The 53,166-nt window shown below is 67.5% G+C and carries 65 protein-coding genes (1 of these 65 only partly in view); 46 read left to right on the top strand and 19 right to left on the bottom strand.

What is annotated here, in order from left to right:
• The 30 genes from FBZ88_RS06815 to FBZ88_RS06960 form a co-directional block, all read left to right on the top strand.
• On the top strand, positions 1-204 hold a 204-nt coding region (locus FBZ88_RS06815), incomplete at its 5' end, for an EF-Tu C-terminal domain-related protein (RefSeq protein WP_484213844.1).
• Between the two features lie 76 nt (positions 205-280).
• Positions 281-589 (top strand): 30S ribosomal protein S10, encoded by a 309-nt coding sequence (rpsJ, locus tag FBZ88_RS06820; RefSeq protein WP_040848411.1) that lies wholly within the window; start codon positions 281-283, stop codon positions 587-589.
• A gap of 58 nt (positions 590-647) precedes the next feature.
• Positions 648-1,355, top strand: a complete 708-nt coding sequence (gene rplC, locus FBZ88_RS06825) for a 50S ribosomal protein L3 (protein ID WP_040848410.1) — start codon at positions 648-650, stop codon at positions 1,353-1,355.
• A 5-nt stretch (positions 1,356-1,360) separates the two neighbouring features.
• Entirely contained in the window at positions 1,361-1,981 is a 621-nt protein-coding gene (rplD, locus tag FBZ88_RS06830; RefSeq protein ID WP_145609111.1) for a 50S ribosomal protein L4, read from the top strand.
• Entirely contained in the window at positions 1,978-2,295 is a 318-nt protein-coding gene (locus tag FBZ88_RS06835) for a 50S ribosomal protein L23 (RefSeq protein WP_088871757.1), read from the top strand. The genes rplD and FBZ88_RS06835 overlap by 4 nt, the downstream gene beginning before the upstream one ends.
• 11 nt (positions 2,296-2,306) lie before the next feature.
• Positions 2,307-3,134 (top strand): 50S ribosomal protein L2, encoded by an 828-nt coding sequence (gene rplB, locus FBZ88_RS06840; RefSeq protein ID WP_040848407.1) that lies wholly within the window; start codon positions 2,307-2,309, stop codon positions 3,132-3,134.
• 12 nt (positions 3,135-3,146) lie between these two features.
• A complete protein-coding gene (gene rpsS, locus FBZ88_RS06845) occupies positions 3,147-3,425 on the top strand; it encodes a 30S ribosomal protein S19 (protein ID WP_004273665.1) in 279 nt (92 codons plus the stop codon).
• 1 nt (position 3,426) lies between these two features.
• A complete protein-coding gene (gene rplV, locus FBZ88_RS06850; protein ID WP_004273664.1) occupies positions 3,427-3,822 on the top strand; it encodes a 50S ribosomal protein L22 in 396 nt (131 codons plus the stop codon).
• 1 nt (position 3,823) lies between these two features.
• The gene (gene rpsC / locus FBZ88_RS06855; RefSeq protein ID WP_040848406.1) at positions 3,824-4,504 is read left to right on the top strand and encodes a 30S ribosomal protein S3; all 681 of its coding nucleotides are present in this window, start codon (positions 3,824-3,826) and stop codon (positions 4,502-4,504) included.
• A gap of 29 nt (positions 4,505-4,533) precedes the next feature.
• Positions 4,534-4,959 (top strand): 50S ribosomal protein L16, encoded by a 426-nt coding sequence (gene rplP, locus FBZ88_RS06860; RefSeq protein WP_040848405.1) that lies wholly within the window; start codon positions 4,534-4,536, stop codon positions 4,957-4,959.
• Positions 4,956-5,162, top strand: a complete 207-nt coding sequence (gene rpmC, locus FBZ88_RS06865) for a 50S ribosomal protein L29 (protein ID WP_040848404.1) — start codon at positions 4,956-4,958, stop codon at positions 5,160-5,162. The genes rplP and rpmC overlap by 4 nt, the downstream gene beginning before the upstream one ends.
• A 14-nt stretch (positions 5,163-5,176) precedes the next feature.
• Positions 5,177-5,434 carry a 30S ribosomal protein S17 gene (gene rpsQ / locus FBZ88_RS06870; RefSeq protein WP_004273663.1) on the top strand — a complete coding sequence of 86 codons (258 nt, stop codon included), beginning with the start codon at positions 5,177-5,179 and terminating at the stop codon, positions 5,432-5,434.
• Between the two features lie 25 nt (positions 5,435-5,459).
• Positions 5,460-5,828: a 50S ribosomal protein L14 gene (gene rplN, locus FBZ88_RS06875; protein ID WP_004273662.1), complete on the top strand. Its 369-nt coding sequence runs from the start codon at positions 5,460-5,462 to the stop codon at positions 5,826-5,828.
• Positions 5,829-6,143, top strand: coding sequence for a 50S ribosomal protein L24 (gene rplX / locus FBZ88_RS06880; protein ID WP_040848403.1), 315 nt, complete (start codon positions 5,829-5,831; stop codon positions 6,141-6,143).
• 8 nt (positions 6,144-6,151) lie between these two features.
• A complete protein-coding gene (rplE, locus tag FBZ88_RS06885; RefSeq protein ID WP_040848402.1) occupies positions 6,152-6,694 on the top strand; it encodes a 50S ribosomal protein L5 in 543 nt (180 codons plus the stop codon).
• A gap of 16 nt (positions 6,695-6,710) precedes the next feature.
• Entirely contained in the window at positions 6,711-7,016 is a 306-nt protein-coding gene (gene rpsN, locus FBZ88_RS06890; protein WP_004273661.1) for a 30S ribosomal protein S14, read from the top strand.
• A gap of 15 nt (positions 7,017-7,031) precedes the next feature.
• Positions 7,032-7,430: a 30S ribosomal protein S8 gene (gene rpsH / locus FBZ88_RS06895; RefSeq protein ID WP_004273660.1), complete on the top strand. Its 399-nt coding sequence runs from the start codon at positions 7,032-7,034 to the stop codon at positions 7,428-7,430.
• A 12-nt stretch (positions 7,431-7,442) separates the two neighbouring features.
• Positions 7,443-7,976 (top strand): 50S ribosomal protein L6, encoded by a 534-nt coding sequence (gene rplF, locus FBZ88_RS06900; protein WP_145616035.1) that lies wholly within the window; start codon positions 7,443-7,445, stop codon positions 7,974-7,976.
• 11 nt (positions 7,977-7,987) lie between these two features.
• On the top strand, positions 7,988-8,350 hold the full coding sequence (gene rplR, locus FBZ88_RS06905) for a 50S ribosomal protein L18 (protein WP_088871756.1): 363 nt from the start codon (positions 7,988-7,990) through the stop codon (positions 8,348-8,350).
• 12 nt (positions 8,351-8,362) lie between these two features.
• Positions 8,363-8,965, top strand: a complete 603-nt coding sequence (rpsE, locus tag FBZ88_RS06910) for a 30S ribosomal protein S5 (protein WP_040848400.1) — start codon at positions 8,363-8,365, stop codon at positions 8,963-8,965.
• A complete protein-coding gene (rpmD, locus tag FBZ88_RS06915; protein WP_040848399.1) occupies positions 8,965-9,156 on the top strand; it encodes a 50S ribosomal protein L30 in 192 nt (63 codons plus the stop codon). The genes rpsE and rpmD overlap by 1 nt, the downstream gene beginning before the upstream one ends.
• A 33-nt stretch (positions 9,157-9,189) precedes the next feature.
• Positions 9,190-9,666 (top strand): 50S ribosomal protein L15, encoded by a 477-nt coding sequence (gene rplO / locus FBZ88_RS06920; RefSeq protein ID WP_040848398.1) that lies wholly within the window; start codon positions 9,190-9,192, stop codon positions 9,664-9,666.
• Positions 9,667-9,846: 180 nt separating this feature from the next.
• Positions 9,847-11,181, top strand: a complete 1,335-nt coding sequence (gene secY, locus FBZ88_RS06925) for a preprotein translocase subunit SecY (protein WP_145616036.1) — start codon at positions 9,847-9,849, stop codon at positions 11,179-11,181.
• Positions 11,178-11,825 (top strand): adenylate kinase, encoded by a 648-nt coding sequence (locus FBZ88_RS06930; RefSeq protein WP_004273658.1) that lies wholly within the window; start codon positions 11,178-11,180, stop codon positions 11,823-11,825. The genes secY and FBZ88_RS06930 overlap by 4 nt, the downstream gene beginning before the upstream one ends.
• Before the next feature lie 418 nt (positions 11,826-12,243).
• Positions 12,244-12,612: a 30S ribosomal protein S13 gene (gene rpsM / locus FBZ88_RS06935; protein ID WP_004273657.1), complete on the top strand. Its 369-nt coding sequence runs from the start codon at positions 12,244-12,246 to the stop codon at positions 12,610-12,612.
• A 19-nt stretch (positions 12,613-12,631) separates the two neighbouring features.
• On the top strand, positions 12,632-13,030 hold the full coding sequence (gene rpsK, locus FBZ88_RS06940; RefSeq protein WP_004273656.1) for a 30S ribosomal protein S11: 399 nt from the start codon (positions 12,632-12,634) through the stop codon (positions 13,028-13,030).
• A 231-nt stretch (positions 13,031-13,261) separates the two neighbouring features.
• Positions 13,262-14,278: a DNA-directed RNA polymerase subunit alpha gene (locus FBZ88_RS06945; RefSeq protein WP_040848396.1), complete on the top strand. Its 1,017-nt coding sequence runs from the start codon at positions 13,262-13,264 to the stop codon at positions 14,276-14,278.
• Positions 14,279-14,443: 165 nt separating this feature from the next.
• Complete coding sequence (gene rplQ, locus FBZ88_RS06950) at positions 14,444-14,866, top strand: 50S ribosomal protein L17 (protein ID WP_145616037.1); 423 nt, start codon at positions 14,444-14,446, stop codon at positions 14,864-14,866.
• 232 nt (positions 14,867-15,098) lie between these two features.
• Positions 15,099-15,350, top strand: coding sequence for a hypothetical protein (locus FBZ88_RS06955; RefSeq protein WP_145616038.1), 252 nt, complete (start codon positions 15,099-15,101; stop codon positions 15,348-15,350).
• Between the two features lie 53 nt (positions 15,351-15,403).
• A complete protein-coding gene (locus FBZ88_RS06960; RefSeq protein WP_145616039.1) occupies positions 15,404-16,828 on the top strand; it encodes a DegQ family serine endoprotease in 1,425 nt (474 codons plus the stop codon).
• Positions 16,829-16,864: 36 nt separating this feature from the next.
• Here the strand turns inward: FBZ88_RS06960 and FBZ88_RS06965 are convergent, their stop codons facing one another.
• Positions 16,865-17,542, bottom strand: a complete 678-nt coding sequence (locus FBZ88_RS06965) for a TlpA family protein disulfide reductase (RefSeq protein ID WP_145616040.1) — start codon at positions 17,540-17,542, stop codon at positions 16,865-16,867.
• A gap of 164 nt (positions 17,543-17,706) precedes the next feature.
• On the opposite strand from FBZ88_RS06965, the gene FBZ88_RS06970 reads away from it, so the two are divergent.
• The gene (locus tag FBZ88_RS06970) at positions 17,707-19,032 is read left to right on the top strand and encodes a replication-associated recombination protein A (protein ID WP_040848392.1); all 1,326 of its coding nucleotides are present in this window, start codon (positions 17,707-17,709) and stop codon (positions 19,030-19,032) included.
• A gap of 115 nt (positions 19,033-19,147) precedes the next feature.
• Positions 19,148-20,137, top strand: a complete 990-nt coding sequence (locus FBZ88_RS06975) for a proline iminopeptidase-family hydrolase (protein WP_145616041.1) — start codon at positions 19,148-19,150, stop codon at positions 20,135-20,137.
• On the opposite strand, the gene FBZ88_RS06980 is transcribed toward FBZ88_RS06975, so the two are convergent.
• Positions 20,124-22,232, bottom strand: a complete 2,109-nt coding sequence (locus FBZ88_RS06980; protein WP_145616042.1) for an FUSC family protein — start codon at positions 22,230-22,232, stop codon at positions 20,124-20,126. The two genes, FBZ88_RS06975 and FBZ88_RS06980, sit on opposite strands and share 14 nt — an antisense overlap.
• Before the next feature lie 160 nt (positions 22,233-22,392).
• Between FBZ88_RS06980 and FBZ88_RS06985 the strand changes: the two genes are divergently transcribed.
• A complete protein-coding gene (locus tag FBZ88_RS06985) occupies positions 22,393-22,986 on the top strand; it encodes a hypothetical protein (RefSeq protein ID WP_145616043.1) in 594 nt (197 codons plus the stop codon).
• A 9-nt stretch (positions 22,987-22,995) separates the two neighbouring features.
• On the opposite strand, the gene FBZ88_RS06990 is transcribed toward FBZ88_RS06985, so the two are convergent.
• Positions 22,996-24,795, bottom strand: coding sequence for a tetratricopeptide repeat protein (locus FBZ88_RS06990; protein ID WP_186464253.1), 1,800 nt, complete (start codon positions 24,793-24,795; stop codon positions 22,996-22,998).
• A 75-nt stretch (positions 24,796-24,870) separates the two neighbouring features.
• Positions 24,871-25,977, bottom strand: a complete 1,107-nt coding sequence (locus FBZ88_RS06995; RefSeq protein ID WP_186464254.1) for a hypothetical protein — start codon at positions 25,975-25,977, stop codon at positions 24,871-24,873.
• Positions 25,978-26,537: 560 nt separating this feature from the next.
• Between FBZ88_RS06995 and FBZ88_RS07000 the strand changes: the two genes are divergently transcribed.
• Both FBZ88_RS07000 and FBZ88_RS07005 read left to right on the top strand, forming a co-directional pair.
• Entirely contained in the window at positions 26,538-27,269 is a 732-nt protein-coding gene (locus FBZ88_RS07000) for an OmpA/MotB family protein (RefSeq protein WP_186464255.1), read from the top strand.
• 72 nt (positions 27,270-27,341) lie between these two features.
• Positions 27,342-27,833 carry a heme-degrading domain-containing protein gene (locus tag FBZ88_RS07005; protein ID WP_145616047.1) on the top strand — a complete coding sequence of 164 codons (492 nt, stop codon included), beginning with the start codon at positions 27,342-27,344 and terminating at the stop codon, positions 27,831-27,833.
• Between the two features lie 141 nt (positions 27,834-27,974).
• Here the strand turns inward: FBZ88_RS07005 and FBZ88_RS07010 are convergent, their stop codons facing one another.
• Positions 27,975-28,454, bottom strand: coding sequence for a hypothetical protein (locus FBZ88_RS07010; protein ID WP_145616048.1), 480 nt, complete (start codon positions 28,452-28,454; stop codon positions 27,975-27,977).
• A gap of 179 nt (positions 28,455-28,633) precedes the next feature.
• On the opposite strand from FBZ88_RS07010, the gene FBZ88_RS07015 reads away from it, so the two are divergent.
• The 6 genes from FBZ88_RS07015 (at position 28,634) to FBZ88_RS07040 (ending at position 32,807) form a co-directional block, all read left to right on the top strand.
• On the top strand, positions 28,634-29,611 hold the full coding sequence (locus FBZ88_RS07015) for a hypothetical protein (RefSeq protein ID WP_145616049.1): 978 nt from the start codon (positions 28,634-28,636) through the stop codon (positions 29,609-29,611).
• Positions 29,608-29,988, top strand: a complete 381-nt coding sequence (gene crcB / locus FBZ88_RS07020; protein ID WP_145616050.1) for a fluoride efflux transporter CrcB — start codon at positions 29,608-29,610, stop codon at positions 29,986-29,988. The genes FBZ88_RS07015 and crcB overlap by 4 nt, the downstream gene beginning before the upstream one ends.
• A complete protein-coding gene (locus tag FBZ88_RS07025; RefSeq protein WP_145616051.1) occupies positions 29,985-30,998 on the top strand; it encodes an RluA family pseudouridine synthase in 1,014 nt (337 codons plus the stop codon). The genes crcB and FBZ88_RS07025 overlap by 4 nt, the downstream gene beginning before the upstream one ends.
• Positions 30,999-31,002: 4 nt before the next feature.
• A complete protein-coding gene (locus FBZ88_RS07030) occupies positions 31,003-31,680 on the top strand; it encodes an HAD-IA family hydrolase (RefSeq protein WP_145616052.1) in 678 nt (225 codons plus the stop codon).
• Between the two features lie 30 nt (positions 31,681-31,710).
• Positions 31,711-32,409 carry an ATP12 family chaperone protein gene (locus FBZ88_RS07035; protein ID WP_145616053.1) on the top strand — a complete coding sequence of 233 codons (699 nt, stop codon included), beginning with the start codon at positions 31,711-31,713 and terminating at the stop codon, positions 32,407-32,409.
• Positions 32,410-32,507: 98 nt separating this feature from the next.
• Complete coding sequence (locus FBZ88_RS07040; RefSeq protein ID WP_088871739.1) at positions 32,508-32,807, top strand: SCP2 sterol-binding domain-containing protein; 300 nt, start codon at positions 32,508-32,510, stop codon at positions 32,805-32,807.
• 52 nt (positions 32,808-32,859) lie between these two features.
• On the opposite strand, the gene FBZ88_RS07045 is transcribed toward FBZ88_RS07040, so the two are convergent.
• From FBZ88_RS07045 to lepB, 3 genes are all read right to left on the bottom strand, one after another.
• A complete protein-coding gene (locus tag FBZ88_RS07045) occupies positions 32,860-34,389 on the bottom strand; it encodes an FAD-binding oxidoreductase (protein WP_145616054.1) in 1,530 nt (509 codons plus the stop codon).
• 69 nt (positions 34,390-34,458) lie between these two features.
• Positions 34,459-35,817 (bottom strand): tetratricopeptide repeat protein, encoded by a 1,359-nt coding sequence (locus tag FBZ88_RS07050; protein WP_145616055.1) that lies wholly within the window; start codon positions 35,815-35,817, stop codon positions 34,459-34,461.
• 26 nt (positions 35,818-35,843) lie between these two features.
• Complete coding sequence (gene lepB, locus FBZ88_RS07055) at positions 35,844-36,599, bottom strand: signal peptidase I (protein ID WP_145616056.1); 756 nt, start codon at positions 36,597-36,599, stop codon at positions 35,844-35,846.
• 185 nt (positions 36,600-36,784) lie between these two features.
• Between lepB and FBZ88_RS07060 the strand changes: the two genes are divergently transcribed.
• Positions 36,785-37,078, top strand: a complete 294-nt coding sequence (locus FBZ88_RS07060; protein WP_145616057.1) for an acylphosphatase — start codon at positions 36,785-36,787, stop codon at positions 37,076-37,078.
• A gap of 200 nt (positions 37,079-37,278) precedes the next feature.
• Here FBZ88_RS07060 and ctrA read toward each other — a convergent pair whose 3' ends face one another.
• The gene (ctrA, locus tag FBZ88_RS07065; RefSeq protein WP_145616058.1) at positions 37,279-37,983 is read right to left on the bottom strand and encodes a response regulator transcription factor CtrA; all 705 of its coding nucleotides are present in this window, start codon (positions 37,981-37,983) and stop codon (positions 37,279-37,281) included.
• 215 nt (positions 37,984-38,198) lie between these two features.
• Between ctrA and fliI the strand changes: the two genes are divergently transcribed.
• From fliI to FBZ88_RS07085, 4 genes are all read left to right on the top strand, one after another.
• On the top strand, positions 38,199-39,536 hold the full coding sequence (fliI, locus tag FBZ88_RS07070; protein WP_145616059.1) for a flagellar protein export ATPase FliI: 1,338 nt from the start codon (positions 38,199-38,201) through the stop codon (positions 39,534-39,536).
• Positions 39,537-39,560: 24 nt separating this feature from the next.
• Entirely contained in the window at positions 39,561-39,998 is a 438-nt protein-coding gene (locus FBZ88_RS07075; protein ID WP_145616060.1) for a flagellar FliJ family protein, read from the top strand.
• A 138-nt stretch (positions 39,999-40,136) separates the two neighbouring features.
• Positions 40,137-40,727: a peptidoglycan recognition protein family protein gene (locus tag FBZ88_RS07080; RefSeq protein WP_246138546.1), complete on the top strand. Its 591-nt coding sequence runs from the start codon at positions 40,137-40,139 to the stop codon at positions 40,725-40,727.
• A complete protein-coding gene (locus tag FBZ88_RS07085) occupies positions 40,721-41,116 on the top strand; it encodes a hypothetical protein (protein WP_145616062.1) in 396 nt (131 codons plus the stop codon). Before FBZ88_RS07080 ends, FBZ88_RS07085 begins: the two co-directional genes overlap by 7 nt.
• 3 nt (positions 41,117-41,119) lie before the next feature.
• On the opposite strand, the gene FBZ88_RS07090 is transcribed toward FBZ88_RS07085, so the two are convergent.
• The 10 genes from FBZ88_RS07090 to fliF all read right to left on the bottom strand — a co-directional run.
• A complete protein-coding gene (locus FBZ88_RS07090; protein ID WP_145616063.1) occupies positions 41,120-41,947 on the bottom strand; it encodes an aldo/keto reductase in 828 nt (275 codons plus the stop codon).
• Between the two features lie 87 nt (positions 41,948-42,034).
• Positions 42,035-45,001, bottom strand: coding sequence for a hypothetical protein (locus tag FBZ88_RS07095; protein ID WP_145616064.1), 2,967 nt, complete (start codon positions 44,999-45,001; stop codon positions 42,035-42,037).
• A gap of 71 nt (positions 45,002-45,072) precedes the next feature.
• Positions 45,073-45,888, bottom strand: a complete 816-nt coding sequence (locus FBZ88_RS07100; protein WP_004274049.1) for a MinD/ParA family protein — start codon at positions 45,886-45,888, stop codon at positions 45,073-45,075.
• A complete protein-coding gene (locus tag FBZ88_RS07105) occupies positions 45,885-46,877 on the bottom strand; it encodes a flagellar biosynthesis protein FlhF (RefSeq protein ID WP_088871728.1) in 993 nt (330 codons plus the stop codon). The genes FBZ88_RS07100 and FBZ88_RS07105 overlap by 4 nt, the downstream gene beginning before the upstream one ends.
• 470 nt (positions 46,878-47,347) lie before the next feature.
• On the bottom strand, positions 47,348-49,498 hold the full coding sequence (gene flhA, locus FBZ88_RS07110) for a flagellar biosynthesis protein FlhA (protein WP_088871727.1): 2,151 nt from the start codon (positions 49,496-49,498) through the stop codon (positions 47,348-47,350).
• Positions 49,499-49,540: 42 nt separating this feature from the next.
• Complete coding sequence (flbD, locus tag FBZ88_RS07115) at positions 49,541-50,959, bottom strand: sigma-54-dependent transcriptional regulator FlbD (RefSeq protein ID WP_145616065.1); 1,419 nt, start codon at positions 50,957-50,959, stop codon at positions 49,541-49,543.
• 58 nt (positions 50,960-51,017) lie between these two features.
• Entirely contained in the window at positions 51,018-51,962 is a 945-nt protein-coding gene (locus FBZ88_RS07120; protein ID WP_246138547.1) for a motility protein A, read from the bottom strand.
• Positions 51,963-52,005: 43 nt separating this feature from the next.
• Positions 52,006-52,308, bottom strand: coding sequence for a flagellar motor switch protein FliN (gene fliN, locus FBZ88_RS07125; RefSeq protein ID WP_004273939.1), 303 nt, complete (start codon positions 52,306-52,308; stop codon positions 52,006-52,008).
• A 93-nt stretch (positions 52,309-52,401) separates the two neighbouring features.
• On the bottom strand, positions 52,402-53,112 hold the full coding sequence (locus tag FBZ88_RS07130) for a FliH/SctL family protein (protein ID WP_145616066.1): 711 nt from the start codon (positions 53,110-53,112) through the stop codon (positions 52,402-52,404).
• Positions 53,113-53,127: 15 nt separating this feature from the next.
• On the bottom strand, positions 53,128-53,166 hold the 3' portion of the coding sequence (gene fliF, locus FBZ88_RS07135; protein WP_145616067.1) for a flagellar basal-body MS-ring/collar protein FliF. Its footprint extends 1,623 nt past the window's final position; only the last 39 of its 1,662 coding nucleotides appear in the window; the start codon falls outside the window, past its right edge; the stop codon is at positions 53,128-53,130.

Below are 53,166 nucleotides of genomic sequence, written 5' to 3' on the forward strand. Positions count from 1 at the left end.
CGTCCCCAGTTCTACTTCCGCACCACGGACGTGACGGGCATGGTCTCGCTGCCGGAAGGCACCGAGATGGTGATGCCGGGCGACAACGTGCAGGTGACCGTGGAGCTGATCGCCCCGATCGCCATGGACGAAGGCCTGCGCTTCGCCATCCGCGAGGGCGGCCGCACCGTCGGCGCCGGCGTGGTCGCGAAGATCATCGCCTGATAAGTACCAACTGATTTGATTGACGGTGTGCGGTGCCGATGCTATTCGGCACCGCTTCCAACCAAGGTTTAGGACGATGGAAAGCCAGAATATCCGGATCCGCCTGAAGGCGTTCGATCATCGCGTGCTCGACCAGTCGACCAGCGAGATCGTGAATACGGCCAAGCGGACCGGTGCCCGGGTGCGCGGTCCGATCCCCCTTCCGACCCAGGTCGAGAAGTTCACGGTGAACCGCAGCCCGCACATCGACAAGAAGTCGCGTGAGCAGTTCGAGATCCGTACCCACAAGCGCCTGCTGGACATCGTCGATCCGACCCCGCAGACCGTGGACGCGCTGATGAAGCTCGACCTGGCCGCCGGCGTCGACGTCGAGATTAAGCTGTAAGTTTGAGTTGTGGGACCTCTCCCCCTGAGGATGTCCCCTGTTAGGAGAAGAGACTAAAATGCGATCCGGTTTGATCGCGCAGAAGCTCGGCATGACCCGCATCTTCACGGATGAGGGTGAGCACGTGCCGGTGACTGTGCTGAAAGTCGACAATTGCCAGGTCGTCTCCCACAAGACCGAAGACCGGGACGGGTACACCGCCCTGGAAATCGGCGTGGGCAAGGCCAAGGTGAAGAACGTCACGAAGGCTGAGCGCGGCCACTTCGCCAAGGCGAAGGTGGAGCCGAAGAAGAAGACCGTGGAGTTCCGGGTGACCCCGGACGCCCTGGTCGAGGTCGGTGCGGAGATCACCGTCGACCACTTCGTCGCTGGCCAGTTCGTGGACGTCACCGGGACGACCATCGGTAAGGGCTTCGCCGGTGGCATGAAGCGCTGGAACTTCGGCGGCCTTCGCGCCACGCACGGTGTGTCCGTGTCGCACCGTTCGCACGGTTCGACCGGTCAGCGCCAGGATCCCGGCCGCACCTTCAAGAACAAGAAGATGGCGGGTCACCTGGGCGTTGAGCAGGTCACCACCCAGAACCTGAAGGTCGTCTCGGTCGATGTCGAGCGCGGCCTGATCCTCGTCCGCGGCGCCGTCCCCGGCTCCGAAGGCGGTTACATCCTGGTCAAGGACGCCGTGAAGAAGAAGCTGCCGGAGGGCGTTCCCTTCCCGGCCGCCTTCCGTGCGCCGACGCAGGACGCTCCTGCCGCGCAGGAGGGCTGAGCATCATGAAGACGACCGTTAAGAACCTGAAGAACGAGCAAGTCGGCGAGATCGAGCTGGACGACGCCGTGTTCGGCCTGCCGGCCCGCGCCGATCTGCTGGCCCGCATGGTGAACTGGCAGCTGGCCAAGCGCCGTCAGGGCACGCACAAGACCAAGGGGATCTCCGAGATCTCCGGCACGACCAAGAAGCCGTGGAAGCAGAAGGGCACCGGCCGTGCCCGTCAGGGCTCCCTTCGCTCGCCGCAGTTCCGCGGCGGTGCGGTGATCTTCGGTCCGGTGGTGCGCAGCCATGAGCACGACCTGACGAAGAAGGTCCGCAAGCTGGCCCTGAAGACCGCCCTGTCGGTCAAGGCCGCCGAGGGCAAGCTGGTCATCCTGGACGACGCCCGCGCCGAGACCCACAAGACGAAGGCGCTGGTCGAGCAGTTCGGCGCCCTGGGCCTGAGCTCGGTTCTGATCATCGACGGCGCCAACCTGGATGAGAACTTCGTCCGGGCCGCTGGCAACATTCCCCACGTGGATGTGCTGCCGGAGCAGGGCGCCAACGTGTACGACATCCTGCGGCGCGACACCCTGGTGTTGACCCGCAACGCGGTCGAGCAGTTGGAGGCTCGCCTGAAATGAGCAAGAACGCGAAGCCGTTTGTGAGCGCCGAGCGCATGTACGACCTGATCGTCGCGCCCGTCATCACCGAAAAGTCCACCCTGGGCTCCGAGCATAACCAGGTCACCTTCCGGGTGCCCCTGGATGCCACGAAGCCCGAGATCAAGCAGGCCGTCGAAGGCCTGTTCAAGGTCAAGGTGACGGCCGTGAACACCATCGTCTCGAAGGGCAAGACCAAGCGCTTCCGGGGCATCGTGGCTCGCCGGTCCGACTTCAAGAAGGCCATCGTGACCCTCGCCGAAGGGCACACGATCGACGTCACCACCGGCGTGTGAGGGCATTAACGATGGCACTTAAGACTTACCGTCCCATTACCCCGAGCCTGCGTCAGCTGGTGCTGGTCGACCGCTCGGAGCTGTACAAGGGCAAGCCGGTTAAGCGTCTGACGGAGGGCCTGAGCGGCACCGGCGGTCGTAACAACACCGGTCGCATCACCGCGCGTCGCATGGGCGGCGGCCACAAGCGCCGTTACCGTCTGGTCGACTTCAAGCGCAACAAGTTCGACGTCCCCGCGACGGTCGAGCGTCTGGAGTACGATCCCAACCGGACGGCCTTCATCGCTCTGATCCGTTATCAGGACGGCGACCTGGCCTACATCCTGGCTCCGCAGCGCCTGAAGGCCGGCGACGTCGTCGTCGCCGGTGAGAAGGTCGACGTGAAGCCCGGCAACGCCATGCCGCTGAAGAACATCCCGGTCGGCACCATCGTCCACAATGTGGAGCTGCGTGCGGGCAAGGGCGGGCAGATCGCCCGTTCCGCCGGTACGTTCCTGCAGCTGGTGGGCCGCGACCAGGGTTACGCCCAGCTGAAGCTGCCCTCGGGCGAGCTGCGCATGGTCCGGGGCGAGTGCATGGCCACCATCGGTGCCGTGTCCAACCCCGACCAGTCCAACACCGTGATCGGCAAGGCCGGTCGCAACCGTTGGCTGGGCCGTCGTCCGTCCGTCCGTGGCGTCGCCATGAACCCGATCGACCACCCGCATGGTGGTGGTGAAGGCCGTACCTCCGGTGGCCGTCATCCGGTCACGCCGTGGGGCAAGCCGACCAAGGGCAAGAAGACGCGTAGCAACAAGAAGACGGACGGCCTGATTATCCGTCGTCGTCGCTCTAAGTAAGGAGTAGGACCCGTGACCCGTTCCGTCTGGAAGGGGCCGTTCATTGACGGCTACCTTTTGAAGAAGGCAGAGAAGGCGCGCGCGTCCGGCCGCAACGAGATCATCAAGATCTGGTCGCGCCGTTCCACGATCCTGCCCCAGTTCGTCGGTCTGACCTTTGGCGTTTACAACGGCCATAAGTTCCTGCCGGTGCTCGTGACCGAGAACATGATCGGACACAAGTTCGGTGAGTTCTCCCCGACGCGGACTTTCTACGGCCACGCGGCCGACAAGAAGGCGAAGAGGAAGTAAAATGAGCAAGCCTCAATCTGAACGGCCTTTCGCCGACAACGAGGCTGCGGCGCACGGCCGGATGATCAAGTCCAGTGCCCGCAAGCTGAACCTCGTCGCCCAGATGATCCGCGGCAAGGAAGCCGGCACCGCGCTGGCCATGCTGACCTTCTCCAAGCGCCGCATCGCCGGCGAAGTGAAGAAGGTTCTGCAGTCGGCCATCGCCAACGCCGAGAACAACCACCAGCTGGACGTTGACCGTCTGGTGGTCGCTTACGCCACCGTGGGCCGCGCCCTGGTGATGAAGCGCTTCCATGCCCGGGCCCGCGGTCGCGGCGCCCGTGTCGAGAAGTCTTACAGCAACTTGACCGTGGTGGTGCGCGAGCGCGCCGAGGAAGCCACGGGGGAGACCGCGTAACATGGGTCAGAAAGTCAACCCCATCGGGCTCCGCGTCGGTATCAACCGGACCTGGGACAGCCGCTGGTTCGCCAGCCGCGACTACGCCACGCTGCTGCACCAGGACCTGCGCCTGCGCAAGCACCTGCAGGGCAAGCTGGCTGCGGCCGGCGCCTCGCGCATCATCATCGAGCGGCCGGCCAAGAAGGCCCGCGTCACCATCCACACGGCCCGTCCGGGTGTGGTGATCGGCAAGAAGGGCGCCGACATCGAGAAGCTGCGCACCGATCTGGGCCGCATGACCGGCTCCGAGGTCAGCCTGAACATCGTCGAGATCCGGAAGCCGGAACTCGATGCCCGGCTGATCGCCGAGAACATCGCCAGCCAGCTGGAGCGTCGTGTCGCCTTCCGTCGCGCCATGAAGCGCGCCGTGCAGTCGGCCATGCGCCTCGGCGCCCAGGGCATCCGCATCAACTGCGGCGGCCGTCTGGGCGGTGCTGAGATCGCTCGTATGGAGTGGTACCGCGAAGGTCGCGTGCCGCTGCACACGCTGCGCGCCGAGATCGATTACGGCACGGCCACGGCTAAGACCACCTACGGCACCTGCGGTGTCAAGGTGTGGGTGTTTAAGGGCGAAATTCTGGCGCACGATCCGTTCGCCCAGGACAAGCGCGCCGATCAGCAGCCCGTCGCGGCGCGCTGAGGGTGAACGGATACTAGAGGGCAATTGCCATGCTGAGTCCGAAACGTACTAAGTACCGCAAGCAGCACAAGGGGCGCATCCACGGCGCCACCAAGGGCGGCAGCCAGCTGAACTTCGGCGCCTTTGGCCTGAAGGCGGTCGAACCGGCGCGCATCACCGCGCGCCAGATCGAGGCGGCCCGCCGCGCGATCACCCGTCACATGAAGCGTCAGGGCCGGGTCTGGATCCGGATTTTCCCGGACGTGCCGGTGTCGAGCAAGCCCGCCGAAGTCCGCATGGGCTCCGGTAAGGGTTCGCCCGAGTTCTGGGCGGCCCGCGTGGCCCCCGGCCGCATCATGTTCGAGCTGGATGGTGTGCCGGCGGACCTCGCCAAGCGCGCCTTCGAGCTGGCCGCTGCCAAGCTGCCGATTAAGACCCGATTCATCACCCGCCTGGGTGAGGGAGCTGAGGCATGACCAAAGCCGTCGACCTGCGCACGAAAAGCGTGGATGAGTTGCAGGACCAGCTCTTGCAGCTGAAGAAAGAGCAGTTCAATTTGCGCTTCCAGCGCGCCTCCGGGCAGCTGGAGAATACCGCGCGTGTCGGCCAGGTTCGGCGCGACATCGCTCGGATCAAGACCATCCTGGGCCAGCGGGAAACCGCTGCGCCCGTGTCCTGACAGGGGGAAGCGTTATGCCCCGGCGTGTTTTGCAGGGCACGGTTGTGAGCGACAAGGGCGACAAGACCGTCATCGTGCTGGTCGAGCGTCGTGTTATGCACCCCGTGTACAAGAAGTTTATTAAGCAGTCGAAGAAGTATGCTGCTCATGACGAGCAGAATGCTTATAAGGCTGGCGACACGGTGACGATCGAAGAGTGCCGTCCGATTTCCAAGCGGAAGCGGTGGGCCGTCGTCGTGGAAAGCGCCGCCCCGTCGGGCGCCGCCGTCTAACTGTTTTGCTTAAGGAAGCCAAACCATGATCCAGATGCAAACCAACCTGGAGGTCGCTGACAACAGCGGCGCGCGCCGGGTGCAGTGCATCAAGGTGCTGGGCGGCTCCATGCGGAAGGTCGCGGCCGTTGGCGACGTCATCGTCGTCTCGGTCAAGGAGGCCATTCCGCGGGGCCGCGTGAAGAAGGGTGACGTGCACCGCGCCGTCATCGTTCGCACCGCCAAGGAAATCCGTCGCACCGACGGTTCCGCCATCCGCTTCGACCGCAACGCGGCCGTGCTCATCAACAAGCAGGGTGAGCCGATCGGGACCCGTATCTTCGGGCCGGTCACGCGTGAGCTGCGCGCCAAGAAGTTCATGAAGATCATCTCCCTGGCGCCGGAGGTCCTGTAAATGTCGAAGATTAAGAAGGCCGACAAGGTCGTCATCATCGCCGGCAAGGACAAGGGCAAGCAGGGCGAGGTGATCGCCGTTCTGCCGAAGGAGAACCGCGTCAAGGTGCGCGGCGTGAACCTGGTCAAGAAGCACCAGCGTCCGACTCCGACCCAGCAGGGTGGCATCGTTGAGCTCGAGGCGTTCATCGACGTCTCCAACGTCGCCCATGTCGACCCCAAGACCAACAAGCCGACCCGCGTCGGCTACCGGATCCTGGAAGACGGCCGCAAGGTCCGTTTTGCCAAGGTTTCCGGTGAAGTCATCGACCTGTGAGGCGCGTTATGGCTGCCAGGCTTAAAGAACATTACGATTCCGTCGTTCGCGCCTCGCTGAAGAGCGAGTTCAACTACGCCAACGACCTGGAAGTGCCGCGGATCGAGAAGATCATCATTAACATGGGCGTCGGCGAAGCCACGTCCGATGGTAAGAAGATCAACGCCGCCGTCACCGATCTGACCGCCCTGTCCGGTCAGAAGCCGGTGGTGACCCGCGCCCGCAAGTCCATCGCGCAGTTCAAGCTGCGCGAGGGCATGGCCATTGGTTGCAAGGTGACCCTGCGCCGTGACCGCATGTACGAGTTCCTGGACCGTCTGATCACGATCGCCCTGCCGCGCGTCCGCGACTTCCGCGGCGTGTCGGGCACGAGCTTCGACGGTCGTGGCAACTACGCCATGGGTCTCAAGGAGCAGATCATTTTCCCGGAAATCGACTACGACCGCGTGGACGAGATCCGGGGGATGGACATCATCATCGTCACCACGGCGAAGACCGACAAGGAGGCCAAGGCCCTCCTGAAGGGCTTCCAGATGCCGTTCGCGAACTGAGCGGCAGGAGCTTCCCATGGCCAAGACCAGTTCTGTTCAGAAGAACAAGCGCCGCGAGCGCCTCGCGAAGCAGTACGCCGGCAAGCGTAATGCTCTGAAGGCCATCGCGTCCGATCGTACCCTGCCGCCCGAGGAGCGGTTCGCCGCTCGCCTCAAGCTCGCCGAGCTGCCGCGCAACTCCAGCCCGACCCGTATTCGGAATCGCTGCGAGCTGAGCGGTCGTCCGCGTGCTTTTTACCGCAAGTTTAAGCTGTCTCGTATTGCCCTGCGCGACCTGGCCTCGACCGGCCAGATCCCGGGCATGACGAAGTCCAGCTGGTAATCGGAGGTTCGGGAAATGGCGTTGAGCGATCCCTTGGGCGATATGCTGACCCGCATCCGTAATGGACAGCGGGCCCGCATGCAGTCTGTCACCAGCCCGGCCTCGAAGCTGCGCACCAACGTTCTGGAGGTGCTGAAGCGCGAGGGTTACATCCGTGGCTACTCCCTGGACACGGTTCGTCCGGGCGTCCATAGCGTGCGTATCGAGCTGAAGTATCACGAAGGCGAGCCTGTCATTAAGCAGGTGCAGCGCGTGTCGAAGCCCGGCCGCCGCATTTACTCCAAGATCGCCGATCTGCCGCGGGTCTTTAATGGCCTCGGCATCTCGATCCTGTCGACGCCCCGTGGCGTCATGTCGGACAGCGAGGCCCGTGCCGCCAATGTTGGCGGCGAGGTCCTCTGCAAAGTGTTCTAAGGAGCTGGCCACATGTCTCGTATCGGCAAGCATCCGGTGCCCGTTCCGGCCGGCGTGACCGTTCAGGTCACCGGCCAGGACGTCACCGTGAAAGGCAAGCTGGGCCAGCTCAGTCTGACCCTGGTTGACGACATCTCCGCCACGCTGGAAAACGGCTCTGTGGTGGTGAAGCCCGCGAACGACAGCCGCAAGGCTCGCGTGAACTGGGCCACCTCTCGCACGCTGTTGGCCAACATGGTCAAGGGTGTCGACACCGGCTTCACCAAGAACCTCGAGATCACCGGCGTGGGTTACAAGGCCGCCGTCCAGGGTCAGGAACTGCTCCTGAACCTGGGCTTCAGCCATGACGTGCGCTTCCCGATCCCGGCCGGCATCACGATGAAGTGCGACAAGCCCACTTCCATCTCGATCACCGGTTTCGACAAGCAGAAGATTGGCCAGGTTGCGGCTGAGATCCGCGCGTACCGTCCGCCCGAGCCCTACAAGGGCAAGGGCATCCGGTACGCGGATGAGGTGATCATCCGCAAAGAAGGCAAGAAGAAGTAAGGCGCACGATCATGAGCAATGCAAAAGTTCTGAGCGCGCGCCGCAAGCAGCGGGTGCGCACGCGGGTCCGGAAGCTGGGGCAGGGGCGTCCGCGCCTGTCCGTGTTCCGGTCCAGCCAGCACATCTACGCCCAGGTCATCGACGACGTGGCGGGCCAGACCAAGGCCGCGGCCTCGTCCATCGACAAGACCCTGCGTGCGGAGCTGAAGACTGGCGCCGACATCGAAGCGGCCAAGGCCGTCGGCAAGCTGATCGCCGAGCGGGCCAAGGAAGCCGGCATCACGGAAGTGGTGTTCGATCGCGGTTCGTACCTGTTCCATGGCCGGGTCAAGGCCCTGGCCGACGCCGCGCGCGAAGCCGGCCTGCAGTTCTAAGGGGTAGCGATTATGGCACGTAACGAGAGGGACGGCGGCAACAGCGGCGGTCGCGAGCGTGGCGGGGACCGGGATCGTACGCCCCGGGACCGTGAGGAAAGCGAGCTGGTAGAAAAGCTCGTTGGTATTAACCGCGTCGCCAAGGTGGTGAAGGGTGGCCGTCGCTTCGGCTTCGCTGCCCTGGTCGTGGTGGGTGACGCCAAGGGTCGCGTCGGCGTTGGTTCGGGCAAGGCCCGCGAAGTGCCGGAAGCCATCCGCAAGGCCACCGATCAGGCCAAGCGCTCCATGATCCGCGTGCCGCTCCGCGAGGGCCGGACGCTGCATCATGACGTGCACGGCCACTTCGGCGCCGGCAAGGTGGTGCTGCGCACCGCCGACGCCGGTACCGGCATCATCGCCGGTGGTCCGATGCGCGCGATCTTCGAGGCTCTCGGCGTCCAGGACGTCGTGACCAAGTCGGTCGGCACGTCGAACCCGCACAACATGATCAAGGCGACCTTCGACGCCCTGTCCCAGTGCGTCAGCCCCCGCGCCGTCGCCGCCCGCCGTGGCCGTCGCGTCAGCGATATCCTGGGCCGCCGCGAGGCTGGTGCCGAGGCGAAGGAGAGCGCGTGATGAGCGAGAAGAACACCGTCATCGTGACCCAGATCGGCAGCCCGATCGGCCGCCAGAAGGACCAGCGGGCGACGCTGGTGGGTCTTGGTCTCAACAAGCTGCACCGTACCAGCGAACTGGAGGATACCCCTTCTGTCCGCGGTATGATCGCCAAGGTGCAGCACCTCGTGCGCGTCGAGAAGGCCTCCTGAGGCCTTCCCGATACGGCTTGAAGGGATAAAGTCATGAAGCTTACGGATATTCGCGACAACCCGGGCGCCCGCAAGGCGCCCACTCGGGTTGGGCGGGGCATCGGCTCCGGCAAGGGCAAGACCGGCGGCCGTGGCGTGAAGGGTCAGACCTCGCGTTCCGGCGTGTCGATCAACGGCTTCGAAGGCGGTCAGATGCCCCTGCATCGCCGCCTGCCGAAGCGCGGTTTCAACAACCTGTTCGGCACCGACTATTCGGTGGTGAACGTCGGCACCGTCCAGAAGGCCATCGATGAAGGCCGCCTGAATGCCGCCGACGTGATCACCGCCGAGGTGCTGGTCGCCGCCGGTCTGGTGCGCCCGTCCCGTGACGGCGTGCGCCTGCTGGCCAAGGGCAGCATCACCGCCAAGGTGGCGTTCGATGTCGCCGGCGCCTCCGCCGCGGCCGTGGCCGCCGTGGAAGCCGCTGGCGGCTCGGTCAAGGTGCCCGCGGTCGAAGCGGCTGCCGAGTAATTAAGGAAGTGCGGCCGGCGTTCGTGTTAAAAGCGAGCGCCGGCCGTCTTTCTTTCTGCCGCAGGTCTCCCCATCTGGGGTGGGACCCGTTAGGGGGACCGGCGACGGTCCCTTTTCTTTTGTCTTTTTGATACCGTCTGTGCCGCGCCCCTGAGAGGCGCCTCGATAGGAACGGATTCCATGGCTTCAGCCGCCGAGCAGCTCGCCGCCAATCTTAATTTCGGCTCCTTCGCCAAGGCCACGGAACTGAAGAAGCGGCTCTGGTTCACCCTGGGAGCGCTCATCGTTTTCCGCCTGGGCACCTACATTCCCCTGCCGGGCATCAACGTTCAGGCCTTCGCCGACGTTTTCAACCAGGCCAAGGGCGGCATCCTGGGCATGTTCAACATGTTCGCGGGTGGCGCCATCGAGCGCATGAGCATCTTCGCGCTCAACATCATGCCCTACATCTCCGCCAGCATCATCGTGCAGCTGCTGACGGCGGTGGTCCCCAGCCTCGAGACCATGAAGAAGGAAGGCGAGGCGGGCCGCAAGAAGATCAACCAGTACACCCGCTACGGCACGGTGATCCTGGCGATCTTCCAGTCCTACGGTCTGGCCGTGGCGCTGCAGGGCGCCAAGGGCGGCACCGTGATCGACCCCGGTCCCTTCTTCATCATCAGCACCGTGGTCACCATGGTGGGCGGCACCATGTTCCTGATGTGGCTGGGTGAGCAGATCACCGCCCGGGGCGTGGGCAACGGCACCTCGCTGATCATCTTCACCGGCATCGTGGCCGCCCTGCCCAAGGCGCTGATGCAGCTGCTGGAACTGGGCCGCACCGGGGCCATCGGCTTCGGCATCCTGGCGCTGCTGCTGGCCATCGCCGTGGGCGTGATCTTCTTCATCGTCTTCATGGAACGCGCCCAGCGCCGGCTGATCGTGCAGTACCCGAAGCGCCAGGTGGGCAATAAGGTTTACGGTGGCGAAGCCTCGCACCTGCCCTTGAAGCTGAACACCTCGGGCGTCATCCCGCCGATCTTCGCCAGCTCGCTTCTGCTGCTGCCGGCCACCGTCACCGGTTTCTCCGGCGGCACCGGTCCGGAGATCCTGCAGACCATCGCCCGCTATGTCACCCATGGCCAGCCGCTTTACATCGTGCTGTACATGGCGCTGATCGTGTTCTTCAGCTTTTTCTATACCGCGGTCGTGTTCAACCCGACCGAGACGGCGGAGAATCTGAAGAAGTATGGCGGTTTCATCCCCGGTATCCGTCCGGGTAAGAACACCGCTGACTATCTGGACTTTGTTCTCACCCGTTTGACGGTGTTGGGCGCCGGCTACCTGGTGGTGGTTTGTCTATTGCCCGAACTGTTGATGGCCAAGAACGCTATTCCTTTTTATTTTGGCGGCACCAGCCTGCTAATTGTGGTAACGGTGACTATGGACACGGTCGCCCAGATCCATTCGCATCTGCTGGCGCATCAATATGAAGGCCTCATCAAGAAGGCAAAGCTGAGGGGGAGGCGTGGATGAACCTGATTCTTCTGGGGCCGCCGGGCGCCGGCAAGGGAACGCAGGCGCAGCGGCTTGAACGGAAGTTCGGGTTGGTGCAGTTGTCGACGGGCGACATGTTGCGGGCGCTGAAGGACAGCGGCAGCCCGCTGGGTCAGCAGGCCAAGGAGATCATGGCCGCCGGCAAGCTGATGCCGGACGCGATCATGGTCGAAATGATCGCCGACCGCATCACCCAGCCGGATTGCGCCAAGGGCTTCATCCTCGACGGTTTCCCCCGCACGGTTCCGCAGGCCGAGGCCCTGGACCGCATGCTGGCGGACAAGCACCTCAAGCTGGACCACATCATCGAGATGGTGGTGGACGACGCGGCCCTGGTGGAGCGTGTGACCGGCCGGTATACCTGCGCCAAATGCGGCGCCGGCTATCACGACAAGTTCCACCAGCCCAAGGTGGCGGGCGTCTGCGACATCTGCGGCTCGACCGAGTTCAAGCGCCGGGCCGACGACAATGCCGAGACCTTCACCAAGCGTCTGGCTGAATACCACGCGCTGACGGCGCCCATCCTGCCCTACTACCAGGGCAAGGGCGTGCTGAAGCAGGTGGACGGCATGGCGGAGATCGATGAGGTCACCCGTCAGTTGGAAGCCATCATCGCCGCCTGAGCCTCGGGCGTCGCGTTTATCCGAATAGGGAAGGGCCGTTTCTCCGGTGGGGGAGGCGGCCTTTTCCCTTTGGTGGCCCATCACCTGGCTGCATGCCCGGTGTGGGCGCCGCCCGCGTGGGCGCGGTTGACATCCGGTCGCGCCTGCGTATACTCCCGCATCCGATCCGCTCCGGGCCTTGGCCCTGCGGGTCCGGATGAAACCGGCTCTCGGCCCTGGTGCCCCTTTGGGGTGGCGGGACTGAGCTGGTTCGTATGTGCATTTGGAGATCCTGGAGTTTCCAGGTTTTCTTCGGATGAGATGCCCCGAAGGTCATTGGATGTCCCCGCCACGGGAGCCGATGATCAGGCGGGGTGTGGACGAAGATCGCATCGCCCGGGCGTGACGCCGGGGCGGGCATGAACGATGGAGAAAGCGCGTGGCGCGTATCGCTGGCGTTAATATTCCCACCGCGAAGCGGGTGGAAATCGCCCTTCAGTACATTCACGGCATCGGTCCCTTCATGGCGAAGGAGATCTGCGGCAAGGTCGGCATTCCGCTGGAGCGCCGTGTGCATCAGCTGACCGACGACGAAGTCCTGCGTATCCGCGAAGTCATCGACAGCGACTACTCGGTCGAGGGCGACCTGCGTCGCTCTGTCGCCATGAACATCAAGCGGCTCATGGACATGGCCTGCTACCGCGGCCTGCGTCACCGTAAGGGCCTGCCGGTCCGCGGTCAGCGCACGCACACCAACGCGCGCACCCGCAAGGGCCCGGCCAAGCCGATCGCCGGTAAGAAGAAGTAAGCTGAAGGACTGATAAGAAATGGCAAAGCCCAACGCTTCTGCCGCCCGGCTTCGTCGCCGCGAGCGCAAGAACATCACCTCGGGCGTGGCGCACGTGAACGCCTCGTTCAACAACACCATGATCACCATCACCGACGCCCAGGGCAACACCATTGCCTGGTCTTCGTCGGGCATGATGGGCTTCAAGGGTTCGCGCAAGTCCACCCCCTACGCCGCCCAGATGGCCGCCGAGGACGCGGGCCGCAAGGCCCAGGAACACGGCATGCGCACCCTGGAAGTGGAAGTGAAGGGTCCGGGTTCGGGCCGTGAGTCCGCCCTGCGCGCGCTGCAGTCGGTCGGCTTCCAGATCACGTCTATCCGCGACGTGACGCCGATTCCGCACAACGGCGTTCGTCCGCCGAAGAAGCGCCGCGTCTGATCGTTCTACCGATTACGGAGGCGGCCCCTGCGGCCGCTTCCGGTCCAAACGCTTCCGCGTTTCCCCGCCGCCCCGGGACCGGCTTTCGCATGCCATCGCGATCGCCCATGCATGGGGGAGGTGGTCAGGTTCAGGGCAGGGCGCCGGTCGCAGGACCGGCGCCCTGATCCGCACCCGACAGCGGTGAAACCGGGTGTCGTGTCCTCCTGATGGCATTAGAGGCAACTACCCGTGATTCAGAAGAACTGGCAGACCCTGGAAAAGCCCAGCAAGCTCGACGTGAACGTCGGTGCCGATCCGCGCCGTGAGGCCACGATCGTTGCCGGCCCGCTGGAGCGTGGCTTTGGCCTGACCCTGGGCAACGCCCTGCGCCGCGTCCTGCTGTCGTCCCTTCAGGGGGCGGCGGTCACCGCCATTCACATCGATGGCGTCCTGCACGAATTCTCCTCCATCCCCGGCGTCCGTGAGGACGTGACCGACATCGTTCTGAACATCAAGAACATGGGTCTGAAGATGGAGGGCGAGGGCCCGAAGCGGCTGCGCCTGCGCGCCGAAGGCCCCAAGGAAGTCACCGCCGGCATGATCGAGGTGACGGGCGACATCGAGGTGATGGACCCCGACCTGGTGATCTGCACCCTGGACGCCGGCGCCCGCCTGAACATGGAACTGACGGTCGAGAAGGGCAAGGGCTACGTCCCCGCCAGCCAGAACCGTCCGGAAGACGCCCCCATCGGCCTGATCCCGATCGATGCCCTGTACAGCCCCATCCGCAAGGTGGCGTACAAGGTGGAGAATACCCGCCTGGGCCAGCGCACCGACTATGACAAGCTGTCGCTGTCGATCGAGACCAACGGCGCCGTGACGCCCGAGGATGCCGTGGCCATCGCTGCCCGCATCCTGCAGGACCAGCTGCAGCTGTTCATCAACTTCGAGGAGCCGCAGGCCGTCACCGCGTCGGAGAAGTCCGACGAGGTGCCGTTCAACAAGAACCTGCTGCGCAAGGTGGACGAGCTGGAACTGTCGGTCCGTTCGGCCAACTGCCTGAAGAACGACAACATCGTCTACATCGGCGACCTGGTGCAGAAGACGGAGGCGGAAATGCTCCGCACCCCGAACTTCGGCCGCAAGTCGCTGAACGAGATCAAGGAAGTGCTGTCCCAGATGGGCCTGCACCTCGGCATGGAAATCCCGAACTGGCCCCCCGAGAACATCGAGGACCTGGCCAAGCGTCTGGAAGAGCCGTACTGAGCTTGATGTGAGGTTCTCCGCATCCGGTTACGGCCGGATGCGGAGTACAGGGCATAGGGCCCGCCCCCGCCGTACCGGCCGTCGCCCCTTACGGGCGCAGTCGGGCGTTCCGGGGATCGTCATAGGTGTCGGCATCCGACACCCGGACATGAAAGGAGAAGCACCATGCGTCACGGCGTTTCCGGGCGTAAGTTCAGCAAGACCTCTACCCACCGTCTGGCCATGTTCTCCAACATGGCCAATGCCCTGATTAAGCACGAGCAGATCAAGACGACCCTGCCGAAGGCCAAGGACCTGCGGCCGATCGTCGAGAAGCTGATCACGCTGGGCAAGAAGGGCGGTCTTGCCAACCGTCGCCTGGCGTTCGCGGAGCTGCGCGACAACGTCATGGTCGACAAGCTGTTCACCACGATCGCCGAGCGCTACAAGGACCGTCAGGGTGGCTACACCCGCGTCCTGAAGGCTGGCTTCCGCTACGGCGACATGGCCGCCATGGCCGTCATCGAGCTGGTGGATCGCGACGTCTCCGCCAAGGGCCAGGACAGCGGTCCGCTCCAGGTGACGGAGACCGAGGAAGAAGCGGCCTGAGTCTAGGCTGTTCCACTTCCGGAATGGTAAGGGAAGGGGCGGATCCGCAAGGGTCCGCCCTTTTTCATTAACCCACCGGCGGGCTGGTTGGGGGCCTGTCGTGTAAGGTAGGGCTGGGCGGGGATGATGGTGTTTTCCACTCTCGACGGGCGGGCAGCAAATCGCGCATCCTGCGGCCCGTCCATCGCCGGCGCGACAGGCGCGCCACCCGCGCGGACAGGAGGATGAATCGGTGCGTATTTTGGGGATCAAGGCGGCTGTGGCCGGCCTGCTGTTGGCGGGGCTGACCGGCTGCATGTCGCTGCCGTCGCAGCGCGAGGGCAAGCTGGACACCCACGCGGCCTGCGTGGCGCGCTGCAACCGCGACAGCCAGGTGTGCGGCGACACCAAGGCCGGACAGAGCGACCATACGCCCGAATTGAACAACGGCATGTGCCAGCGCGACCTGAAATCCTGCCTGAACCGTTGCGGCGACCCGGGCTGAACCCTATCTCACCCCCGTCCCCTCGTTTCGATCAGACCTGAGAGTTCTTCCCCGTGACGCTTGAAACGCCGTTTCGCCGCATGGTCTCCCGTTGCGCCCTGGTGGCTGTCGCCGCCGGCCTGGCCTTGACGCCGCCGGCCCTGGCCCAGCAGGTACCGCAGAGCCGGGAGCAGATCACGCTTAGCTACGCTCCGCTGGTGAAGCGGGCGGCGCCGGCCGTGGTCAACATCTACAGCCGCCGGGTCATCAAGCAGCGCGTGTCCCCCTTCATGGAGGATCCGTTCTTCCGCCAATTCTTCGGCGACGCCTTCCGCGGCGTCCCGCGCGAGCGGGTGGAATCCTCGCTGGGCTCCGGCGTCATCATCCGGCCCGACGGCCTGATCGTCACCAACGACCATGTCATCAAGGACGCCGACCAGATCACCGTGGTGCTGGCGGACCGGCGGGAGTTTCCCGCCAAGGTCATGAGCGCGGACGAAAAGGTGGATTTGGCCGTCCTGCGCATCGACACCAAGGGCGAGAAGCTGCCAACCCTGGAGCTGGGCGACAGCGACAGCATCCAGGTGGGTGACCTGGTGCTGGCCATCGGCAACCCCTTCGGCGTGGGCCAGACGGTCACCAGCGGCATCGTCTCGGCGCTGGCCCGTACCGGCGTGGGCGTGTCGGACTTCAACTTCTTCATCCAGACGGATGCCGCCATCAACCCGGGCAATTCCGGCGGCGCGCTGATCACCATGGACGGCAAGCTGGCCGGTATCAATTCCGCCATCTACTCGCGCAGTGGCGGCTCGGTTGGCATCGGCTTCGCCATCCCGGCCGACATGGTGCGCTCCGTCGTCACTGCGGTGGAGGGTGGGGGCAAGCTGGTGCGGCCGTGGATGGGCGCCAGCGGCCAGCCGGTGACGCAGGAGTTGGCCACCAACCTGGGCCTGCCCCGGCCCCAGGGCGTGCTGATCAACCAGTTGAACCCCAAAGGCCCGCTCGAGCAGGCGGGCGTGAAGGTGGGGGATGTGGTGACGGCGGTGAACGGCCACCTGGTCGATGATCCGGAAAGCCTGCGCTACCGCATCGCGCTGCTGCCCGTGGGTGGGAACGCGACCCTGACCGTGATCCGCAAGGGCGCGGAAACCAAGCTGCCGGTGAAGCTGATCGGCCCGCCGGAGGACCCGCCGCGGGATGAGACGACGCTGGACGGCCGCCAGCCCTTCGCCGGCACCACCGTGGCCAACATCAACCCGGCGCTCGCGGAGGAGGTCGGCTATGCCGGCAATTCCGACGGCGTCATCGTGCTGAAGGTGCAGCCCGGCACCACCGCCCAGGCCCTGGGCTTCCAGCCTGGCGACGTGGTGGTGAAGGTGAACGGCCAGCCCATCGGCCGCGTGGCCGACTTGAAACGCCTGGTGGCTCAGCCCCAGCGCCGCTGGGACTTGGCTGTCCGCCGGGGTGATCAGGTGCTGACGCTGAGCGTCGGTGGCTAAGGGCTTCGTCGCTGGCTGACGCGGTTTGCCGCCGCGTCAGCCCCGCGCCCGGACCGCCCACTCGGTCAAGGTCCGGACCAATATGTCCACGTCATGGGGATTTTGCGGATCGCCCCCTTGCGTCACCGGAACGGGGTGGCGATCGAAGCGCAAGCCTTCGCCATCCCTCCCCAGGAAGGTACTCATGGGGAAGGCGGTGCCGATGGCCGTCTGTTCCGGCGGATTCATCGAGACGTCGGCATATAGGTCCCGTGACGTGCCGGGGGGCAGGTCCAGCACCACCTGCCGCCAGGGCAAGTCATGCTCTTTCACATAGGCCTGGTCCTTTTCCCAGTCGCGCGGCCGGGAGACCAGGACGATTTCCAGCTTGTCCGCGCCCACCTGCTTCTGCACCTGGCGCATCACGCGAAATTCCGCGACGCAGGGGGCGCACCAGTGGGCCCACTGGTTCACCCACACGATCTTGCCCTTCAGGCTGTCGAAGCGGAACGGCTGCCCGGCCGTGTCCTTGAACGGTGCGGTGTGCAGGGCCGTGATGTGGCGGGCCAATTCCGCCGGGCTGTCGGTGCGCGTGACCCGTTGAACCGGCGGCGGTGTGGGCGACGGGACGCCGGCGTCCAACGGAGCGGCGATCGCGCCGTGGCAGATGAATGCCAGGCCTGCGGAGAGGATAAAGCGCATCGCCAGCGCGTGGGTCCCGTTATGGCGCGTCAATTCCCCCTCCGCTATGCAGTATCCGCACTTATTTTGTTTGATGGTTTTGAGTTTTGCAACTCAATGGCGACGTCATGTCGCCACCCCGGTCAAAAGGACGATGCCAAGCCGCCTCCCGCTCTGGCATGGTGTTCCGGGTTTGTATCCGGGGTGTATGGAACGTCATGGTGAAGAGCGGATCGGGTTCCCTGTTCGAGGCGGAGGCGCCGCGCCCGCTGGCCGATCGGCTGCGGCCGACCGCGCTGGACCAGGTGGTGGGGCAGGAGCATCTGTTGGGACCCAAGGGGCCCATCGGCCGCATGGTGGCGGCCCACCGCCTCAGTTCCATGGTGCTGTGGGGGCCGCCGGGCTGCGGCAAGACCACCATCGCCCGCCTGCTGGCGCAGGCCACCACTCTGGCGTTCGAGCCCCTGTCCGCCGTCTTCTCCGGCGTGGCCGACTTGCGCAAGGTGTTCGAGGCGGCCAAGCAGCGCCGTCAAGCGGGCCAGGGCACCCTGCTCTTCATTGATGAGATCCACCGCTTCAACCGCTCCCAGCAGGACGGCTTCCTGCCCTATGTTGAGGACGGCACCGTCACGCTGGTGGGCGCCACGACGGAGAACCCGTCGTTTGAGCTGAACGCCGCCTTGCTGTCCCGCGCGCAAGTCTTCGTCCTGAACCGCTTGGGAGAGGAGGCGCTGGAGAAGCTGATCGGCCGGGCGGAGGCCGAGGAGGGCCGCGCCTTACCCTTGACCGAGGATGCGCGCGCCGCCCTGAAGGCCATGGCCGATGGCGACGGCCGCTATTTCCTGAATTTGGTGGAGGAGATCTACGCCGTGGTGCGGCCGGGCGAGGATCCGCTCGACACCAACGCCCTGACCGTGGCGGTGCAGCGGCGCATGCCCCTCTACGACAAGGCGCAGGAGGGGCACTACAACCTCATCAGCGCCCTGCATAAATCGTTGCGCGGCTCGGATACCGACGCCGCCCTCTACTGGTATTCCCGCATGCTGGCGGGGGGCGAGGATCCGCGCTACATCGCCCGCCGCCTGGTGCGCTTCGCCAGCGAGGATATCGGCATGGCCGATCCCCAGGCCCTGACCATCGCCCTTGCCGCCTGGGACGCCTATGAGCGCCTGGGCAGCCCGGAGGGGGAACTGGCCATCGCCCAATGCGTCATCTACCTGGGCACGGCGCCCAAATCCAATGCCGCCTACATGGCCATCAAGCAGGCGCAGCGCGCCGCCAAGGAAACGGGCAGCCTGATGCCGCCCATGCACATCCTGAACGCGCCTACCCGCCTGATGAAGGATTTGGGCTACGGCAAGGGCTACAACTACGACCACGACACGGCCGACGGCTTTTCCGGCCAGAACTATTTCCCCGACGGCATGGCGCGGCGGGAGTTCTACCAGCCGGTGGAGCGCGGCTTCGAACGCGAGATCAAGAAGCGCCAGGACTATTGGGCCAAGCTGCGCCAGCGGGCGGCCGAGGGCGGCGGGGAGGGCTGAGGCCTGCCCTGATGGGCTATGCCCTTGAAATCATTTGCGGGGACAGGTGCCCTTCGGGCACCTCTATCGCGGAACGCGCGCCGGCATTCCGCGCGCCCTTCCTATTGAGGATTTCATGGACCGCAGACAGTTCCTGTCGGCCGCCGCCGTTCTGGCCGCCGCGACCACCCAGGTGACGCCCGCCCTGGCCGAGGCCGCCCCCGCCGCTCCCCTGAACCTGCCCGGCATCCGTGTGGCCGGCATCCGCATGATCCCGGTGGCGGGGGGCAAGTACAAGGTCTGGACCAAGAAGATCGGCAGCGGCGCCGTGAAGGTGCTGCTGCTGCACGGCGGCCCCGGCTTCAGCCATGAATATCTTGAGGCCATGGAGTCCTTCCTGCCCGAGGCCGGGATCGAGATGTACTATTACGACCAGCTGGGCTCGAACAATTCCGACCAGCCGGACGACACCAACCTGTGGACCCTGCCGCGCTTTGTTGAGGAGGTGGAGGAGGTGCGCCAGGGGCTGGGCCTGGATCAGTTCGTGCTCTATGGCCATTCCTGGGGCGGCATCCTGGCCATCGATTATGCGCTGAAATACCAGAAGCACCTGAAGGGCCTGGTCATTTCCAACATGGCGGCCGGCATCCAGGCCTATCTGAAGCGCGTCAACGCCCTGCGCGGCCTGATGAAGCCCGAGTCCCAGAAGCTGATCCGGGAGCTGGAGGCGAAGCAGGCTTATGACGACCCGGCGTACGAGAAGATCATGATGGAGGAGATGTATCCCCAGATGATCTGCCGTCTCGACCCCTGGCCGGAGCCTGTCACCCGCGCCTTTCGCCACGCCAATCTCACCATCTACAACCAGATGCAGGGGAAGAGTGAGCTGGAGGTGACGGGCAACCTGAAGGATTGGGAGCGTTGGGACGCGCTGTCCCAAATCAAGGTGAAGACCCTGACCATCGGCGCCAAGCATGACGAGATGGATCCGGAGGACATGAAGCGCATGGCGGCGCTGATGCCCAACGCCCGGTCCGTGATCTGCCCGCAGGGCAGTCACCTGTGCATGTGGGACGACCAGGACTTCTACTTCAAGAACCTGATCCCGTTCCTCAAGAGCGTGTGACCTCTACGGCGCGGGCGTAGTCCTTGGCCGCCTGCACCACGTGGGTGACGGCGCGGGCGATGTCGTCCGGCGGCTCGCCCTCGCGGTCCAGGGCGCTGTCATCCGTCGGCACGCCGCGCACCAGGGCGCCCAGCCGCATCGTGGCGGCCTCGCAATAGCCGATGCGCCGGGTGTCGGGCGGGCCGGGGATGGTGCGCTCGTCCAGCCAGGCGACGGTGGCGGCCCCCGCCAGGCGGCGCAGCGTTTCCAGCACGGCGCCAGCCTCGTCCAGGTGCGCCTTGCGTCGGCGGCCCTCCAGCACCATGCGCTGGCGCGTCACCTCGGCCGCCGTGCTGGCCAGGCCGGCGGCCCGGCGGGCGGCGTCGATCTCGGCATAGGGCGTCTGGCCCGCCCGCACCACCAGGGTGGCGTAGCGCATGTTGGCCTCCACCGCCGCCGCCAGCTTGTGGGGGAAGCCCTTGGGCTCCCGCTCCGGCCACAGGACCAGGCAGCCGGCCAGGCCTATGACGCTGCCCAGTGTGTTGTTGAAGGCGCGGGCCAGGGCGATGCCTTCGCCATGGGCGTTCAGGCCGGGGTGCAGCAGGTCGGCCACCAGCACGAACAGCGGCGTCAGGAAGGTGACGAACAGGCTGTAGCTGACGGAGCGCAGCGCGATGGTGGCGGCTGCCAGGGGGAAGATGGCCGCCAGCAGCGCGAGGGGCGTGGGTAGGGCCACGGCCAGGAAGGCGGCCGCGGCGCCGCCGATGACGCTGCCCACCACGCGTTCCAGGGTGCGGGGCCAGGTGGTGGCGGCCTGCGGCTGCATCACCACCACCGCCGCCATGGTGGCCCAGTAGGCATAGGCGACGTCGAGATAGGCGGTGACGGCGTAGGTGGCGGTCACCACCAGGGCCACGCGCAGGGCATGGCGCGCGATGGGGGAGGAGGGGACCAGGGCCAGGCGCAGGGCCCGGGCGGGCGTCAGGCGGCGGCGCGGCGTTTCGTCCTGTTCGGGCACGGTGGCCAGTGCGCCGTCATCCACCGGCGGCGCCCAGGCGCGGGTCAGGTCGGCCAGGGCCTGGGCGCAGACCTGGGCCACGCGGCCCACCAAGTCGTGCGCCGGCCGGGCGACGCGGTCCAGCACCTCCGCCTCATAGGCCACCAGGGCGCGGTCGGGCTCCGACCGCATCACCTGGCGGCTGGTGCGGGTTAGGGCGGCGCGCAGCTGGCGCAGCGGCAGGGTGTCGGCGTCGGTGGGTGTGCCGGTGGCGTGAGGCTCAAGGTCATAGCCCAGCGCGATCAGGCCGGCGAAGATGCGTTCGCCCGCCTCGATGGCGGCCAGCAGGGCGCGGCGGATGTCGCGCCCGTTGCCGCGCCCGGCGGAGAAGCGGCCCACGGCGGCGCGCGCCCGCTCGATGGTGTCGCGCACGGCGCGGCGATGCTCGGCGGCATGCGCCTTCCAGCGTGCGTCCTGGGTGGCGCCACTGGCGTGCAGGGCCAGCAGTTCGGCCGTCATGTCGCCCAGTTCGGAATAGATGGCGGCGACGGCGCGGCGCGCGGGGGCATAGGGATGGATGCGCCACAGCACCAGGCACAGAGTTACAGCCCAACCGCTGCCCAGCAGGAAGACGCCGGACAGGCGCAGGGCGTCCAGCGGCGCCATGGGATAGCCCACCGCCACCACGGCGACGCAGCAGGCCAGCACGCCCACCTGGGTGGCGGCCGGGCCGTAGACGCGGCTGAGGCAGCAGATGAACAGGGCGACGAACAGGGCCGCCGCCGCCCAGCCGTGCCCCAGCGCTGCCACCGCGCTGACGGCCCCCGCCATGGCTGTGCCGATCAGGGCGAATCCGCCCATGGCCCTGAGCCGCACGCCGAAAGGCCCGCCGGGGTCGGCCAGGCAGGCCCAGAAGGCGGCGAAGGCGGCCCACGACAGGACGGGCTGGTCGAGATACAGCGCCAGCGTGACCATCAGCGCCACCGCCGTGGCGGCGCGCAGACCCTCGGTGATGCCGATCTGCTCCGGTGTCAGCGCGAACGACCGCGCCTGCAGCCAGCGCGCGAGCCGGCCCAGCGGGGAGGAGCGGTCGGTGGGCACCGTGTGGGCGTGGGACATGGAAACTCAAGTAGGCGAACGGGTGGCCAGGGCAACGGTAACCAAGATCGTTCGCAGATGCAGCATTGGCGTGTGCATTGCGGCATTGCTGGTGTGATGGTTGGTTCTTTCCGGCGTGTGCTTCCTGTGTGACGATCTCTCCAGGGTTGTGGGGATAGACATGCTGCGCTTGCTGTTGCGGATCGCTTTGTGGCTGTGCCTGTCGGTGGCAACAGCTGTCGTCTTGCTGGTGCTGCTGTGGAAGGCGGCGGACTTCGACTATTATCAAGAAGCGAACGGGGATATGCCGGAGACTGTGGCGCTTGAGGAAGCGATGGTCGATTCTCTGGCGCAGGAAAGTGGCGACGACCCCGTTTACCTTTCCCTGTTTGGGCGCATTTTTCCGAATGATATGTTGGGTGTGATCCACGCCCGACGGCCAGAAGTAAACCTGCTGTCTTGCCCCCCGACATCGAAGTGGGACCGAACGTGTGCCGTGGGATATCGGAATGCTTCGGACGACGGTGGAGGCCACCTGGCCCTCATCGACGTGACGCGGGTGGAGATACCTCTCTGGCACCTCGCGCAGATTCGCTATTCCTTCTATAACGGCGGAGGCGAACGGATCCTGATCAAGGTTTTCGGCAAATGGCGGATCATCGACCGCTGGGATGTCCACGTGCTGGTGACCAAGATCCTGGATGAAGACGATGACGAGTCTCCCGCTGAGGATGAGGCGCCGAAGCAGCTTAAGGTGCCACGGGGTGGCCCCTGAGCCGGCACGTCAGCGCCCGGCTACCCTTTCCTCCAGCGCCGCCTTCACCGCCGCCACCGGCGCCGTCCAATCGCCCAGGCGCGTCTGCCGGAACAGGCGCAGGGACGGGTACCAGGGGCTGGTGTCGCCCCTGTCGTGCCAGCGCCAGTCGGTGGTGGGGGACAGCAGCAGGAAAGCGGGCACATCCAGCGCGCCGGCCAGGTGGATGCAGGCGCTGTCGGAGCCGATGACCAGGTCCAGCCCGGCCACCAGGGCGGCGGTGTCGGCCCAGTCGCGGATGGAGGCGGCGGCGTCGCGGATGCGGCCAGGGGGGATGGCCGGATCGGTCAGGGCGGCCTTGGCCGGGCCCATCTGCAGGCTGACGAACTCCACACCCGGCACGTCCAGCAGCGGCAGCAAGGGGGCGAGGCCGGGCGAGCGCCAGTGGTCGTCGGGGAAGTCTGGATTGCCCTGCCAGAACAGGCCGACGCGCAGGCCCCGCTTGGGGCCCAGCATCTGCGCCCAGCGCAGCTTGCGGCCGGGGTCGGCTTTAAGGTAGGGGCCGGTCCAGGGCACGGCGGCAGGGTCGGGGCAGAAGCGGCCGGGCAGGTCCATCATGGGCACCTGTGCATCCCAGGGCAGGGGGGTGGTGGAGGCCGCACCCGGCGCCGGTGTCTGCGCGTCCACCACCACGGCGCCATAGCCCTGGGCCGCCACCAGCGGGGCCAGGCCGGCCGGCACCTCGATGGTCAGGCGGGCGCCGGCGGCGGTCAATTGGGTCAGGAAGCGCAGGCACATCAGGGTGTCGCCCACCCCCTGCTCATGCCACACCAGCAGGCGCAGGCCGGCCGGGCTGCCCATGGATGCGCTGGTTGACCAGGCCGGCAGGCCCTGGTGCCGGGGCGGCTTGGCGGCGGAGGGCCAGCGCCAGCGATAGTGCGCGAAGCCTTCTCGGTAGCGGCCCAGGCGCAACAGGCATAGGGCCACGCCGAAATTGGCCACCGGATCCTGCGGCGCCAGGGTGGCGGCCACCTGGAAGGCGGCCAGCGCCTCCTCCGACCGGCCCAGCAGGCGCAGCAGAACGCCCAGGTCGCGGTGGGGCAGCAGGGCGTCCGGTCGGCGGCGCGCCGCCTCCGACAGATGGGCCTCCGCCTCCTCAAAGCGGAACAGGCTGGTCAGGGTGTTGGCCAGGGCGCAGCGGGGCAGGGGGGCGTCGGGGGCGGCGCTGACGGCGCGGGACAGCAGGCTGACGGCCTCCGCCGCGTCGCCGGCCCGGCGTTTCAGTTCCCCCAGATTGTTCAGGGCCAAGGTGTTGAAGGGATCGCGCGCCAGGACGTGGCGGTACCAGGTCTCCGCCTCGCCTCCTCGGCCCAGCCGTTCGCACAGGCGCGCCAGCTCCGTCACCGTGGGCAGGTCGTCGGGTGTCCGTTCCACGCAGGCGCGCAGGGCGTCGGCGGCGGCCGACAGCCGCTCCAGCCGGGCCAGCAGGCGGGCCATGTTGCGCAGGGCGTCGGCATGGCCGGGGTTCAGGCGCAGGGCCTGGGTGTAGGCGGTCAGCGCCTCATCCGTGCGGCCCAGCGTGTCCAGCACTTGGGCGTGGTTGGCATGGAAGTCCGCCACGCCGGGGCGCGACGCGATGGCCCGGACGATCAGGGGCTCCGCCTCCGCCGCCCGTCCCGCCTGGGCGGTGGCGACCCCCAGCAGGTGCAGGGCGTCCGGCTGCTCCGGCTCCTGCGCCAGCAGCGAGGAATAGAGCGCGCCGGCATCCGCCAGGCGGCCCGCCCGGTGATGCTCCAGCGCCACCGCCAGGACCTCCCCGACGGTGCGCATACTCCGGGTCCTGGGTGCCTCGGGTGCCATACCCTAGTGATATCTCCTAGGGCGCGGGCACGCTAGCGGCGGAGGTCACATCCCTTTGGTTACATTCGGTCCGGTCTGGGCTTCTGCGGGCGTGTCCTCGGCCGTCGCCCGGTGGCGCGGGCGGAACCAGCGCATAAGGCGGGGCCATAGACCCTCTGGCGGGCCGGTTTCTTCCTGAGGGGCTTCCGCCTCCGGTCCGTCTTCCACCGCCTCCTGGCCGACCGTCGTCTCCGCCGGTGGGACCACCTGCTGTCGCATCTCCGCGAAGTCGGCGACCGCCTGGCCCTGCAGCATGCGGATGCCCGCGTCCAGGGCGTGATGGACCAGAGCCAGGCTGTCGCAATGGGTCAGGATGCAGCGGTCGGCGCCCAAGGTGCGGACCAGCTGGCGCAAGGTGGCGCCGCTCGGCACCGTGTGCGGCCGCAAGGCGGCCGGCGCCTCTCCACTTGTGGCGGAAACTGCCGGCATCAGCCGCAACAGCACATCCTTGGGCAACGTGGCCTCGGCCGCCCGGTCCACCGGGACGTGATCCAACACCATCAGGCATTGACGGCGCCGGCCAACGGCCAAGGCCTCTTCCACCGCGTCGGGGGCCACCAGCCACTCGGTGTACGGAAGCTCGATCGCCAGGCGGGCATGCCAATGGGCCGGCAGTTCGTCCAGCAGGGCCGCGAAGCTCCCCTGACGCACGCTGCCGGCGTGAAGCTTGATGGCGATGGGCAAGCGCGGCGATGTGTCGTCATGCAGCAGATGGTGCAGCATGCGCCGGTCCAGGATTTCGGTCACGCGGGCGTGCATCCAAGGGGCGCCGATGATGGTTACGTCGAACAGCCGTTCCAGCGCGGTCAGGTCCACCGTCTGTTCCAGCATGATCGGCTCCAGCGAGATACCGTCGTCACCAACCCTGTAAACGGGTTGGTGGCGGATCAGGGATGACAGGTCCGCCCCGTGCAGTCCGCGTTCGATGCGCAGCAGGGCGACCACCTCATCCGTGGCCGGTGACGGCGCGGCCAGGGATTTGTCGCCCAACAGGATGCGCAGGCAGGCGACCAGAGGCTTGGCCTCACCGGGCAGATCAAACCAATGGACGTCGACCTTCCCCTGGTGCGCATCGGCGAACACGGTGCAGACACGGTCGGTCGCGGCCAGCAATGTCTCGCCGCTGTCCGCATCGCCGATAAGAAGCCAGCCATAGGAGCCTATGCCATAAGTATTAATCCCAACGGCATGATCATTGGCTGCTGCGACCGCCTTTAATTCCGCATCAACAATTCTGTGGATGACTGGTTCATAGGCATCCACAACCCCCGACAGATCAAGCAATGCTGCCCGGCATTCCTGCTTATTCTGTATAATACTGGCGACATGCGCCAGTACGTCCGGCGTATTTGTGGCCATGATCTGTATCCCCCGCGGCTAATATGGCCATCTGCGCCTCATTTCGGCGCTATGGTTATTGTACATCCGCTTACAGATCTGTTGTGATGATTTGAATCAATTGGATTTTTGCGCTCTGCGCTACATTTGAAGGCGCGATGCGGTGAGCGTTAATTGCCGATCGCAATATCAACTCTTGCCCGGGTGCCGACAATCGACGTCATGCGGGCGCCTTTCCGTGACGCGCCGTCTGTGACTGGACCACCATGACTGATCTCTGGCACCCCGAAGGAGCACGTCCTGAGCTGGGGAAGACCGGTACAGCATCCGCGCCGATGCCCAAACGGCCGAACCCAGCCAAGTTCACCACGCTGCCGCCCCCGGCGGAGGAGTCGGAGGAATGGGTCATCAGTTACATGGACATGGTCACACTGCTGATGGTCGTCTTCCTAGGTATGGTGGCGATCCTGGGCATGAAGGGACGGCTGGTCGCCAAGCCGGTGGATGCCGGCACCGTCGCGGCCCGGCACGACGACTCAGCCCCGGAGGAAGTTTCCAACCCCCGGGGTGAGGCATTTTCCGACGAACGACAGCCGGCCGCCTCGGCGCCCACTGATGGCACGTCCGGCGGAGGGCCTGTCCTGACACCGGCGGCCCAGGCCCTGCTGACTCAGTTGGAGGCGGCGGGAAAACCGGCCGACCTTGACGTCATCCTGTCGGATCGCAAGCTGACGATCGCCATCAAGGACCGTATCCTGTTCGCTTCCGGCAAGGCGGACCTGGCCCCGCCCGGCCGGCAGCTGCTGGCGAATGTGGCCCGCAGCCTGCGCGTGCTGACGGGTGTCATCGCGGTCGAAGGCCATACCGATGATGTCGCGATCGCCACGGCCCGCTTTCCCACCAACTGGGAACTGTCCTCCGCCCGCGCCAGCGCCGTGGTGCGGGAACTGATCGCCAACGGGGTGGAGCCTGGACGCCTGCGGGCGGTGGGCTACGCCGACACCAGGCCCCTGGACGTGCACGACCGGGCGGCGAACCGGCGGGTGACCATCGTGGTCGAGCGTTGAGGGCTGCGCTCGGGACCAGGTATCGCTACCCTGCGCGACATCCCGGATTTAATCCCTCACGGAAGGCCCCCCATGTCCCAGGAAGAAGATCTGCGCCGCATCGCCTTGCAGGAACAGCGCCTGGTGTTCGGGCGCTTCGGGCAGGAGGAGGCCTGGGCCCTGGGCGTGTGGTTGCGCCAGGCGGGGCTGGAGCGTGGCGGGGTGCTGGTGGTGGATGTGTCGCTGCACCGCCAGCAGCTGCTGCGCCTGGCGGTGGGACCGGCCACGCCGGACCATGATGACTGGGTTCGCCGCAAGCGGGCCACCGCGCTGCACTTCGCCCGCAGCTCCTACGCCATCGGCCTGAGCCTGGCGCAGCAGGGCACGACCTTGGAGATCAAGAGCGGCCTGCCGCATCGCGACTACGCCAGCCACGGCGGTGCCGTGCCCCTGGTGGTGGCGGGCGCCGGCTGCATCGGCGCGCTGACCGTCTCCGGCCTGCCGCAACGTGAGGATCACACGCTGGCCATGGCGGCGCTGGCCCATGTGCAGGGCCGCGACATCAGCGACATCGCGTTAAGCTAACATCAAATGAAAACGGCGGCGCACTCAGCGCCGCCGTAGACCGCGACCGCGGTCGCCGGAGATTTCCGGGGAGCGATAGCGGACTGGAAATCGAGGACCAGCCAAGCCGACGGATGTCGGCGCCCGGCGTTTGAGGGAATTTTACCGGTCTAAGGTGATCGGCCCGTCGCGGGTGGTCCCGGTGTTGGACTCGGGCGCCTTGGTCAGGGTGTCGCCCCGGCTGCGCTTTTCCTCGTGCTTGCCGTAGATCTTGTCCAGGCGCTCAAACTCCGCTTTGTGGAAGGCCTCGACCTCCTCCCGGTTGCCGAACTGGGGGGCGGTGATGATGATGTCGTCGATGGGGCCGTCGGTGCGCGGTGGTTCGACCGCATCGGGATCCTTGGCCGGGGCGGGCGGGGCAGCCACCTTGACCACCGAGGTGGGTAGGCCGTTCTTGTCCAGGACGGGCTTGGGCGCGTCGGTCTGCGGCGCCGGCGCTGCGGCAGGCTGCTGGGCCTGGGCGGCGGGGGCGGCGAGAACCGTCAGGGCGAGCGCCGCCGTGCCCAGCAGGGCGGGCAGGGGACGGGCGGAAGAAAGCCAGGTACGGGCGAGCACGGGGAAAAACTCCGCAGCGACGGTCATATAGCTTACCACGTGGGACCGCCCTGCCAACTGTTCCCTGCCCAATGACCATGCGCGCGTCCGTTGCAGATAGGGCAGGGGTGGGGTGGTTGAAAAGCGGCCATCCGCCGCCCCGCGGTACCGCAATGGGCAAAGGGTGCGCACGCCAGGGGTTAAGGCCAAGGGTGAAGGAGAAGCTGGTGCCGGTCTTTGATGAGTATATCGGGATCGATTGGACAGGGGCCCTGCCCGCCCGGGGTATCGCGATCGCCCGCGTCCGGCCGGATGAGGCCGCGGTTCACCTGGTGCCGCCGCCCGGCCGGCACTGGAGCCGCCGCGAGGCCATGGACTGGGTGGGTGAACGCCTGGCGGATCATCACCGCGCCGGCGCCCGCGCCCTGGTGGGCATCGACTGCGGCTTTTCCCTGCCCTATGTGCCGGGCGTGGGCTACCTGGACGGCCGCGCCGGCGGGGTGGACGACATGATGGGCCTGTGGGACCTGGTGGATGAGGCCGCCGGCGACAGTATTGGCGCCGATGACTTTTGCGGCACCCCGGCGCTAGCCGACCCGCGCCTGGGCCCCAGCTTCTGGCTGGCGGGACGGCGGCCCGCGCACTGGACGGACGCGGAAGGCGGGGGCAAGCGCCGCCGGGTGGAACTGGTGGCCGCCCGTACCGGCGCCGGCACCCCCGTTTCCGTCTTCAACCTGGCGGCGGCGTCCAAGCAGGTGGGCAAGGCCTCGCTGGCCGGCATGCGCTCGCTGCGCCACCTCAAGGGGCGCCTGGGCGATGCTCTGGCGGTGTGGCCGGCGGAAGCGCTGACGGGGCCGGGGGGCGTGGCCCGGTCGGCGGTCACGGAGATCTATCCCACCCTGTTCCGGCGCCGGACGCACGGCCTGGCCAAGATTCGCGACTGGGCGGATATGGCGGCGGCTCTGGCAAAGGTTGGCTGCCATGCGGGGGCGGGGGTGCCGGCGGCCTTTGACGACCACGCGGGGGATGCCATGATCGCCGCCGCCGGCATGATGCGCTGGGCGTCCCTTGACGATGTCTGGGCGCCCAAGGGGCTGGACACCGGCACGGCGCGGCGCGAAGGATGGATTTTTGGCGTCACCGGCGATATGTCGGGTGGCGACATCGCCATTGGCGGGGCCGCCGCCTTCGGGGGTCGGGGATGAACCAGGTTATCGTCGTCGCCGTGGGCGGCGCCTTGGGCTCGGTGCTGCGCTATCTGTCGCAGGTGTGGCTGGGGCGCTGGCTGGGGCTGGATTTCCCCTGGGGCACGCTGTTCGTGAACGTCGCGGGCTCCGTGCTCATGGGCGTGCTGGCGGAGGCCGCGGGCCGGGCGTGGCATCCCTCGCCGGAGCTGCGCGCCTTCCTGACGGTGGGCATACTGGGCGGGTTCACCACCTTCTCCTCCTTCTCGCTGGACATCGGCACGCTGGTGTCGCGGGGGGATTGGCCGGTGACGATGCTGTATTTCATGGCGACGCTGGTGGTCGGCGTCGGCGGTCTTTTTGTGGGCATGGCCCTGGTACGTGCGGTGATGTCATGAGTGATGAGGGTGGCCGTAAGGTCGAGACGCGGACGGTGACCGCTGACGAGGCGGAGATGCGTCTGGACCGCTGGTTCAAGCGGCATTTCCCGGCGCTGAGCCATATCCAGCTGGAAAAGCTGCTGCGCACCGGCCAGGTGCGGGTGGACGGCGGCCGCGTCAAGGGCGCCACGCGCCTGGAGGCCGGGCAGTCCGTGCGCATCCCCCCCATGCCCGACCTGGCGCCCCTGGCGCCGGGCACCGTGACGCGCAAGGAACGGCCGGTCCTGTCGGACAAGGAAGTGAAGGCCCTGCGCGACGCGGTGCTGTACCGCGACGGCGACGTCATCGTGCTGAACAAACCCGCCGGCCTGGCGGTGCAGGGCGGTACCGGCCAGAACAAGCACCTGGACGCCATGCTGGACGTCCTGACCTTCGACGGGAAGGAGCGGCCCAAGCTGGTCCACCGCCTGGACAAGGATACCAGCGGCTGTCTGGTGCTGGCCCGCACCAGTTTCGCCGCCACCCGCCTGGCCGGCTACTTCCGGGGCAAGGAAGCGCGCAAGTACTACTGGGCCGTCACCGTCGGCGTGCCCAAGCAGTACCAGGGCAAGATCGACGCCGCCCTGGCCAAGGAAGCCGGCACGCGCGGCGAGCGCATGGCGGTGGACGAGGATGAGGGCGCGCGGGCCGTCACCCTGTACCAGGTGATCGAGAATGCGCACCGGCAGGCCGCCTTCGTCGCCCTGTGGCCGTTGACCGGCCGCACCCATCAGCTGCGTGCCCACATGGTGGCCATCGGCACGCCCATCCTGGGCGATGGCAAATACGCGGGGCAGGAGGCCTTCCTGCCCGGTGGTGCCGAGCTGCCGCGCCAGTTGCACCTGCACGCCCGCCGCATCGTCATCCCCAACCCGCGCGGCGGCAAACCCATCGACGTGACCGCCAACCTGCCGCCGCATATGGCCAAGACCTGGGAATATTTCGGCTTCGATATGAAAGACGGCGATCCTTTCGCCAGCTACGCCTGACCCCATGTCCGCCTTCAACCGCCTGGCCCTGTTCGATTGTGACGGCACACTGGTGGACAGCCAGCACGCCATCATCGCCGCCATGGCTGCGGGCTTCGCCAGCCAGGGCCTGACGCCGCCGACCGACGAGGCCGTGCGGCGCCAGGTGGGCCTGTCGCTGGAGGTTGCCGTGCTGGGCCTGCTGCCCGAAGGGGTGGGGGCGGGCGCCGTGGCCGGCATCGTCGCGGCCTATAAGGACGCGTTCTTTGAGAACCGGGCCAACGGCATCGCGCAAGAACCGCTTTACCCAGGCCTGGTGGCCGCGCTGGACGCGCTGGAGACGGCGGGTTTCCTGCTGGGCATCGCCACGGGCAAGTCGCACCGGGGCCTGGTCGCCACGTTGAACCATCACGGCCTGGGCGGGCGCTTCATCACCCTGCAGACGGCCGACCGCGCCCAGGGCAAGCCCTCGCCAGACATGGCCCTGAAGGCGATGGCGGAGGCGGGGGCCGACCCGACCACCACCGTGGTCATCGGCGACACCAGTTACGACATGCAGATGGCACGTAATGCCGGGGCCGCCGCCCTGGGCGTGGCCTGGGGCTATCACGCGCCGCAGAGCTTGCTGGCGGCCGGTGCCGCCCGCGTCTGCCACGATTATGCCGAGGTGCCGGCGGCGGTGGCTGCCCTGGTGGCGGCCTGAAATGTCGGGTGTGAGACTGGGAACGATCTGATGAAGCGGATTTACAAGACGGTGGCCGTGGTGCCCGGCACGCATGGTGGCTGGCAGGTACAGCTGGACGCCCGCATCCTGAAGTCGCCGGCCAAGGCCGACCTGGTGTTGCCCACCGAGGCACTGGCCCGGGCGGTGGCGGCGGAGTGGGACGCCCAGGGCGACACCGTCGTGCCGGACAGCATGCCCATGATGCAGTTGGCGTCCACCTGCGTCGATCGGGTGGGGCCGCAGCGCGCCACCATCCTGGACGGGGCGGCCGCCTATGGCGGCACCGACCTGTTGTGCTACCGCGCCGCTGAGCCGGCGAAGCTGGCCGAACGGCAAACGCGCGCCTGGCAGCCGCTGCTGGACTGGGCGGCGTTGCGCTACGACGCCCTGCTGCAGACCACCACCGGCATCATGCACCGCGCCCAGGATCCGGTGGCCTTGAACGCGCTGAAGCGTGCGCTGGAGGCACTGGACGACTGGCAGCTGACCGGTGTGCAGAATGCCGTGGCGCTGACCGGATCGCTGGTGTTGGGCCTGGCACTGTTCGAGGGCCGCATCGACGCCGACCAGGCCTTCGAGTTGGCTGAACTCGACGAGTCGTTCCAAATTGAGCAGTGGGGCGAGGATGATGAGGCCAGGGACCGGCGCGCGTCGCTGAAGGCCGACCTCGCTGCCAATTTACGTTACCTGGAGTTCCTGAAGGCCTGAACCGGCGGCCACCAGAAAACATTGGAACTGGGCGCGCGGGGCCCCTTTATATGCAGTGCAACAGCCGTTCTGCCCCGCATATTGAGGAACCGCCCCCCATGACGTTCGACCAGCTTGAAGCCAAGATGCGCGCCTCGCTTTCCCAGTTCACCGGCTTGGGCGCCAAGGTGAAGTTCGACTTCGGCACCGACGGGGCCCTGTTCCTGGATGCGACCAAGGTGCCCACCGTGTCCCGCGATCCGGTGGACGTGAACACCACCCTGAAGATCTCGCTGGCCGACTTCGTGAAGCTGAGCGAAGGCAAGCTCAGCCCCACCCTGGCCTTCACCTTTGGCAAGCTGAAGGTCCAGGGCGACATGGGCGTGGCCCTGAAGCTGGCCGGCATGCTCGACGACTGAGTTCTGGTAGCCCCCAAACGGCGGGCGACCGCCGCCTGAGGGCGAGCCATACTCACCGCGGCGTGATGGCTTGGGCGAAGCGGAAGAGGGAGGTTGGGTCCACCGCCTCCTTCACCTTCTGCAGATCCGGGTAATTTTCCGCGTAATAGGCGGCCTTCCAATCCTTCAGCGAGGCGTCGGGGAAGTTCTGGTAGGCGCCGCCGCCGGTGGTCAGCGCGCGCACGCCGGCATAGAACTTGTCCTGCCAGGCCAGGTTCTCCGTGACCAGGGTGGGGCTGTCCTTCAGCGCCCACCAATTGACCTCGCTGGAGAACAGCCAGTCGTATCCCCGGTGCACGAAGGCAGTGTCCTTGCGGCCGACCTTGTTCACGGCACCACCGACCTGGAAGAACTTGAAGGCCGAGGCCATGCTGGTGCCCGGCATGGCCTTGCCGCTGGCGATCAAGTTCGCCACGACGGTTTCAGTCAGGTCGCCGGTGTTCAGGAAGGTCGACTGTTCCCGGTAGTAATAGGGGAAGGTCTCCTCCGACAGGATGTCCTGCGCCTGCCAATAGGGCATGTCGGCGTGGATGCTGCGCTTCTCCGCCTGCTCCCACAGCCAGGGGCCAAACAGGTCGGCCAAGGGCGGGGTGCCGGCATGGGCCTGGCCCAGGATGGAAACGCTGAGGCCCTTGCCCAGGCGGCGATCCTCGCGTGACGGCACGGTCACGGAAATCTTGCTGCCGAAGCCGTTGGGGGCGGTCTGCAACTGGTGCAGCAGGCCGTGCAACACCCGCTCCAGGTCCCGGGTCCAGGTGATCTCGAACACCGTGACGGTGCTGACGGGATAGGTCTCCACCGTGAAGCTGGTGTTGATGCCGAAGTTGCCGCCGCCGCCGCCTTGGCAGGCCCACAGCAATTCCTTGTGGCTGTCGGCGCTGGCGCTGACCCGCTCGCCATCCGCCAGCACCAGCTCGGTACCGCGCATCAGGTCCGATCCGATGCCGTAGAGGCGCATGTTGAAGCCGATGCCGCCCCCCAGCAGGAAACCGGCGGCGCCCACGCCGTCGCAACGGCCGTGGGTGACGGTACGGCCCATGCGCTCCAGCGCCTTGTAGACCAGGCTGTTAATGGTGCCGCCCCGGATTTCCACCCGCTGCTCATCCAGCTTGGTGATGCCGGCCATGGGCGACATGTCGATCAGCAGGCCATGGGTGGTGGAGAAGCCGGCATAGTTGTGCCCGCCGGAGCGTACGGCGAAGGGCGTGTTGGTCTTCTTGGCCCACTTGAGGCAGGCGCTCACATCCTCCGCCCTGATGCAACGGGCGATGCCGGCCGGCCGCGTGGCGTAGCGCAGGTTGTTGGGCCGCGAATAATCGCCAAAGAACGGGTCATCCGGCAGGACGACGTTACCCTTCAGTTCGCGCGCCAGGTCGGCCCAGGCGCCCTTGCCGGGATTGTGCGTCTGTGGGTGCAGTTCCACGCCGGGGTCGGCCAGAAACTGCTGCGCCCTGGCCGGCATCGGCAGGCTGGCGCCCACCGCCAAGGCGCCCAGCCCTTTGAGGATGGATCGCCGCGCCGTCGCCGTCTCGAATGTCCCCACCACATACCTCCCCTTAATTGAGAATTACTACCGGAGTAATTCTCTCATTTGGGGCGGCGTTGCAAGGGGTCAGCGCTTGAGGCTGAGCCAGACGTTATGGCCGTCGTGGAAGGAGGTCACCTCCACCGTCTCCCCCGTCATCAGGTCCAGCGGCCGGCGCGGCAGGTAAAGGCCGGGCTGCCAGCCCGACGCTTCGGTGGGGGTAAGGGGGCTGTTCTCGAATTCCACCCCGTCCCACAGCTTCAGCCATATCCACTGCAGCAGGCCGACGCACCGGCCATCGGCGGTCACCGGTACGGCCAAGTGACTGCGCCAGCTTTGCCCTGGCTGGGGATCGGCCAAGTCCACGGTCAGGGCCTGGAAGGGGGCCGACAGCGGCGTGAAGGGCACGACACGGTCAAGCCGGACGGCGCGGGGGGCCAGGCGGTTGAACTCGCCAAGGTCGAAGCCGCACGCCTCCTCCACGAAGAAGGCCCGCTCCATCACCCGGCTTTCGGCCAGCAGGGCCCGCACGCCGCCGGCCTGGGGGATGATGCGCGCCTCGGGTGTCAGCAGTCGGTCCTTGGCGTCGCGCACCGCCGGCAGCACCCGTTCCGACAGCAGGTCGCTGGACAGGATTTCAGAGACCAGCAGGTCGGCCGGGCGCGGCAGATCCTTGCCCACGGTCACGGTGCCGGACGGTTTGGCGATGACGGTGACGCGGTCGGCGTAGCCGTTGGTGGCGATGATGGCGCGCGCCGTCTCGGCAATGACGGGATCGGCCTCGCAGGTATAAACATGGCCGGCGCCGGCCCGGGCCGCCATCATGGCCAGCAGGCCGGAGCCGGTGCCGATCTCCAGCACGATGTCGCCCGGGCGCACGGCGGCGGTGAGGGCCGCCTCATAGGCCGCGTTGCGCTCGATGTCGTTCATCATCGGTACGTGCCAGCGGGGCGTCAGGGCGGTGCGCAGCTTGGCCAGCTGCAGTTCCGCCTCGATGAAGTCCGGCTTAAGCTCCAGCGCCGTCTCGGTGTGCACCACCGCTTCCGCCAGGCGGCCCAGGTCGCGCAGGGCCGCCGCCAGGTTGAAGCGGTTGATGGGGTCGTCCGGCTCCGCCGCCACGGCGCGGGCGAAGCTCTCCGCCGCCTCGTTGGCGTGGCCCAGCTTCTGGTGGCAGAGGCCGATGTTGAAGTCGCGGCCGCGCCAGGTGGGGTCCAGGCTGACGGCCTTGCGGAAGGCGTCCAGCGCCTCTTTCCACTGGCCCAGATGCTTGCGCACCGTGCCCAGGTTCCAGTGCACGGCGGAGGCGCGCGGCAGCATGCGGGCCACCTCGCGGTACACGGCCTCCGCCTCCGCCCAGCGGCCCTGGTTCTGATGCTCCACCCCCTGGGCGAACAGTTCCTCGGCGGGGACGGTGGGGACGGCGGGCGGCTTGGTCGGCTTGGCCATGGGGCAGGCGTTCTTCCAATAAGGGGTCAGGGCTTCAGGCTGCGGCCGAAGCGGCTGGTCCAGTCGCCGCCGGGGCAGGTCAGGTCACTTTCGGCCTTGCAGAAATGGTTGGTGTAGGCGGTGAACTGCGCGCGCGCGATCACCCGGTCCAGCGGCACGAACCCCAGGTCGGGATAGGGAAAGCGGCTGTCCTGGCTGTTGTCGCGATTGTCACCCATCAGGAAGACATGGCCGGCGGGCACGGTGTAGACGCCGGTGTTGTCGGCCGGACCTTCATCGCTGCGCTGCAGGACGGCATGGCGGGCCAGGCGGCCGTCGGTGGCCGGCAGGTCCTCCACATATTCCGTCACATGCACGGTACGGCCGTGATCGTCGCGATAATCGTAGGCGCCCGTCTCATGCCGGCCGATCACTTGGCCGTTCAGCACCAGCCGCCCATGGGCGATCTGTACCGTGTCGCCCGGCAGGCCGATGACCCGCTTCACCAGGGCCTCCGGCGCGCCCTCCGGCTTCAGCACGACGATGTCGCCACGCTGCGGCAGGTGGGACAGCAGGCGACCGTCGGCGGTGGGGATGAACCCCTCCGGCAGGGTGATGTCGGGGGAATGGCGGCTGTAGCCGTAGGCGTACTTGGCGGCGATGAAGTGGTCCCCCACCGCCAGGGTGGGCAGCATGCTTTCCGATGGCACGTAGTAGCTGCCGAAGGCGAAGGCCCGGAACGACAGGACGCAGACGCCCCAGATCAGGATGAAGCGACCCCATTCCAGTACCGCGCGCCGCATCGCCTTCCTCCGTTCCCTGATCGCAGGCCCGCCGGGCCGTTGGCGGCGATGATGCCGAAGGGCCCCGGGCCTTGTCCATCACGGCGTTGCCGCACGGGAGCCGGACGCTGCCTTGATCGTTGGCGTCGAAGGGTGGCGGAGGCTATATCCTTGACCCCGTTGATCCTTCGCTGAGGGAGCCTGTCATGGCCGAACCCGCCGACCGTATCGCCACCCACGTCATCCTGCACGGCCGGGTCCAGGGCGTCTTCTACCGCAACTGGACGGTTGAGCAGGCGCTGGAACTGGGCTTGGACGGGTGGGTGCGCAACCGGAACGACGGCACGGTGGAGGCCCTGTTCGCCGGTCCGCCCGCCGCCGTGGCGGACATGGTGACCCGCTGCCGCCGGGGGCCCACCCATGCCCGGGTGACCGAGGTGGATGCAACGCCAGGAACCGATCCGGGCGCCACCGGTTTTCACAAGCTGCCGAGTGTTTAGTGCGCCCTCAGGCGCCGGGCGGGCGCATCCGCGCCCTTGGCTATTCTCACTTTCCGGTCCGCTGCGCTTCCCGGAAAGTTCCGGCGACCGCGGTCGCGGTCTACGGCGGAGTTAAAGCTGATGCCGCCGATCAAAAAACAAAGGCCGCGTGGCCTGGTCAGGCGGCACGCGGCCTTTTGACGTTTGGGAACGTCAGCGGGCTAACTGGCCGCCGCCTGCTGCCGGGCCTCGTTGGGATCGCGCAGGACGTAGCCGCGGCCCCAGACGGTTTCGATGTAGTTGCTGCCGTCCGTCGCCTGCGCCAGCTTCTTGCGCAGCTTGCAGACGAAGACGTCGATGATCTTCAACTCCGGCTCATCCATGCCGCCATAGAGATGGTTCAGGAACATCTCCTTGGTCAGGGTGGTGCCCTTGCGCAGGGATAAGAGTTCCAGGATGCCGTATTCCTTGCCCGTCAGGTGCAGGGGCTGGCCCGCCACCTCGACCGAGCGCGTGTCCAGGTTCACGGTCAGCGCGCCGGTGCGGATGACGCTTTCCGAATGGCCCTTGCTGCGGCGGACGATGGCCTGCATGCGGGCCAGCAGCTCGCGCTTGTCGAAGGGCTTGGTCAGGTAGTCGTCGGCACCGAAGCCCAGGCCCTTCAGCTTGGCGTCCAGCTCCGTCAGGCCGGAGAGGATCAGGATGGGCGTGGTCACCCGGGCCGAGCGCAGGCGCCGCAGCACCTCATACCCGTCGATGTCGGGCAGCATCAGGTCCAGGATGATGATGTCGTAGTCATACAGCTTGCCGATCTCCAGGCCGTCTTCGCCAAGATCGGTTATGTCAACGATGAACCCTTCGGATTTGAGCATCAATTGGATGCTCTTGGCCATCGACGGATCGTCTTCTACGACCAGTACTCTCATGGGCGTCTTCCTTGAAAGGGGTGTAGTCTCAAGGGAGCGGGGAGGTTAACTGGCGACTAGGTTAACAGATGCCGCGGCATTATGCTACGCGGGTAAGGCTATCCTTTAGCTATCCCACCCGTTGTGGGCACCACTCCGGAACCCGTCGCGAGATTGGGACGATCCGGGGCCGTAACAGCTTGATAACACCGGATTTAGGGCGTGAGAGACGGGCCATGATGTACGATCCCAACCTCCTGATCCCCGAGATAGAGGCGCTGGCCCCCTTCAAGATCTTCGGGCGGGTCACGTCGGTGCTGGGCATGCTGGTGGAGGTCGGTGGCGTGGAACGCCGGCTGTCCATCGGCGGACGGTGCCGCGTCATCTCGCGCGGGGGACGGCCCGTGCCGTGCGAGGTGGTCGGTTTTCGCAACGGCAAGGCCCTGCTGCTGCCCTACGGCACGCTGGAGGACATCGGCCTGGGCTGCCGCGCCGAGGTGAGCGAGGGCCAGCCCGAGATCAACCCCACGCCCGCCTGGCTGGGCCGGGTGATCAACGCCCTGGGTGAGCCGCTGGACGGCAAGGGGCCCTTGCCCCTGGGCCCCGTGGGCAACCCGATCAAGGCAGCACCCCCGCAGGCCAGCACCCGCAAGCGGGTGGGGGAGAAGATCGACCTGGGCGTGCGCTCCATCAACACCTTCCTGTCCTGCTGCCGTGGGCAGCGCATGGGCATCTTCGCCGGTTCCGGCGTGGGCAAGTCGGTGCTGATGTCCATGCTGGCGCGCTATACCGCCGCTTCCGTCACCGTCATCGGTCTCATCGGCGAACGCGGACGCGAGGTGCAGGAATTCATCGAGGACGACCTGGGGGAAGAAGGCCTGGCCCGCAGCGTGGTGGTGGTGGCCACCAGCGACGAGCCGCCGCTGATGCGCCGCCAGGCCGCCTACATGACCTTCGCCGTGGCGGAGCATTTCCGCGACCAGGGGCTGGACGTGCTGTGCATGATGGACAGCGTCACCCGCTTCGCCATGGCCCAGCGCGAGATCGGCCTGTCCGCCGGCGAGCCGCCCACCACCAAGGGCTATCCGCCCACCGTGTTCGCCGAGCTGCCGCGCCTGCTGGAACGGGCGGGCCCGGGGGCGGGCGACGGCACCATCACCGGTCTGTTCACCGTACTGGTGGACGGCGACGACCATAACGAGCCCATCGCCGACGCCGTGCGCGGCATCCTGGACGGCCATATCGTCATGGAGCGCCGCATCGGCGAGCGCGGGCGCTATCCCGCCATCAACATCCTGCGCAGCGTCTCGCGCACCATGCCGGACTGCAACACGGATGAGGAGAACGCGCTGGTGATCGCCGCCCGCCGGCTGATGTCCTCCTACAGCGATATGGAGGAGATGATCCGCCTGGGTGCCTATCGCCGGGGCAGCGATCCGCAGGTGGACCGCGCCATCGAGCTGAACCCCCACATCGAAGGCTTCCTGCGCCAGGGCCGGCACGAGCGCAGCGACCTCGCCACCGGCTACGCCCAGCTGCAGGCCATCCTGAACGGCGCCAGCTGGCCCGTCTGAGCCGAACCAGGATCACCCTAACCCATGAAAAGCCTGAAGGCCCTGATCCGGCTGCACAAGAACCAGGTGGACGACAAGCGCCGCCACCTGACGCAGTTGCGCGACCAGGAGGACCGGCTGACCCTGCAACGCCAGCAGTTCGAGGCGCAGGTGGAGATGGAGCGCCAGCTGTCCGGCACCTCCGTCGACATGGCGATGGCCTTCGCCAGCTACCTTCCCCAGATCAAGCTGCGCCGCAACGCCATGGAGACGGCGCGCCAGCAGCTGATGATCGCCCTGCGGCGGGCGGAGGAAGATCTGGCCCAGGCCTTCCAGGAACTGAAGCGCTTCGAACTGGCGGAGGAAGAGCGCATCCGCAAGGAGAAGGCGGAACTGGCCCGCAAGGAGGCCATGATGCTGGATGAGGTCGCCGCCCAGCGCCACCTGCGCCAGCAGGAAGAGGGCGGGATGGGGGAGGAGTAGGACGCCCGGTCGGAAGGAATACCCAGATATTTCCCGGCCCACCGGCGGTTGAAACTGCTCCCTCGTCCTTTACATCGGTGCAGCGGGAGGACGTGTCCCGATATCCCAGGTTGAACCTTCCCGGCGGTGGAGGTGAACGTGTTGGCCTTCGACAAGGACGGTTGGGCGGTGGATCCCAAGATCACTGTAGCGCGCCGGCCCAATCTAGCGCATGGCCGCATGACAACGGTCAGCGGCATCATCGTCCATCAGACGGGCGCCAGCACGGCGTCGTCCACCCTCAACAGTTATTTGCAGGATGGCGCCAATGGTGCGCATTTCCTGATCGACAAGAACGGCGATATCTACCAGACCGGGTCCGTCTTCTGGCGGCAATGGCATGTGGGCAAGCTGAAGCCGCGCTGTATGCTGGAAAAGCGCTGCACACCGGTCGAGGTGAAGAACTTCGCGCATATGACCTACGCCGAGATCAACGCCTATGAGGCGAAGAAGGCGGTGCCGGATCGCTATCCGTCGAACGACGATTCCATCGGGATCGAGTTGGTCGGCGCCCCCACGGGGACCGGGCCCAATCAGGGCTATGAGACCGTGACGGCGGAGCAGAACGCGTCCCTGGCTTGGCTGGTCAAGGAGCTGACGGAGAAATTCGGCGTGCCGATGACGGAGGTGTTCCGCCATCCCGCCGTGTCCCGCAAGAACGAGCACGAGGCGGAGTCCGCGCGATGGTAAGGTTTTCGGCCCTTCTGGTGACGCTGCTGCTGGTTGCGCAGACCTCCGCCCAGGCCAAGCCCACGTCCTTTGTCATCAAGCGCGTGCATGTCGAGCAGGCCGGACTCTGGCAGGAAAAGTCGGACGGTGACGAAACCAGGGAGAGGTGCGCCCGTTTTCATTTGAGCGATAAGGCGGCCACGCGCTGGTTCGCCAAGGCCAAGGAGGTGACGGAGCATGCCTGGCGGGAGGAGCTGGATTGGACCCAGTGCTTCGCCAAGGGCACGCTGACGACGGCAGACGGCAAGACCTACGCCTGGGACCTGGACCGCTCCGGCCGGGGGCAGGTCAAGGTCTCCGACACCGTCTCGACCTACCTGTCGGGGCCTGAGCTGCCTTTCGCGAAATAGCCTTCAGTTGAAATCATCGGGGTGCGGACCCAGGCGGCCGCGCGGGTCGTCCAGGCCGGCGATGCGGGCCTTGTCCGCCTCATCCAGGCGGAAATCGAAGACGGCGATGTTCTCGCGGATGCGGTGCGGGGTGGCGGACTTGGGGATGACGCCGAGGCCCAGGTCCAGGTGCCAGCGGATGACGATCTGCGCCGCCGTCCGTTCATGCTTGCGCGCGATTTCCACCAGCACCGGGTGGTCCAGCAGCTTGCCCTGGCCCAGCGGGCTCCACGACTGGGTGACGATGCCGTGTTCCTCGTGGAAGGCGCGCAGTTCGCGCTGCTGGAACCGGGGATGCAGCTCGATCTGGTTCACGGCCGGCACCACGCCCGTCTCTTCGATCAGCTGGGCCAGTTGAAGGGTGGTGAAATTGGAAACGCCGATGGACCGGGCCTTGCCCGTTTCCCGCAGGGCGATCAGCGCCCGCCATGTCTCCACATAGCGCGCGCGGGCCGGTGTCGGCCAATGGATGAGATAGAGGTCCACGGCGGGCAGGCCCAGGCGCGACAGGCTGTGGTCCAGTGCCACCACCGGCGCCTCCGTGCCATGGCTGTCGTTCCACAGCTTGGTGGTCACGAACAGGCTGCGGGCGGTGATGCCGGTGCTGCGCAGGCCCCGGCCCACGCCGGCCTCATTGCCGTAGATGGCGGCGGTGTCCACCAGCCGATACCCGGCTTCCAGGGCCGTGCCCACCACGGGGGCGGCCTGGCTGTCCGGCGTCTGCCAGACGCCCAGGCCCAGCTGGGGCATGACGCGGCCGTCGTTCAGGGTGAGGGTGGGCTGGTTGTCCATGGGGCACGTCCCGCTTGTTCACGTCCGAGTGTTCATGGCTGAGGGCGTTAACCAAGGTGGGGCGGCCTGGCCTCGAAACAAGGGGTGCTATATCCGCGTGGCGGGGCCCACGCCGCCGCCGGCGGCGCTGGCGGCATGATCGACCCAGCCGTGGGCGCCGGTCTGGAAGGCCAGCCCACCGCTATAGCCCACGGCCGCCAGGCTGTTGCTGTAGATGCCGTGCAGTTCCCGCGTCAGGCTGCTGGGCAGCAGCTGGCGGGTGCGGATCACCAGGTCGAAGCGGCCGGTCCAGATCAGGCCGTCCAGCTGCATGGGGCCCAGTTGCGACAGTTGCAGATCGATCAGGAAGCGGCGCAGCGGGCGGTTGCGAACCCCGCGCGCGCCGCCTTCCTCTTCCTCGCCCTCTTCGTCGTTGATGGCGTGGACATGGACCTGCAGGCGCCCCACCTCATCGCCGAAGGGCACGGCGAAGGTGCGCCAGCCCTCCTTGTTGGGTTCCGCCGCCTGGGTGGCGATGCTGTTGAAATCATCGGTGAGGCGGGCGGACAGGCGGCCGCGTCCCGCCTTGCTGAGCGTCGACATCGCCTCCGACCCCAGCCAGCCGCTGGCGTCGCCGCCGCGCAGGGCCGCCAGGAAGACCACCAGGGTCTTGGTCAGCTGCGGCGTGGGGCGGGGCAGCACGCTGTTTATCAGCTGGTGCGCCAGGGCCGGGTCGCTGGCGGCGATGACGGCCAAGGCCTCCCGCAGGGCTGGCCAGTCGCGGCCCCGCGCCGGATCGATGGGCGGCGGCACGGAGTCAAACTCCGGTGCCGCCACGGCGGTGGCCAGTTGCACCCTGGTTCCTATGGGCAGGTCGGTGTGGGCCTGTAGCAGGAAGGTGCCCCGGGGGGTCTCCACCACCGGCTGGCCGGTGCGGGTCAGGGCCACCACCGTGCCGGGCAGGGGCGGCAGAACGCCCGGCCGTGCCAGGGCAGGGTTCAGCGGCGCCTCCGCCCCATCCTCCGGCGGCAGGATGCCGGGGCCGGCACCGGGCGTATCAGCGGGCGTGCCAGCGGGGGCGGCTTCCAAGGGCATGCCCGGCCGCTGCACGGACAACAGGGTGAAGTTGAGCGTCTGCCCCGGGCTGGTGGGCGTGCGCAGGGTGGGGGTGTAGGCACCGGCCGGCGCCGGAAGGGGCGTGCCGGGCAACGCCGCCTGAGAGGCTGAGGCGCCGGGCGTCAAGGTTGTGGCAGGCGCCGTGCCCAGCGGCTGGGATGGAACGCCAAGGGGGGAGGTCGCCATACCGCCGCCCATGGCCGGCGATGGCCCGGTTTGGCCGGCGGGCACGGTCAAGACCGGCGTGCCGGGCTGTCCTTGCGACTGTCCGGCGGAGGGCGTCGCGGCTTGCGCTATGAGGCTGGGATGGAACGCCGCGGGGGGAGCCGCCGGGGGCGCGGCGGTCGATTGTGTCAGGGGCTGGGGTCCGGACGCGCCCGGGAGGGGTGCCGGTGTCGTGGCCGGTGAGGGCGGCAAGTCCTGCGTCGGCCCTTTCCCAGGCATCGTGTCGGCGGGAACGGGGCCGGCGGGAACAGGAGAGAAGGGGGCGGCCGTGCCGGAGGGCAAGCCGGTGCGCACGAAGCTGGGCCGTGCCGCGCTCAGGAACAGGTCGCCGCTGACGAACGGCGCTTCATCCGCCACCGGCGGCACGATGCCCGGTTGGGGGCCGGGGGCGAGACCGGGTTGGGCTGCCGGCGTGGCGGCGCCGGACGGCGGTGGGGTCGCCTTGGAGGTTCCGAGGTCGGGCAGGAACTCCGGCACGCCCAAGGAGGCCAGCAGGGTGGCGGCGCGGCTGAGCGGCGGGGCCACCCCCGGCTGGGACGGTGGTTGGGACGGTGCTGGGGAGGCGGGCGCCTGCGAAGTGGGCGCTTGCGGACCGGGTTGGCGCGCCGGCGTGTCAGGGGATATGCCGACGGTGGCAGACGCCCCCGCCCGTGCGCTGTCCGGCGTGGCAGGCTGGCCGGGGGGCGGGCCCGCTGAAGGCAGGGCGGGCGATGGCTGGCCGCTGGGTGTCGCCACCTGGGGCGTTGGTGGCGGCACGATGCCGGGCAGCAGGTCGGCCAGCGACGGCGGGTTGGCGCCGGCTCCGCTGGCCGATGTCTGTGCGAACAGCAGATTGGCCAGGGTCGCGGTGGCTGAGGGCGTAACCGGCGTGCCTGTGGGGGCTGGGCTCGCCTGCCCGCCAGCGGTGGCCGTGGTGCCGGATGGCGTCGTCGACAGGGGCTGGCCCTTGGCCGTGTCGGCGCCGGTCGTCGTGTCGCCGGCGCTGGTATCCGGCGGGGCGGCGCCCGCCTGTGGCGCAGGGCCGTTGCCGCTGGCCGGCGTGGGCGCGGCGGTCGTGGGACCGGGCGCCGGCTGGTTCGGTGCCGACTGGCTCGGTGACTGCTGCGGGGAGTCGTCCGTCAGGTCGGGCTGGTCGCCGGTGTCGCCCCGGGCGCCGACGATCAGGCCCAGCCCCTGGCCTTGGTTGATGTCGGATACCGGCGCCTGGGTGTTGGGCGCCGGCGTGCTGGCGCTATTGGATGCGGGGGCGGGATTCAGCAGGACGGCGGCTAGCGTGGTGCCCACCTGCAAGGCCGGCAGGCCGGCGGCGGGGTTGGGCAACTGGACGGCTGGCTGCGGCTGGGGTTGGGCGGTCGCTGCGGCTTGGCCGCTGCCGCCAGTCTGGGCCGCCCCCTGGGCCGCCCCCCCCTGGGCCGCCCCTTGCGTCGCCGCCTGCGCCACCACGGTGGCGGTCAGGGCGGCGCCCGTGGTCTGCGCCGGAATTTGCAGGGTGACCGGGCGGTCGGTGGGCAGGGGCGTTTCGGTGCGGACCTGCACGTCGCCGGCGGCGGTACGCACCGTGGCTTGCTCGCCCTGCTGTTCCGTGACCATGCCGCTGACGGCCAGGGCCCGGGCGAGGCCGGTCAGCTTGTCCGGCAGTTGGGTCACCGTCACCTGCCCCAGCACGGTGGGGGCGGCGCCGGCCCCGGCGCCCGCCGCCTGGGTGATGATGGACGGTGTCTGGACGCCGCTCATGGCCGAAGGCTCCACCCATCAGGGGGCGACCCCAGTCCGATCTGCGCCGTCCAGCCGGGGGCCACGCGGGATCAGCCCCCTTGGTTCAGGCGGTTGGCCACCATCTCGATGTCATGGGCGGCATCGGAGGTGGGGAAGCGCATGAACAGGGGCGACTGGTTGCGGATGGCCTCGCGCACCTTGGCGTCACGCCGCACGATGCCGCCCAGCTTGGGCGACATCTTCAGGTAGCGCTGACAGACGGTCAGCAGCTTCTCATACGTCTTCTCGCCCAGCGCCTTGCTGTCGGCCATGTTGATGACCACGCGCAGGTCGGCCATGGGGTTGGCCTGGTAGCTGAGCTTCAGGAAGGCGTAGGCGTCGGTGATGGAGGTGGGCTCGTCCGTCGTCACCACCAGGGTGGTGCCGGCGGGGCCGGAGAAGGTGCGCACCATGCGGTCCACACCCGCGCCCAGGTCGATGACCACCCAGTCATAGCTCTTGGCCACGTCCGCCAGTTCCGTGCGCAGCTGGGTCAGCCGCGCCGGCGGCAGGTTGGCCAGGCTGCCGGAACCGCTGCGGCCGGCGATGATGTCGAAGCCGCCTTCGGGGAAGCGCTGGGCCGCCCCCTGCAGGGTCACCATGCCGTCGATGACCTGGCCCAGGTCGCGCTTGGGCATCAGGCCCAGTTGGATGTCCACGTTGGCCAGGCCCAAATCGCCGTCGAACAGCAGGATGCGCTTGCCGCTGCGCGCCAGGGCGTGCGCCAGGGTGACGGAGAAGAAGGTCTTGCCCACGCCGCCCTTGCCGCTGGCCACGGCCAGGATGTTCTGGCGCCGCAGGGGCATGACGTTGTCGGCGGTGGCGAGGGCCGCCGGCGCGCCGGTCGGGGAGAGAAGGTCGTTCATGCGTGGGTCCCCGTTTGCTTGGCGCGGCGTTCGCTGGTTTCTGAGCCGGGCATCATCAGGCGGGCGAGCGATGTGGGTGAGAGGGGTGTCAGGCCTTCCGCCGCGCGCGGGCTGGTGCTGGCGTCGCACAGGGCCAGGCCGGCCTCGTGCGCGGCGGTCAGCATGCTGCCCAGGCGCCGGGCCATGTCCAGGCGGGTGGTCAGCAGGCGGCGGGCGCCCAGGGCGCGGAAGGCGCGGGCCATCTCCGACGCCTCCACCGGGTCCATGCCGGCGGGCAGCACCAGCACCGGCTCGATGTCGGCGGCCACCAGGAAATCACGCAGGTCGTTCAGGTCGGCCTGGCTGTAGGGGTTGCGGCCGGCGCTGTCGACCAGCACTTGCTCCGCCCCCCGCTGCACGTCCAGGGCATCGGCCAGGGCCAGCGGATCCTCCACCGTCATCAGCCGCAGCTTCAGAACGCGGGTGAAGGCGGCCAGCTGGTCGATGCCGCCCGCGCGCACCGTGTCGGTGGAGATGACGCCCACCGGCCGGCCCTTCAAGGCGGCGCGGGCGCACAGCTTGGCCACCGTCAGCGTCTTGCCCGCACCCGGCGGGCCCACCAGCATCAGCGGCTTGGGAAAGCGACCCTCGGGCAGGGGCTGGAAGGTGAAGACGGACTCCAGGGCGGCGGCCAGCAGGGTCTGGGCGTCCTTGGCGTCGAAATCGGCGATGCTGTCCATCAGCCGCTGGTTCAGGTCGGCCGGCAGGCCGTGGCGGAACAGGATGTCCGTCACCTGGTCGGCGGGATCGGGGGCCAGCGGGTTGTGGTAGCGGTCGTTGATGGCGGGCATGCCCGGAACGGGGATGGACTCCTCCACCGCCGCCGTCACCCGGACGCCGACGCCCTCTTCCTCGCGCGTGGCGACGATGATGGCGTCATCCCCCAGCACCTCCCGGACAAGGCGCATCGCCTCACCCATGGTTGGGGCATGAAAGGACTTCAGCCGCATGATTGTCCTGCCCTAGGGGCCATATCCACTCCACCTCCCCACAGGGGCCCACCCCCGAGGGACCCTGCCACCGGAACTGCCGCGGCTGCACCCGCCGCCCACGGCATCTGAAACCCCAACCTCAACCCTGCGCCGAAGCGGCCGAACGCTTCCTGGTTCGGCCATCCTGGCACGGCACTCCATGATGGGCGCTGCGCCAGGTCATTTGCGCGTATGCGGGCATTAACCCGGCTTGTCTGCCGTCAAAAGGACAAATACGTCAAGGACCCAAGGATGGCATCTTATTCGGACCGTTGCATCAGCGATAAGGGCGTGCGGGCGCAGCTTCCGGCCCGCCGTGTCATTTACACCGCGCTTGCTTAATTTTGCGTTAGCCATGTTCGGCGACGCCCCCGCATCATCCGGGCGGAAGACCGCTTCGTCCTGCCGCCGCCCCGCTATTTCTGTACCCCCGGCCGCCCCTGCGGCTCCTACACTTGTCCCAAGGTCTTGATCTTGGCCTTGGGATGGATTTCGTTCTGCGACATGACGGCGGTGGCCGGCCGGAACCGCTCGATGATGGAGCGGACGAAGGGCCGGATGCCCGGGCTGGTCAGCAGCACCGGCGATTCACCCATCATGGCGTGGCGGTCATAGGTCTGGCGCACGGCGGTGATGAACTGCTGCAGGCGGGACGGCGCCATGGCCAGGTTGCGCTCGTCGCCTTCGCCCACGACGGATTCGGCGAAGGCCTGCTCCCACTCCGGCGACAGGGTGATGAGGGGGATGTAGCCCTGGTCGTTGGTATGGCTGTCGGAGATTTGGCGCGACAGGCGGGCGCGCACGTGCTCCGTGATCTGGGTGATGTTGCGGGTATAGCCCGTCGCCTCCGACACGCCTTCCAGGATGGCCGGCAGGTCGCGGATGGAGATGCGCTCGGCCAGCAGGCTCTGCAGCACGCGTTGCAGCGCGCCCACGCCGATCTGGCCGGGGATGACGTCGGCCACCAGCTTCTGCTGTTCCTTGTTCAGCTCGTCCAGCAGCTTCTGGGTCTCGGCATAGGACAGCAGGTCCGCCATGTTGTCGCGCACCACCTCGGTCAGGTGGGTGGTCAGCACGGTGGGCGGGTCCACCACGGTGAAGCCCTTGAACAGCGCCTCCTCGCGATAGGCCGGCTCGATCCACATGGCGGGCAGGCCGAAGGTCGGCTCCGTCGTCACCTCGCCCGGCAGCTGGATGGGCTCGCCACGCGGGTCCATGCACAGCAGCATGTTGGGGCGCACGTCGCCGCGGCCGGCCTCGATCTCCTTGATGCGGATGACGTAGCTGTTGGGCGGCAGCTGCAGATTGTCCTGGATGCGCACGGCCGGCATGATGATGCCGATCTCGCTGGCCAGCTGGCGGCGCAGGCCCTTGATCTGGTCGGTCAGGCGGTGGCCGGCGTCGGTATTGATCAGCGACAGCAGGCCATAGCCCAGTTCCAGGCGGATGAGGTCGATGGCCAGGGCGGAGGAGATGGGCTCCTCCGGCGCCGGCAGGGGGGCGCCGCCGGGGCCGGCGGGGGCACCGGGCGCGCCGCCGGCTTCCGCCCCCACCATCTGGTCCGACCGCTGCTTGCGCAGACGCGGCAGATAGTAGGCGCCGGCGAACAGGGCGATGGCCAGCGAGACGAAGGGCAGGAAGGGCAGGCCCGGCAGCAGGGCCAGGGCGCACAGCAGGAAGGCGCTGAGGCCCATGGCCGAGGGGTAGAAGCTCAGCTGCCCGAATAGCGCCTTGTCGGCGGACCCCGTCTGGCCCGACTTCGACACCATGAGGCCGGCGGCCAGCGAGACGATCAGCGCCGGGATCTGGCTGACCAGGCCGTCGCCGATGGTCAGCTGGGTATAGGTGGCGCCGGCCTTCAGGAACGACATGTTCTTCTGGCCGACGCCGATGATCATGCCGACGACGACGTTGATGAAGGTGATGACCATGCCGGCCACGGCGTCGCCGCGCACGAACTTGGACGCACCGTCCATGGCGCCGAAGAACTGGCTTTCCTCCTCCAGCTCACGCCGGCGCTTCTTGGCCTCGCCCTCGTCGATCAGGCCGGCCGACAGGTCGGCGTCGATCGCCATCTGCTTGCCGGGCATGCCGTCCAGGGTGAAGCGCGCCGCCACTTCGGCGATACGGCCGGAACCCTTGGTGATGACGGTGAAGTTCACCATCACCAGGATGGCGAACACCGTCACGCCGATGATGAAGTTGCCGCCCATGATGAAGCCGCCGAACGCCTGGATGACGTGGCCGGCGGCCTGGGTGCCCTCATGCCCGTGGCCCAGGATCAGGCGGGTGGACGCCATGTTCAGCGCCAGGCGCAACATGGTGGACACCAGCAGGATGGTGGGGAAGGAGCTCATCTCCAGCGGCTTCTGGATGCTGAGCACCGTCATCAGGATCAGGACGGAGAAGGTGAAGGAAACGGCGAGGCCGAAGTCTAGCAGGAAGGTCGGCAGCGGTATGACCAGCATGACCAGGATGGTCACGATGCCCAGCGCGAACAGAATCTCCGTCCGCTTCAGCAGTGCCGGACCGGCGGTCCGCGCGTTGCCGAACAGGGACTGCAGCATGTTGCCGCCGGAGGCCGCGGTCTGGTCAGCCATGGTCTCTCTTCCCGGTGCCTGTCAGGTGTCCGTTCCCTCGCCTTACATCGCCGCCCGGTCCAGCTCGCCACCCGCGGGCGGCGGCACGGCGACGCCCTCGTCGCTGTACTGCTTCAGCTTGTTGCGCAGGGTGCGGATGGAGATGCCCAGGATGTTGGCGGCATGCGTCCGGTTGCCCAGGCAATGGCTGAGCGTGTCGATGATCAGGTCGCGCTCCACATCCGCCACACTGCGGCCCACCAGGCCGGCGGTGCCGGAGGCGCCGGGCTCGCCAGCCGCACCGGCGGGGGGCTGGGCGGCGGCGGTGGCGCGGGCGGCCACCGGGGCCACCGCGCTGTAGCCTTGGGCCGGCGCCGCCGGTTCCGCACCGGTCAGTAGGATGGCGTCGGTGCCGATCTCCGTTCCGCGCGACAGCAGCACGGCGCGGTGCATGGTGTTTTCCAGCTCACGCACGTTGCCGCGGAAGCGGTGGGCTTGCAGCATGGCCATCGCCTCCGGGCTCACCCTGCGTTCCGGCAGGCCGTTGGCCTCGGAATATTTGGTGGCGAAGTGCTGCGACAGGATGGCGATGTCGGCCGGGCGTTCGCGCAGGGGCGGCAGGGCCAGGTTCACCACGTTCAGGCGGAAGAACAAGTCCTCGCGGAAGCGGCCGGCCCGCACCTCTTCCTCCAGGAAGCGGTTGCTGGTGGCCAGCACGCGGATGTCCACCTTCACCGGCTGGGTCCCGCCCACCCGGTCGATCTCCCGTTCCTGGATGGCGCGCAGCAGCTTGGCCTGAAGGCGGATGTCCATCTCCGAGATTTCGTCCAGCAGCAGGGTGCCGCCGTTGGCCTCCTCGAACTTGCCCACGCGGCGCGCCACGGCGCCGGTGAAGGCGCCCTTCTCATGGCCGAACAGCTCGGACTCCAGCAGGTTCTCCGGGATGGCGGCGCAGTTGACGGAGACGAACACCGCGTTGGCCCGACGGCTCTTGCGGTGGATGTAGCGGGCCATCAGTTCCTTGCCGGTGCCGGACTCGCCGGTGATCAGCACGCTGGCGTCGCTGGGGGCGATCTGGTCGGCCAGGCGCAGCACGCTACCCATGGAGGGGTCGCGGCTGACGATGGCGTGGCTCTCCTCCGCCACCGCTTCCAGCACCGCGGCGATCAGCTGTGCGTCCGGGGGCAGGGGGATGTATTCCTTGGCGCCGGCGCGGATGGCTTTCACCGCCGCCTGCGCGTCGGTCGCGACACCGCAGGCGACCACCGGCACGGTGATGCGTTCTGTCTTCAGCGCCTCGATCAGCATGGCGACGTCCAGCTTGACGTCGATCATCACCAGATCGGCGCCCTGGCCGCCGCGCAGGGCGTTGAGGGCACCGCCGATGCTGTCGGTGTGGGCGACCTTCGCGCCCTTCTGGAGCGCGATCTTGCCCGCCGCCGTGATGTAGCCTTCCAGCGTTCCTACGATCAGCAACCGCATCGCTCAAAACCCTTTCAAACCGGGACGCCCCACCAGGGACGCGTCCGTCGTCCAACCATCAATCGTAATGGTTCAGCCGCAGCTCCGGCGGCAGAACCGTGTTCATCATCATCTCCAGCCGGCGCGGATTCTCCTGCCGGGCGATGGAGATGGCGCCCAGCATGAACAGCGTGTCCACGATGGCCTGGGCGTCGGTGTTGCGTTCCAGCTTTCCGGCTAGGGGCGCCAGGGCCATGTTGCCCACCAGCGCGCCGTAGAAGGTTGTCAGCAGGGATATGGCCATGGCCGGGCCGATGGCCGCCGGGTCCTGCAGGTTGCCCAGCATCTGCACCAGGCCCACCAGGGTGCCGATCAGGCCCATGGCCGGCGCCACTTCCGAGGCGCGGCGCAGCACGGCGGCGCCATGGCGGGACCGGGCCTGCTGTGCCTCGATTTCCGTGCGCAGGATGCGCTCCACATCCTCCGCCGCGATGCCGTCCACCACCAGCTCGATGGCCCGGGCCTGCAGGGGCTCCACCCCCTTGTCCTTCATCAGCGGCTGCAGGGTCAGCGGGCCGTTGCGGCGCGCCGCCTCCGCCATCTGCAGGACATAGCCGGAGACGTCGGCGATGTCGGCCACCGGCCGCATCAGGGCGCGGGCCAGCTGGCGGCGGCAGGCCGCCAGGTCCTCGCGCGCGAAGGACACGATGGTGACGGCGATGGTGCCGCCCACCACGATCATGAGCGAGGGCACGTTGATGAAGGCGCGCGCGTGCCCGCCGAAGGCCAGGGCCGAGAATACCAGGGCGAACCCCGCTGCCAGGCCCAGCACCGTGGTCAGGTCCAGTCCATGGCGCACCCGCACCGGCTCCGGCAGGGGGGCGGACGCCGGCGCCTGGGCGCCCGCCGGATGGGCCGGCCCCTTGGCCTCGTTCGCCGCCTCCGGCGCCGGCGTGGCCGCAGCCACCCGTCCGGCGGCGGTGCCGGCGGCGCGCAAGGTCGGGGAAGGGGGGCGGCTGTTCAACGGTTTCTCTTTTCTCGATTACGGATCAGGTATCGATTACGGATCAGGTGCGTTCGGACTTGATGATTTCCGTCATGGTCACGCCCAGGCGGTCTTCCACCACCACCACCTCGCCGCGCGCCACCAGGCGGTTGTTGACGTAGATGTCGATGGCCTCGCCCACCTTGCGGTCCAGTTCCACTACCGCGCCACGACCCAGCTTCAGCAGCTGGCTCACCTGCATGGTGCACTTGCCCAGCACGGCGGAAATCTGAACCGGGATGTCGTAGACGGCCTCCAGGTCCTTCACGATAGGGGCGCCGTCGGCGTCCATGCCTGCTTGGCCGTCGAAATCGTCCAGGCTCATCGTTTCCCTCGTTTCTCACCGCCGGGGCCGGGCCCGGTCACGCATCCTAACAACACTGGCCCATACCATGTTGGCCTATCACGGCCTATACGCTCATTCCGCCGCTTCGCGGCCATCTTCCAAGGGGCGCCCCAGGTTGCCGGCGATGCGGTCGATCTCCGCCCACAGGGCGGCCACGTCACGCTCGGCGCCGCCGTCGCCCCAGTCGGCCTTGCAGTCCAGTTCCCCGGCGCGGGGATCGGCCACCACGGCGACGGAGCCGGCGAAGCCCTGGCGCGCCGCCATGTCCTCGATCTTCTCCTTGATGGGGGCCAGCCAATTCTCATGCACGCGCACCAGCAGGCGCGGTTCGTCCGACAGCTCCGCCAGGAAGGCGTTGACCGATGCCTCCACCTCCACCAGGCCGTGGCGCTTGACCATGGCGGGGAACAGCTTGCGCACGATGGCCAGCGCCATGCGGACGGTGTTCTGGGCCCGCAGCGCCCGGCCCTGCGTTTCCGCCTGGATCAGCTGCCCGACGCTGCCCTGCAGTTGGGCCAGCACGTTGGCCAGCGCCAGCGCCGACTGGTCGGCACCGGCCTGCATGCCCTCCGCGTGGCCCTGGGCGTAGGCCGCCTCGCGCGCCATGCGCACCTGCTGCTGCAGATCGGCTAGGCTGAAGGTGGGCTCCGGCGGCGGTGGGGGCGGCGGCGGCGGTTCCGGCGGCAGCTCGGGCACGGGCGGGAGCTGTTCCTCCGGCACCTCGACGCGGCGGCCCTCGGGATCGAAGGAATTGTCGAACAGGAATCTGCGGATGTTGGTCATGGGCTACGTCCGCGCTCAATTTTCCTGGTACAGCCAGTTCCGGATGATGGACAC

The organism is Nitrospirillum bahiense, assembly GCF_007828025.1.
In the GTDB taxonomy this organism is placed as follows: Bacteria; Pseudomonadota; Alphaproteobacteria; order Azospirillales; family Azospirillaceae; genus Nitrospirillum; species Nitrospirillum amazonense.

Excerpts from the sequence above, each read along its gene's own strand:
- FBZ88_RS07075 (WP_145616060.1), top strand. The coding sequence starts at position 39,561 with ATGAAAAGCCTGAAGGCCCTGATCCGGCTGCACAAGAACCAGGTGGAC.
- FBZ88_RS06990 (WP_186464253.1), bottom strand. The coding sequence starts at position 24,795 with ATGCGCACCGTCGGGGAGGTCCTGGCGGTGGCGCTGGAGCATCACCGG.
- rplO (WP_040848398.1), top strand. The coding sequence starts at position 9,190 with ATGAAGCTTACGGATATTCGCGACAACCCGGGCGCCCGCAAGGCGCCC.
- rplE (WP_040848402.1), top strand. The coding sequence starts at position 6,152 with ATGGCTGCCAGGCTTAAAGAACATTACGATTCCGTCGTTCGCGCCTCG.
- rplD (WP_145609111.1), top strand. The coding sequence starts at position 1,361 with ATGAAGACGACCGTTAAGAACCTGAAGAACGAGCAAGTCGGCGAGATC.
- rplC (WP_040848410.1), top strand. The coding sequence starts at position 648 with ATGCGATCCGGTTTGATCGCGCAGAAGCTCGGCATGACCCGCATCTTC.
- FBZ88_RS06970 (WP_040848392.1), top strand. The coding sequence starts at position 17,707 with ATGGTGAAGAGCGGATCGGGTTCCCTGTTCGAGGCGGAGGCGCCGCGC.
- FBZ88_RS07060 (WP_145616057.1), top strand. The coding sequence starts at position 36,785 with ATGGCCGAACCCGCCGACCGTATCGCCACCCACGTCATCCTGCACGGC.
- rplX (WP_040848403.1), top strand. The coding sequence starts at position 5,829 with ATGTCGAAGATTAAGAAGGCCGACAAGGTCGTCATCATCGCCGGCAAG.
- lepB (WP_145616056.1), bottom strand. The coding sequence starts at position 36,599 with ATGCGGCGCGCGGTACTGGAATGGGGTCGCTTCATCCTGATCTGGGGC.
- fliI (WP_145616059.1), top strand. The coding sequence starts at position 38,199 with ATGATGTACGATCCCAACCTCCTGATCCCCGAGATAGAGGCGCTGGCC.
- rpsQ (WP_004273663.1), top strand. The coding sequence starts at position 5,177 with ATGCCCCGGCGTGTTTTGCAGGGCACGGTTGTGAGCGACAAGGGCGAC.
- FBZ88_RS07050 (WP_145616055.1), bottom strand. The coding sequence starts at position 35,817 with ATGGCCAAGCCGACCAAGCCGCCCGCCGTCCCCACCGTCCCCGCCGAG.
- FBZ88_RS07105 (WP_088871728.1), bottom strand. The coding sequence starts at position 46,877 with ATGCGGCTGAAGTCCTTTCATGCCCCAACCATGGGTGAGGCGATGCGC.
- rpsE (WP_040848400.1), top strand. The coding sequence starts at position 8,363 with ATGGCACGTAACGAGAGGGACGGCGGCAACAGCGGCGGTCGCGAGCGT.
- rpmC (WP_040848404.1), top strand. The coding sequence starts at position 4,956 with ATGACCAAAGCCGTCGACCTGCGCACGAAAAGCGTGGATGAGTTGCAG.
- rplF (WP_145616035.1), top strand. The coding sequence starts at position 7,443 with ATGTCTCGTATCGGCAAGCATCCGGTGCCCGTTCCGGCCGGCGTGACC.
- FBZ88_RS07095 (WP_145616064.1), bottom strand. The coding sequence starts at position 45,001 with ATGAGCGGCGTCCAGACACCGTCCATCATCACCCAGGCGGCGGGCGCC.
- FBZ88_RS07030 (WP_145616052.1), top strand. The coding sequence starts at position 31,003 with ATGTCCGCCTTCAACCGCCTGGCCCTGTTCGATTGTGACGGCACACTG.
- rpsH (WP_004273660.1), top strand. The coding sequence starts at position 7,032 with ATGGCGTTGAGCGATCCCTTGGGCGATATGCTGACCCGCATCCGTAAT.
- FBZ88_RS07035 (WP_145616053.1), top strand. The coding sequence starts at position 31,711 with ATGAAGCGGATTTACAAGACGGTGGCCGTGGTGCCCGGCACGCATGGT.
- rpsK (WP_004273656.1), top strand. The coding sequence starts at position 12,632 with ATGGCAAAGCCCAACGCTTCTGCCGCCCGGCTTCGTCGCCGCGAGCGC.
- FBZ88_RS06980 (WP_145616042.1), bottom strand. The coding sequence starts at position 22,232 with ATGTCCCACGCCCACACGGTGCCCACCGACCGCTCCTCCCCGCTGGGC.
- FBZ88_RS07010 (WP_145616048.1), bottom strand. The coding sequence starts at position 28,454 with ATGACCGTCGCTGCGGAGTTTTTCCCCGTGCTCGCCCGTACCTGGCTT.
- rplQ (WP_145616037.1), top strand. The coding sequence starts at position 14,444 with ATGCGTCACGGCGTTTCCGGGCGTAAGTTCAGCAAGACCTCTACCCAC.
- flbD (WP_145616065.1), bottom strand. The coding sequence starts at position 50,959 with ATGCGGTTGCTGATCGTAGGAACGCTGGAAGGCTACATCACGGCGGCG.
- ctrA (WP_145616058.1), bottom strand. The coding sequence starts at position 37,983 with ATGAGAGTACTGGTCGTAGAAGACGATCCGTCGATGGCCAAGAGCATC.
- fliN (WP_004273939.1), bottom strand. The coding sequence starts at position 52,308 with ATGAGCCTGGACGATTTCGACGGCCAAGCAGGCATGGACGCCGACGGC.
- rpsN (WP_004273661.1), top strand. The coding sequence starts at position 6,711 with ATGGCCAAGACCAGTTCTGTTCAGAAGAACAAGCGCCGCGAGCGCCTC.
- crcB (WP_145616050.1), top strand. The coding sequence starts at position 29,608 with ATGAACCAGGTTATCGTCGTCGCCGTGGGCGGCGCCTTGGGCTCGGTG.
- FBZ88_RS06930 (WP_004273658.1), top strand. The coding sequence starts at position 11,178 with ATGAACCTGATTCTTCTGGGGCCGCCGGGCGCCGGCAAGGGAACGCAG.
- rplR (WP_088871756.1), top strand. The coding sequence starts at position 7,988 with ATGAGCAATGCAAAAGTTCTGAGCGCGCGCCGCAAGCAGCGGGTGCGC.
- FBZ88_RS07040 (WP_088871739.1), top strand. The coding sequence starts at position 32,508 with ATGACGTTCGACCAGCTTGAAGCCAAGATGCGCGCCTCGCTTTCCCAG.
- rpsJ (WP_040848411.1), top strand. The coding sequence starts at position 281 with ATGGAAAGCCAGAATATCCGGATCCGCCTGAAGGCGTTCGATCATCGC.
- FBZ88_RS06975 (WP_145616041.1), top strand. The coding sequence starts at position 19,148 with ATGGACCGCAGACAGTTCCTGTCGGCCGCCGCCGTTCTGGCCGCCGCG.
- flhA (WP_088871727.1), bottom strand. The coding sequence starts at position 49,498 with ATGGCTGACCAGACCGCGGCCTCCGGCGGCAACATGCTGCAGTCCCTG.
- secY (WP_145616036.1), top strand. The coding sequence starts at position 9,847 with ATGGCTTCAGCCGCCGAGCAGCTCGCCGCCAATCTTAATTTCGGCTCC.
- FBZ88_RS07100 (WP_004274049.1), bottom strand. The coding sequence starts at position 45,888 with ATGAACGACCTTCTCTCCCCGACCGGCGCGCCGGCGGCCCTCGCCACC.
- rpsC (WP_040848406.1), top strand. The coding sequence starts at position 3,824 with ATGGGTCAGAAAGTCAACCCCATCGGGCTCCGCGTCGGTATCAACCGG.
- rplN (WP_004273662.1), top strand. The coding sequence starts at position 5,460 with ATGATCCAGATGCAAACCAACCTGGAGGTCGCTGACAACAGCGGCGCG.
- FBZ88_RS07090 (WP_145616063.1), bottom strand. The coding sequence starts at position 41,947 with ATGGACAACCAGCCCACCCTCACCCTGAACGACGGCCGCGTCATGCCC.
- FBZ88_RS06835 (WP_088871757.1), top strand. The coding sequence starts at position 1,978 with ATGAGCAAGAACGCGAAGCCGTTTGTGAGCGCCGAGCGCATGTACGAC.
- FBZ88_RS07005 (WP_145616047.1), top strand. The coding sequence starts at position 27,342 with ATGTCCCAGGAAGAAGATCTGCGCCGCATCGCCTTGCAGGAACAGCGC.
- FBZ88_RS07025 (WP_145616051.1), top strand. The coding sequence starts at position 29,985 with ATGAGTGATGAGGGTGGCCGTAAGGTCGAGACGCGGACGGTGACCGCT.
- rplP (WP_040848405.1), top strand. The coding sequence starts at position 4,534 with ATGCTGAGTCCGAAACGTACTAAGTACCGCAAGCAGCACAAGGGGCGC.
- rplV (WP_004273664.1), top strand. The coding sequence starts at position 3,427 with ATGAGCAAGCCTCAATCTGAACGGCCTTTCGCCGACAACGAGGCTGCG.
- FBZ88_RS06985 (WP_145616043.1), top strand. The coding sequence starts at position 22,393 with ATGCTGCGCTTGCTGTTGCGGATCGCTTTGTGGCTGTGCCTGTCGGTG.
- FBZ88_RS07085 (WP_145616062.1), top strand. The coding sequence starts at position 40,721 with ATGGTAAGGTTTTCGGCCCTTCTGGTGACGCTGCTGCTGGTTGCGCAG.
- FBZ88_RS07000 (WP_186464255.1), top strand. The coding sequence starts at position 26,538 with ATGCCCAAACGGCCGAACCCAGCCAAGTTCACCACGCTGCCGCCCCCG.
- rplB (WP_040848407.1), top strand. The coding sequence starts at position 2,307 with ATGGCACTTAAGACTTACCGTCCCATTACCCCGAGCCTGCGTCAGCTG.
- rpmD (WP_040848399.1), top strand. The coding sequence starts at position 8,965 with ATGAGCGAGAAGAACACCGTCATCGTGACCCAGATCGGCAGCCCGATC.
- FBZ88_RS07130 (WP_145616066.1), bottom strand. The coding sequence starts at position 53,112 with ATGACCAACATCCGCAGATTCCTGTTCGACAATTCCTTCGATCCCGAG.